At 62.6% G+C, this 56,992-nt stretch carries 51 protein-coding genes and 1 tRNA gene (1 of these 52 cut by a window edge); 35 read left to right on the forward strand and 17 right to left on the reverse strand.

The genetic code is table 11. The annotated features are described in order from the left end of the window. Positions 1–81: 81 nt before the first annotated feature. Positions 82–1,065: a LysR family transcriptional regulator gene (locus tag IHV84_RS11185; protein WP_198846919.1), complete on the reverse strand. Its 984-nt coding sequence runs from the start codon at positions 1,063–1,065 to the stop codon at positions 82–84. Positions 1,066–1,210: 145 nt separating this feature from the next. Between IHV84_RS11185 and lysA the strand changes: the two genes are divergently transcribed. Then, the gene (gene lysA / locus IHV84_RS11190; protein ID WP_198846920.1) at positions 1,211–2,455 is read left to right on the forward strand and encodes a diaminopimelate decarboxylase; all 1,245 of its coding nucleotides are present in this window, start codon (positions 1,211–1,213) and stop codon (positions 2,453–2,455) included. A gap of 296 nt (positions 2,456–2,751) precedes the next feature. On the opposite strand, the gene IHV84_RS11195 is transcribed toward lysA, so the two are convergent. From IHV84_RS11195 to IHV84_RS11210, 4 genes are all read right to left on the reverse strand, one after another. Beyond that, positions 2,752–3,774, reverse strand: coding sequence for an NAD(P)H-dependent glycerol-3-phosphate dehydrogenase (locus IHV84_RS11195; RefSeq protein WP_198846921.1), 1,023 nt, complete (start codon positions 3,772–3,774; stop codon positions 2,752–2,754). Between the two features lie 78 nt (positions 3,775–3,852). Then, complete coding sequence (gene secB / locus IHV84_RS11200) at positions 3,853–4,308, reverse strand: protein-export chaperone SecB (protein ID WP_066699565.1); 456 nt, start codon at positions 4,306–4,308, stop codon at positions 3,853–3,855. A gap of 133 nt (positions 4,309–4,441) precedes the next feature. Beyond that, positions 4,442–4,702, reverse strand: a complete 261-nt coding sequence (grxC, locus tag IHV84_RS11205; protein WP_044399449.1) for a glutaredoxin 3 — start codon at positions 4,700–4,702, stop codon at positions 4,442–4,444. Between the two features lie 28 nt (positions 4,703–4,730). Further along, the gene (locus IHV84_RS11210) at positions 4,731–5,138 is read right to left on the reverse strand and encodes a rhodanese-like domain-containing protein (protein ID WP_066699561.1); all 408 of its coding nucleotides are present in this window, start codon (positions 5,136–5,138) and stop codon (positions 4,731–4,733) included. A gap of 72 nt (positions 5,139–5,210) precedes the next feature. On the opposite strand from IHV84_RS11210, the gene gpmA reads away from it, so the two are divergent. From gpmA to IHV84_RS11230, 4 genes are all read left to right on the forward strand, one after another. Beyond that, positions 5,211–5,954 (forward strand): 2,3-diphosphoglycerate-dependent phosphoglycerate mutase, encoded by a 744-nt coding sequence (gpmA, locus tag IHV84_RS11215; protein WP_198846922.1) that lies wholly within the window; start codon positions 5,211–5,213, stop codon positions 5,952–5,954. A gap of 116 nt (positions 5,955–6,070) precedes the next feature. Further along, positions 6,071–7,507 carry a S41 family peptidase gene (locus IHV84_RS11220; RefSeq protein ID WP_044399445.1) on the forward strand — a complete coding sequence of 479 codons (1,437 nt, stop codon included), beginning with the start codon at positions 6,071–6,073 and terminating at the stop codon, positions 7,505–7,507. 87 nt (positions 7,508–7,594) lie between these two features. Then, entirely contained in the window at positions 7,595–8,344 is a 750-nt protein-coding gene (locus tag IHV84_RS11225; RefSeq protein WP_066699550.1) for a molybdopterin-synthase adenylyltransferase MoeB, read from the forward strand. A gap of 113 nt (positions 8,345–8,457) precedes the next feature. Further along, positions 8,458–8,832: a response regulator gene (locus tag IHV84_RS11230; protein ID WP_066699579.1), complete on the forward strand. Its 375-nt coding sequence runs from the start codon at positions 8,458–8,460 to the stop codon at positions 8,830–8,832. Between the two features lie 150 nt (positions 8,833–8,982). On the opposite strand, the gene IHV84_RS11235 is transcribed toward IHV84_RS11230, so the two are convergent. Then, positions 8,983–9,615 carry a response regulator transcription factor gene (locus tag IHV84_RS11235; RefSeq protein ID WP_044399437.1) on the reverse strand — a complete coding sequence of 211 codons (633 nt, stop codon included), beginning with the start codon at positions 9,613–9,615 and terminating at the stop codon, positions 8,983–8,985. Between the two features lie 171 nt (positions 9,616–9,786). Between IHV84_RS11235 and IHV84_RS11240 the strand changes: the two genes are divergently transcribed. The 5 genes from IHV84_RS11240 (at position 9,787) to IHV84_RS11260 (ending at position 13,850) form a co-directional block, all read left to right on the forward strand. Next, on the forward strand, positions 9,787–11,103 hold the full coding sequence (locus IHV84_RS11240; protein ID WP_370541255.1) for a CHASE3 domain-containing protein: 1,317 nt from the start codon (positions 9,787–9,789) through the stop codon (positions 11,101–11,103). Positions 11,104–11,512: 409 nt separating this feature from the next. Next, a complete protein-coding gene (locus tag IHV84_RS11245; protein WP_044399472.1) occupies positions 11,513–11,677 on the forward strand; it encodes a DUF1328 domain-containing protein in 165 nt (54 codons plus the stop codon). A gap of 66 nt (positions 11,678–11,743) precedes the next feature. Continuing rightward, the gene (locus tag IHV84_RS11250; protein WP_198846924.1) at positions 11,744–12,136 is read left to right on the forward strand and encodes a DUF883 family protein; all 393 of its coding nucleotides are present in this window, start codon (positions 11,744–11,746) and stop codon (positions 12,134–12,136) included. A 139-nt stretch (positions 12,137–12,275) separates the two neighbouring features. Then, positions 12,276–12,593, forward strand: a complete 318-nt coding sequence (locus tag IHV84_RS11255) for a BON domain-containing protein (protein WP_044399434.1) — start codon at positions 12,276–12,278, stop codon at positions 12,591–12,593. Positions 12,594–12,740: 147 nt separating this feature from the next. After that, complete coding sequence (locus IHV84_RS11260; RefSeq protein ID WP_198846925.1) at positions 12,741–13,850, forward strand: putative zinc-binding metallopeptidase; 1,110 nt, start codon at positions 12,741–12,743, stop codon at positions 13,848–13,850. 584 nt (positions 13,851–14,434) lie between these two features. Here IHV84_RS11260 and IHV84_RS11265 read toward each other — a convergent pair. The 5 genes from IHV84_RS11265 to IHV84_RS11285 all read right to left on the reverse strand — a co-directional run bounded on the left by IHV84_RS11265 (position 14,435) and on the right by IHV84_RS11285 (position 19,781). Continuing rightward, positions 14,435–16,384 carry a PhoX family phosphatase gene (locus IHV84_RS11265; RefSeq protein ID WP_198846926.1) on the reverse strand — a complete coding sequence of 650 codons (1,950 nt, stop codon included), beginning with the start codon at positions 16,382–16,384 and terminating at the stop codon, positions 14,435–14,437. A 440-nt stretch (positions 16,385–16,824) separates the two neighbouring features. Next, positions 16,825–17,649, reverse strand: coding sequence for a BPSS1780 family membrane protein (locus tag IHV84_RS11270; RefSeq protein WP_198846927.1), 825 nt, complete (start codon positions 17,647–17,649; stop codon positions 16,825–16,827). Positions 17,650–17,833: 184 nt separating this feature from the next. Then, the gene (locus IHV84_RS11275) at positions 17,834–18,784 is read right to left on the reverse strand and encodes a homoserine kinase (RefSeq protein WP_198846928.1); all 951 of its coding nucleotides are present in this window, start codon (positions 18,782–18,784) and stop codon (positions 17,834–17,836) included. 113 nt (positions 18,785–18,897) lie between these two features. Continuing rightward, a complete protein-coding gene (locus tag IHV84_RS11280) occupies positions 18,898–19,257 on the reverse strand; it encodes a hypothetical protein (RefSeq protein WP_198846929.1) in 360 nt (119 codons plus the stop codon). A gap of 104 nt (positions 19,258–19,361) precedes the next feature. Further along, entirely contained in the window at positions 19,362–19,781 is a 420-nt protein-coding gene (locus IHV84_RS11285; protein ID WP_198846930.1) for a hypothetical protein, read from the reverse strand. Positions 19,782–19,923: 142 nt separating this feature from the next. Here IHV84_RS11285 and polA point away from each other — a divergent pair, with 142 nt between their 5' ends. From polA to arsA, 8 genes are all read left to right on the forward strand, one after another. Then, positions 19,924–22,722, forward strand: coding sequence for a DNA polymerase I (polA, locus tag IHV84_RS11290; protein ID WP_198846931.1), 2,799 nt, complete (start codon positions 19,924–19,926; stop codon positions 22,720–22,722). Between the two features lie 74 nt (positions 22,723–22,796). Beyond that, positions 22,797–23,987, forward strand: a complete 1,191-nt coding sequence (locus IHV84_RS11295; RefSeq protein WP_198846932.1) for an AAA family ATPase — start codon at positions 22,797–22,799, stop codon at positions 23,985–23,987. Beyond that, complete coding sequence (locus IHV84_RS11300; protein ID WP_198846933.1) at positions 23,984–24,961, forward strand: hypothetical protein; 978 nt, start codon at positions 23,984–23,986, stop codon at positions 24,959–24,961. The genes IHV84_RS11295 and IHV84_RS11300 overlap by 4 nt, the downstream gene beginning before the upstream one ends. A gap of 12 nt (positions 24,962–24,973) precedes the next feature. Beyond that, a complete protein-coding gene (locus tag IHV84_RS11305; RefSeq protein WP_198846934.1) occupies positions 24,974–26,560 on the forward strand; it encodes a DUF262 domain-containing protein in 1,587 nt (528 codons plus the stop codon). A gap of 120 nt (positions 26,561–26,680) precedes the next feature. Next, on the forward strand, positions 26,681–27,565 hold the full coding sequence (gene yghU / locus IHV84_RS11310; RefSeq protein WP_198846935.1) for a glutathione-dependent disulfide-bond oxidoreductase: 885 nt from the start codon (positions 26,681–26,683) through the stop codon (positions 27,563–27,565). Between the two features lie 284 nt (positions 27,566–27,849). Next, positions 27,850–28,110 carry a hypothetical protein gene (locus IHV84_RS11315; protein WP_198846936.1) on the forward strand — a complete coding sequence of 87 codons (261 nt, stop codon included), beginning with the start codon at positions 27,850–27,852 and terminating at the stop codon, positions 28,108–28,110. Positions 28,111–28,136: 26 nt separating this feature from the next. Then, the gene (locus IHV84_RS11320; protein ID WP_198846937.1) at positions 28,137–28,952 is read left to right on the forward strand and encodes a ZIP family metal transporter; all 816 of its coding nucleotides are present in this window, start codon (positions 28,137–28,139) and stop codon (positions 28,950–28,952) included. A 123-nt stretch (positions 28,953–29,075) separates the two neighbouring features. Then, positions 29,076–30,920 (forward strand): arsenical pump-driving ATPase, encoded by a 1,845-nt coding sequence (arsA, locus tag IHV84_RS11325; RefSeq protein ID WP_233099959.1) that lies wholly within the window; start codon positions 29,076–29,078, stop codon positions 30,918–30,920. A 183-nt stretch (positions 30,921–31,103) separates the two neighbouring features. Here the strand turns inward: arsA and IHV84_RS11330 are convergent. From IHV84_RS11330 to IHV84_RS11350, 5 genes are all read right to left on the reverse strand, one after another. After that, a tRNA-Met gene (locus IHV84_RS11330) sits at positions 31,104–31,180 on the reverse strand. A 27-nt stretch (positions 31,181–31,207) separates the two neighbouring features. Further along, a complete protein-coding gene (locus tag IHV84_RS11335; RefSeq protein WP_044399391.1) occupies positions 31,208–31,987 on the reverse strand; it encodes an enoyl-CoA hydratase in 780 nt (259 codons plus the stop codon). Positions 31,988–32,077: 90 nt separating this feature from the next. Next, positions 32,078–33,886 (reverse strand): M61 family metallopeptidase, encoded by a 1,809-nt coding sequence (locus IHV84_RS11340; protein ID WP_198846938.1) that lies wholly within the window; start codon positions 33,884–33,886, stop codon positions 32,078–32,080. 72 nt (positions 33,887–33,958) lie between these two features. After that, positions 33,959–34,687, reverse strand: a complete 729-nt coding sequence (locus IHV84_RS11345; protein ID WP_198846939.1) for a DsbC family protein — start codon at positions 34,685–34,687, stop codon at positions 33,959–33,961. 85 nt (positions 34,688–34,772) lie between these two features. After that, the gene (locus IHV84_RS11350) at positions 34,773–35,906 is read right to left on the reverse strand and encodes an FAD-dependent monooxygenase (RefSeq protein ID WP_044399459.1); all 1,134 of its coding nucleotides are present in this window, start codon (positions 35,904–35,906) and stop codon (positions 34,773–34,775) included. A gap of 125 nt (positions 35,907–36,031) precedes the next feature. Between IHV84_RS11350 and IHV84_RS11355 the strand changes: the two genes are divergently transcribed. The 14 genes from IHV84_RS11355 (at position 36,032) to nudB (ending at position 52,312) form a co-directional block, all read left to right on the forward strand. Beyond that, the gene (locus tag IHV84_RS11355) at positions 36,032–36,913 is read left to right on the forward strand and encodes an MOSC N-terminal beta barrel domain-containing protein (protein WP_198846940.1); all 882 of its coding nucleotides are present in this window, start codon (positions 36,032–36,034) and stop codon (positions 36,911–36,913) included. Between the two features lie 418 nt (positions 36,914–37,331). Continuing rightward, entirely contained in the window at positions 37,332–41,300 is a 3,969-nt protein-coding gene (locus IHV84_RS11360) for an FAD/FMN-binding oxidoreductase (protein WP_198846941.1), read from the forward strand. Further along, entirely contained in the window at positions 41,300–41,752 is a 453-nt protein-coding gene (locus IHV84_RS11365; protein ID WP_044399372.1) for an HIT family protein, read from the forward strand. Before IHV84_RS11360 ends, IHV84_RS11365 begins: the two co-directional genes overlap by 1 nt. Before the next feature lie 58 nt (positions 41,753–41,810). After that, the gene (locus tag IHV84_RS11370; RefSeq protein WP_066692671.1) at positions 41,811–42,224 is read left to right on the forward strand and encodes a gamma-butyrobetaine hydroxylase-like domain-containing protein; all 414 of its coding nucleotides are present in this window, start codon (positions 41,811–41,813) and stop codon (positions 42,222–42,224) included. A 177-nt stretch (positions 42,225–42,401) separates the two neighbouring features. Then, complete coding sequence (ubiE, locus tag IHV84_RS11375; protein ID WP_044399366.1) at positions 42,402–43,133, forward strand: bifunctional demethylmenaquinone methyltransferase/2-methoxy-6-polyprenyl-1,4-benzoquinol methylase UbiE; 732 nt, start codon at positions 42,402–42,404, stop codon at positions 43,131–43,133. 47 nt (positions 43,134–43,180) lie between these two features. Further along, positions 43,181–44,185: a Tim44 domain-containing protein gene (locus IHV84_RS11380; protein ID WP_044399363.1), complete on the forward strand. Its 1,005-nt coding sequence runs from the start codon at positions 43,181–43,183 to the stop codon at positions 44,183–44,185. A gap of 41 nt (positions 44,186–44,226) precedes the next feature. Next, positions 44,227–44,802, forward strand: coding sequence for a hypothetical protein (locus tag IHV84_RS11385; protein ID WP_066788070.1), 576 nt, complete (start codon positions 44,227–44,229; stop codon positions 44,800–44,802). After that, positions 44,799–46,364: a ubiquinone biosynthesis regulatory protein kinase UbiB gene (gene ubiB, locus IHV84_RS11390; protein ID WP_066699153.1), complete on the forward strand. Its 1,566-nt coding sequence runs from the start codon at positions 44,799–44,801 to the stop codon at positions 46,362–46,364. Before IHV84_RS11385 ends, ubiB begins: the two co-directional genes overlap by 4 nt. Before the next feature lie 145 nt (positions 46,365–46,509). Beyond that, complete coding sequence (locus IHV84_RS11395; RefSeq protein WP_198846942.1) at positions 46,510–47,961, forward strand: sodium:solute symporter family protein; 1,452 nt, start codon at positions 46,510–46,512, stop codon at positions 47,959–47,961. A 91-nt stretch (positions 47,962–48,052) separates the two neighbouring features. Then, a complete protein-coding gene (locus IHV84_RS11400; protein WP_044399352.1) occupies positions 48,053–48,358 on the forward strand; it encodes an FmdB family zinc ribbon protein in 306 nt (101 codons plus the stop codon). 9 nt (positions 48,359–48,367) lie between these two features. Beyond that, complete coding sequence (locus IHV84_RS11405) at positions 48,368–48,988, forward strand: DUF502 domain-containing protein (protein ID WP_066788079.1); 621 nt, start codon at positions 48,368–48,370, stop codon at positions 48,986–48,988. A 45-nt stretch (positions 48,989–49,033) separates the two neighbouring features. Next, positions 49,034–50,848: an aspartate--tRNA ligase gene (gene aspS, locus IHV84_RS11410; RefSeq protein WP_044399346.1), complete on the forward strand. Its 1,815-nt coding sequence runs from the start codon at positions 49,034–49,036 to the stop codon at positions 50,846–50,848. Positions 50,849–50,959: 111 nt separating this feature from the next. Continuing rightward, on the forward strand, positions 50,960–51,784 hold the full coding sequence (locus tag IHV84_RS11415) for a CsgG/HfaB family protein (RefSeq protein ID WP_198846943.1): 825 nt from the start codon (positions 50,960–50,962) through the stop codon (positions 51,782–51,784). Between the two features lie 48 nt (positions 51,785–51,832). After that, positions 51,833–52,312 carry a dihydroneopterin triphosphate diphosphatase gene (nudB, locus tag IHV84_RS11420; RefSeq protein WP_157019990.1) on the forward strand — a complete coding sequence of 160 codons (480 nt, stop codon included), beginning with the start codon at positions 51,833–51,835 and terminating at the stop codon, positions 52,310–52,312. Positions 52,313–52,356: 44 nt separating this feature from the next. Here the strand turns inward: nudB and IHV84_RS11425 are convergent, their stop codons facing one another. After that, positions 52,357–54,141, reverse strand: a complete 1,785-nt coding sequence (locus IHV84_RS11425; protein WP_198846944.1) for a tetratricopeptide repeat protein — start codon at positions 54,139–54,141, stop codon at positions 52,357–52,359. A gap of 123 nt (positions 54,142–54,264) precedes the next feature. Between IHV84_RS11425 and IHV84_RS11430 the strand changes: the two genes are divergently transcribed. The 3 genes from IHV84_RS11430 to folE form a co-directional block, all read left to right on the forward strand. Continuing rightward, positions 54,265–55,002 carry an endonuclease/exonuclease/phosphatase family protein gene (locus tag IHV84_RS11430; protein WP_044399339.1) on the forward strand — a complete coding sequence of 246 codons (738 nt, stop codon included), beginning with the start codon at positions 54,265–54,267 and terminating at the stop codon, positions 55,000–55,002. A 38-nt stretch (positions 55,003–55,040) separates the two neighbouring features. Beyond that, a complete protein-coding gene (gene clsB, locus IHV84_RS11435; protein ID WP_198846945.1) occupies positions 55,041–56,270 on the forward strand; it encodes a cardiolipin synthase ClsB in 1,230 nt (409 codons plus the stop codon). 116 nt (positions 56,271–56,386) lie between these two features. Then, positions 56,387–56,992, forward strand: partial view of a GTP cyclohydrolase I gene (gene folE / locus IHV84_RS11440; protein ID WP_198846946.1) — the 5' portion only. 123 nt of this gene lie beyond the right edge of the window; the window shows 606 of its 729 coding nt (coding positions 1–606); it begins with the start codon at positions 56,387–56,389; its stop codon lies off the right edge, out of view.

Consider the following 56,992-nt stretch of genomic DNA (forward strand, 5'->3'; position numbering starts at 1 on the left):
ATGGGGGCGCTGCAGGGCGTTTAAAGACTCATCACTAGCATTCGCTAGAAGAGCCACTTTTTATTAAAAATTCTCGGCGCGTCAATTCGCAGGCTGGCTCAGCAAGCGCTGCAGTGCGGCGGTCACTTCCTGGGCTTGGGCCTCTAGGGACTGCACCAGCGGCTGCGCTTCGGGCAAGGCTGGGCGGTACAGCGGCAGCAAAGCGTTGATGCTGAACGGCACGGAAAACCCCAGCCTGCGCACCACCAGTCCCGACCCCGCCATGGCCAAGGCGGTGAGCGGGTTGACGATGGCCAGCCCCAGGCCTTGCTGCACCATGGCGCACACGGCCACGGCGCTGTGGGTTTGCAGGTGCAGTTGGCGCGCCACGCCAGCCTCGGCAAAGCGCGCGTCGATCTGGCGGCGGTAGGGGTCGTCGGCAGACAGGCTCACAAACGGCTGGTTTGCAAAGTCCTGCACCTGCAGCACGGCCTGCGCCGCCAGGGCGTGCCCGGCGGGCAGCACGGCCACCTCGTCCAGCGTCAGCAGCGGCACGGCCTGCACACCGGGGGGCGTGGCGGCCTGTTCGCTCAGGCCCAGGTCAAAGCGCTGGGCGCTCATCCATTCTTCCAGCAGCGGCGATTCTTGCGGGGTGATGGATATGCGCAACTGCGGCTGTGCGCGCAGCAGCCGCGCGATGGCACCGGGCAGCAGGGCGTGGGCGAGGGCGGGAAGGCACAGCACCGAAAGCTGCGCCTCGTGCGACTGGCCCAGGGCCACGGCCCGCTCCACCACGCGCTCCAGCCCTTGCCAGGATCGCTGAACCTCGTCCCACAGCGCCAGCGCCCGGGCGTTGGGGCGCAGGCGGCCTTGCAGGCGCTCAAACAGCGGGTAGCCCAGCAGTTGTTCCAGCCGGGCCAATTCGCGGCTTACGGTGGGTTGCGAACTGTGCAGCAAGGCGGCCGCGCTGGTCACGCTGCCCGCCGTCATCACGGCGCGAAACACCTCGATGTGCCGGTGGGACACCAGGGCGGCTTGCGCATCGGAGGCAGGGTGAGCTGGCGTAGGTGGGTGGGCGGAGTTCATGCGAAAAGCATATCCGCAATGAATGGATGTTGGAATTATTGGTATTGGACTGAATGAACAGGGGCAGGCATGATCGCACCCATTCACTGCACACCCAGCGTGGTGCGTTGTCCTTCAGATTTCAGCGTTTTTCGGAGTTTTCACCATGTCCAACCCCTTCACCCCCGCCCAATTGTGGGCCCTGGCAGACCAGTTCGGCACCCCGCTGTGGGTGTATGACGCGGCCACGATTCGCCAGCGCATTGCGCAGGTGTCCAACTTCGACACGGTGCGCTTTGCGCAGAAGGCCTGCTCCAACATCCACATCCTCCAACTGATGCGCGAGCAGGGCGTCAAGGTGGATGCCGTGTCGCGCGGCGAAATTCTGCGGGCGCTGGCGGCAGGCTTCAAGGCTGGTGGCGAACCGTCTGAGATCGTGTTCACCGCCGACCTGTTCGACGCTGCCACGCTCGACTGCGTGGTGGAGCACGGTGTGCCCGTGAACGCCGGTTCCATTGACATGCTGCGCCAGTTGGGCCCCCGCTCCAAGGGCCATGCGGTGTGGCTGCGCATCAACCCCGGCTTTGGCCATGGCCACAGCAACAAGACCAACACGGGTGGCGAACACAGCAAGCACGGCATCTGGCACACCGATTTGCCGCTGGCACTGCAGACCATCCGCGAGCAGGGCCTGACGCTAGCGGGCTTGCACATGCACATTGGCTCGGGCGTGGACTACGGCCACCTGGCCGAGGTGTGCGGCGCCATGGTGGAGCTGGTGCGCACGGCGCACGCGGCGGGGCATGACCTGCATGCCATCTCGGCTGGCGGCGGCCTGTCCATCCCCTACCGCGCGGGCGATCCGGTCATCGACACGCAGCATTACTTTGGCCTGTGGAACACCGCACGCCAGCAGGCCGAGGCCATCGTGGGCCACACGCTGGGCCTGGAGATTGAGCCCGGCCGCTTCCTGGTGGCTGAATCGGGCGTGCTGCTGGGCGAGGTGCGTGCCACCAAGAATGCGGGCAGCAACCACTTTGTGCTGGTCGATACCGGCTTCAATGAGCTGATGCGCCCCTCGATGTACGGCAGCTTCCACGCCATGAGCGTGCTACGCCGCGATGGCAGCCAGGGCGCGAGCCAGCCCACGGTGGTGGCGGGGCCGCTGTGTGAATCGGGCGACGTGTTCACCCAGGGCGACGGTGGCGTGGTGCTGCCGCGCGACCTGCCTGCGGCGCAGGTGGGGGATCTGCTGGTCATCCACGACACGGGGGCCTACGGCGCTTCGATGTCCTCCAACTACAACACCCGCCCGCTGGTGGCCGAGGTGCTGGTGGATGGCGCGGAGCACCGCCTGATCCGCCGCCGCCAGACGGTGGAGGAGTTGCTGTCGCTGGAGCTGGGGCTGTAACGATCGCGGCGCGGTAGGCACCCGCCTACGCGAAGGCGCTGCCCCGGCGCACAAGGCGGCGCTCGGTGGGCGAATAAGGTGGAGGCACTGATTTCAGTGACCGTTCTTTTTACAGGAGACCCACCATGCCTATCGTTCTTTGGTTGCTTGGCGTACCGCTTTCCGTCGTGCTCTTGCTCATGCTTTTCGGCGTGTTTTGAGCACAGTCCCCGAAGGGGGCCGCCCAATGAAAAAGCCGCACCGTCTGCTCGCGCAGGCAATGCGGCTTTTTTTGTGTGCAAGGAGCAGGGCGGTGTTCAGCCTCTGTCCGCAAACTCGGTAGCAGGGTCGCGTCCCATCAGCGTGGCCACGGCTTCAGGCGGGCTCAGCCGGCCATCCAGCAAAGCCACCACGGCGCGGGTGATGGGCATGTCCACCCCCAGCGCTTGTGCGCGCTGCGCCACGGTGCGCGCGCAGTAGACCCCTTCGGCCACATGGCCCAGAGATTCCACTGCTTGCGCCAGAGTGTGGCCCTGGGCCAGCAGCATGCCCACCCGCCGGTTGCGCGACAGGTCGCCCGTGGCGGTCAGCACCAGGTCGCCCAGGCCTGACAGCCCCATGAACGTATCGGGCCGTGCGCCCAGGGCCAGGCCCAGACGGGTCATCTCGGCCAAGCCGCGGGTGATCAGGGCCGCGCGGGCATTCAGACCCAGCGCCAGCCCATCGCACAGGCCGGTGGCAATCGCCAGCACGTTCTTCACCGCGCCGCCCACTTCCACGCCCACGATGTCTTCGTTGGCGTACACGCGCACGCTGGGGCTGTGGAAGGCCGCGACCAGTGCTTCGCGCACGCTGGAATGTTCGCTGGCGGCGACGAGTGCCGTGGGCTGGTTGCGGGCTACTTCCTGCGCAAAGCTGGGGCCGCTGAGCACGCCCGAACGCAAGGTGGGCGCCACTTGTGCGCACACCTCGTGGGCCAGCAAGCCTGCATCAGCGGCCTGTGCGCCGGTGGGCGCTTCAAAGCCCTTGCACAGCCAGGCCACGGGCATGCTTAGGCCTTGCAGTGCCGTCAGCATGCCGCGCAGCGCAGCCATGGGGGTGGCCACGATGACCAGGTCGGCGCCGTGGCACGCGGTCACCGGGTCGCCGCTGGCCACCTGCAAGGCGGGCGGCAAGGCCATGCCCGGCAGGTAGTGCGTGTTTTCGTGCTGCGTTTGCATGGCGCTGGCCTGCGCCGGGTTGCGTGCCCACAGCGTGACCTGGTGGCCCGCCGGGTGCTGTGCCGCGCTCATGGCCACAGCCGTGCCCCATGCGCCTGCGCCGAGTACTACGATTTTCATAGCTGCTTACGCTCTTGTATCAAGCAAAAGGGGCCCGAAGGCCCCTCATTCCAATGCAATTGCCAGGATGCGTGCAGCTTACTGGGCCACAGCGGTGTCGGCCGCTGCGGCTTGTTGCTGCTGTTCGTACATGGCCTGGAAGTTGATTTCGGCCAGGTGCACGGGTGGGAAGCCAGCGCGGTTGATCACGTCGGCCACGTTGCCACGCAGGTAGGGGTACACGATCTGGGGGCAAGCGATGCCCATGATGGCGCCCATCTGGTCTTCAGGGATGTTGCGCACTTCAAAAATGCCGGCTTGCTTGGCTTCGACCAGGAACACGGTCTTTTCCTTGATCTTGGTCTGCACAGTGGCAGTGACGCAGATTTCGTAGATGCCGTCGGCCACAGGCGCGGCTTCCACGCCGAGCTGGATGTCCACGCTGGGCTGCTCTTGTTCGAGCAGGATGGCAGGGGAGTTCGGCTGCTCGAGCGACAGATCCTTCAGGTACACGCGCTGGATCTGGAAAACGGGAGTGTTGTCTTGGTCGGCCATGGTCAAAGTCTCTCTACTTACGATTTACGTTTGCTCAAACAAACTTGCTGCAAAACAAAACCCGCCGGGGAGCAGCTCCCGCAGCGGGCACATGGGCTGCATTATGCAGCGCTGGCAGGCCGGGTGGCCGGAATCAAGCGGCGCCCAGCAGTGGCATCAGGCCACCGCGCCCGTCCAGGGCCACCAGGTCGTCGTGGCCACCCACATGGGTGGTGCCGATGAAAATCTGCGGCACCGTGCGGCGGCCGGTGATTTCCATCATGTGGGTGCGGGCCTCAGGGTCGAGGTCAACGCGAATTTCTTCGATCTGCTCCACGCCCTTGGACTTGAGAATCTGCTTGGCGCGAACGCAGTAGGGGCAGACGGCGGTGGTGTACATCTTCACGGGTTGCATGGGGCTCTCCTGCGTTAAAGGGTGAAGGTCAGGCTTTTTCAATCGGCAGGCTGGCTTCGCGCCAGGCCTTCAGGCCACCGGCCAGGGCCTCTGCCTTGTCGTAGCCCAGCTTTTTGGCCACGGCCACTGCGCGGTTGGCGCGGGCGCCAGAAGCGCACACCATCACCACAGGCACGGCCTTGTTCTTCACCAAGGTGGGCAGGCGCTCTTCGAGTTGGCTCAGGGGCACGTTCTTGGCGCCGCCCACGTGGCCAGCGGCGAACTCTTCGGCTTCGCACACGTCAATGACGACCGCTTTTTCACGGTTGATGAGCTGCACCGCCCGGTTGGGGGTGAGCGAGCCAGCACCTGCGCTGCGCAGCGACGGCCACAGCAGCATGCTGCCCGATGCGAGGGCCACGACGAGCAAATACCAGTTGTCGATGATGAATTTCACGAAGATTCCTTGGGTTGGCGAACACAGCAATTTTAGAATGTAAGATTTTGACCCGCTCTTTCTAGGGAAACCATGCACAAACTCGTTCTGATCCGCCACGGCGAATCCACCTGGAACCTTGAAAACCGCTTCACCGGCTGGACCGATGTGGATCTGACGCCCACCGGCGTCTCCCAGGCCATGTCGGCCGGCAAGCTGCTCAAGGCCGAGGGCTACGAGTTCGACCTGGCCTTCACCAGCGTGCTTAAGCGCGCCATCCACACCCTGTGGTACGCCCTGGACGAGATGGATTGCACCTGGCTGCCCGTGGTCAAGGACTGGCGCCTGAACGAACGCCACTACGGCGCCCTGCAGGGCCTGAACAAAGCCGACATGGCCAAGCAGTATGGCGACGAGCAGGTGCTGGTATGGCGCCGCAGCTACGACACCCCCCCGCCTGCGCTGGAAGCCACCGACCCCCGCAGCGAGCGCGGCGACCGCCGCTACGCCGGTGTGGCGGCTGAGAATGTGCCCCTGACCGAGTGCCTGAAAGACACCGTAGCCCGCGTGCTGCCGTTCTGGAACGAGTCCATGGCGCCCGCCATCCGTTCGGGCAAGCGCGTGGTGGTGGCTGCGCACGGCAACTCCATCCGGGCGCTGGTCAAGTACCTGGACAACATCTCCGACAACGACATCGTGGGCCTGAACATTCCCAACGGGATTCCGCTGGTTTACGAGCTGGACGACAACCTCAAGCCCATCCGCCACTACTATCTGGGCGACGCTGAAGCGGCTGCCAAGGCCGCCGCCGCAGTGGCTTCGCAGGGAACAGCGTAAAGACGGTGTAAATCTGCTGGGAAAACCCTCCAGATTCTGCGAAAGTGAGCGCCCGCGCGGAACTGCAGCGGGTGCGGCCCTTCCAAGGTGTATATTGAATCGGTTAAAGGTGTTGTATGGGCCAGAAACTCAAAATTGCGGGCTGGGTGTCGGTTGGTGTGGTGGCCGGTGCGCTCACCACGGTGTCTTTGCAAACCGTTGCGCGCGGGGCGATGACACCGCTGCCGCTGGAGGAAATCCAGCAGCTGTCAGCAGTGTTCGGTCTGGTCAAGACAGACTACGTGGAGCCGGTGGATGACAAAAAGCTCATCACCGATGCCATCTCTGGCATGGTTTCCAGCCTCGACCCGCATTCCCAGTATTTCGACAAGAAGTCTTTCAAGGAATTCCGCGAAGGCACCACGGGCCGATTTGTGGGCGTGGGCATTGAAATCACCCAGGAAGATGGACTGATCAAGATCGTCTCGCCCATCGAAGGTTCGCCCGCGTTCCGCGCCGGGCTCAAGACCAACGACCTGATCACCAAGATTGACGAGACCGCCGTCAAGGGCCTGTCGCTGAGCGACTCCGTCAAGCGCATGCGCGGTGAGCCCAACACCAAGGTCACCCTCACCATCTTCCGCAAGGACGAAAACCGCTCGTTCCCGGTCACCATCGTCCGCGAGGAAATCAAGACCCAGTCCGTCAAGGGCAAGGTCATGGAGCCCGGATATGCCTGGATTCGCCTATCGCAGTTCCAGGAGCGGACGGTGGAAGACTTCGTGCGCAAGGTGGAAGACGTCTACAAGCAGGAACCCAATCTCAAGGGCTTGGTGCTGGATCTGCGCAACGACCCCGGTGGCTTGCTGGATGCAGCCGTCGCCATTTCGGCAGCCTTCCTGCCCGAGAACGTGACCGTGGTCAGCACCAACGGCCAGCTGGCCGAAAGCAAGGCCACCTACAAGGCATCGCCCGAGTTTTACATGCGCCGCAACGGCAGCGACCCGCTGCGCCGGTTGCCTGCGGCCCTCAAGACCGTGCCCCTGGTGGTGCTGGTGAACGAAGGCTCCGCATCGGCCAGCGAAATCGTGGCCGGCGCCTTGCAAGACCACAAGCGCGCCACCATCATGGGCAGCCAGACCTTTGGTAAGGGCTCAGTGCAAACCGTACGGCCCTTGGGGCCCGACACAGGCATCAAGCTGACCACCGCCCGCTACTACACCCCCAGCGGCAAGTCCATCCAGGCCAAGGGTATCGTGCCTGATGTGATGATCGACGAGTCTGAAGAGGGCAACGTGTTTGCCGCGCTGCGTATGCGCGAGGCTGATCTGGACAAACACCTGGGCAGCGGCCAGGGCGAAGAGCAAAAAGACGAGGCCCGTGAAAAGGCCCGTGAAGAAGCCCGCAAGCGCCTGGAAGAAGAAGCCAAGAAGCCTGCGGCCGAGCGCAAGTTGCCTGAGTTTGGTACCGACAAGGATTTCCAGCTGACCCAGGCGCTCAACAAGCTCAAGGGTCGGGCGGTGCTGGTGAGCAAGACGCAAACCGAGCGCAAGGAAGAAAAGAAGGAAAACTGAGCGCAGGCTTGCCCTTCCCGGTTTTCATGTACAAAGGCCGGGCTCCATCAGGAGCCCGGCCTTTTTGATGTGGTGGATGAGAGAACGATGAACGATGAACAGTTGCTGCGCTATTCGCGCCACATCCTGCTCGATGAAGTAGGCATTGAAGGGCAAGAGCGGGTCTTGGCCTCGCATGCACTGGTGATTGGCGCCGGGGGGCTGGGGTCACCCGTGGCGCTGTACCTGGGCTCGGCGGGCGTCGGGCGGATCACGCTGGTGGATCACGATGTGGTGGACCTCACCAACCTGCAGCGGCAAGTGGCACACACCACCGACCGCGTGGGGCAGCCCAAGGTGGAATCTGCCGCGCAGGCAGTGCGTGCCATCAACCCCAGCGTAGAGGTCACCTGCTTGCAGCAGCGTGCAGACACCGCCTTGCTCGATGAGTGGGTGCCCCAGGCGACGGTGGTTCTGGATTGCAGCGACAACTACGCTACGCGCCACGCGGTCAATGCTGCCTGCATTCGCCACGGCAAACCCTTGGTGGCTGGTGCCGTCATCCGCTTCGATGGGCAGGTGATGGTGTTTGATCCGCGTGATCCTGCGTCGCCCTGCTATGCCTGCATGTTCACGCCCGAGGCCGAGTTTGAGGAAGTGCAGTGCTCCACCATGGGTGTCTTCGCCCCGCTGGTCGGTGTCATCGGCGCCATGCAGGCAGCCGAAGCCTTGAAGCTCATCTCTGGCGCCGCGCCAGCCATGACTGGGCGCCTGCTTATGCTCGATGGCCGCACCATGGAGTGGAATACGATGAAAGTGCCACGCGATCCCGCCTGCGTTGTCTGTGGCAAACAGTAGGAGAAGTCCTACGCAACCAGCGAGTGCTGGCTGGCAGAACGATAAAAACATCCGGCTTAAAGTACGTCTTCGGCCATGGCGTATGGGTTCTGGCCGGACTCTTGGATCAGGCTGTGAAACTCCGCACTTACATTGTTGAAGACAACGCAACCATCAGAGAAAACCTGATCGGGACTCTGGAAGAGTTGGCGTCGGTAGAGCCGGTGGGGTTCGCTGAAACAGAAGACGAAGGCAAGGTCTGGCTCAAGGAGCGCGCCGGTCAGTGGGACTTGGCCATCGTCGATCTTTTCCTGCGTCAAGGCAGTGGCCTGGGGGTGCTGGAGGCATGCCGCGAGCGCAGCCCCGGGCAGAAAATGGTCGTCCTCAGCAACTACGCCACCCCCGATATACGCATGCGTTGCGCGCAACTCGGGGTAGACGCCGTCTTTGACAAATCTAATGAAATCGATGCGCTTGTGGACTACTGCGTGGCGCACAGCCGGGGCTGATTAGGCGGCACGGCGCCTGTCTCTCGTTGGGTGAGCAAGCACCATTGCAGTGCTCCCATCGTCTCTCACCCATTCCACACAGTTTGAGAATTTTGCAGGGTTGAACGCCTCCTGGCGGCGTTCGCGCTGGCCAGGAGGGTAGACACCACATCAGTCGATGAGCTGGTTCTTGAGCGCGTAGTACGTCAGGTCGCTGTTGGAAGACAGGCCCATTTTTTCCATGAGGCGGGTACGGTAGGTACTCACGGTCTTCACGCTCAGTGAAAGGTCCTTGGCGATGTCGCCTGCGGTCTCGCCTTTGGCCAGCTTCAGGAACACCTGGAACTCGCGCTCGGACAACTGCTCGTGTGGGGGTGCATCGTCTTTGCGGTTGAGTTGCTGGGCGAGCAGCTCGGCAACGGTGGGGGTGAGGTAACGCTTGCCCAGCGCGATCACACGGATGGCTTCAACTATTTCGGAGGGCTCGCATTCCTTGTTGAGATAACCACTGGCCCCCTGGCGAATCAGATTGATGGCGTAATGCTCTTCGGGGTAGCCGCTCAAAATCAGAATGCCCATGTCGGGTGCTTTCGCACGCAGCATGGCCAGGGCATCCAGACCACTTTGGCCGGGCATCGAAAGGTCCATCAGCAGTACGTCGATTTCGTGATTGCGCACCAGATCAATCGCTTCGCGGCCATTCGAGGCTTCGCCTTCTACGCGTAAATCGACATGCTCTGACAGAAACTGGCGCAAGCCGGAGCGAACAATAGCGTGGTCATCCACTATGCCGATTTTGATCATTGTGTTTTCCTTCGGGAGGGTGCGCATGCAGCCCTCAATGAGTTGTAGATAAACCGCGTTCGGGTGTTGCTGATGCATTGCATTCAACACCGCAAGCGCCAAACTTTATCCTGATTCCAAACTATGAACCTACAAGCATCTTTGCGGCCGTGGTTACCAAAAGTTCGTCGCATGGCGCTGAGCCTGCCCATGGCTCTGCTGGCCGCCTTGGTTTTGGTGGGCATCAACGAAGTCGGGCACATGCGCTCGCAAGACGCGGTGCGCCAGATGAGCCAGTGGCAGGCCACCCGCGGTACGGTCAACAGCCTGCTGCAGAGCATGCTCGATGCTGAGACCGGCCAGCGCGGTTACCTGCTGACGGGCAACGACGTCTACCTGCAGCCCTACGACAAAGCCATGATCGCACTGCAAAGCCACATGGACACCTTGCGCAACCAGTTTGTGGACTCCAAGGAGGACATGCTGATGGTGGCGCTGCTGTCGCGCCAGATCTCGCGCAAGCTCGCGGAGATGGAGTTGAGCCTGCGATTGCGTAGGCAGGGCAATGAAGACGCCTGGAAGTTCATCCTGCACACCGACATGGGGCGGGAGAACATGGATGAAATCCGCAAGCACGCCCATGCGCTCATCGAGCGCGCCACGGCCAAGATCCAGATCGGCCAGGCGCAAATCGTGCAGTCGCTCATGCTCTCGCGCATTGGCATTGCCGTGGTCACGGCGATTGGCCTGCTGGCGTTCTTCATGTACCTGCGCCAGGCCAACGCCCTGCAGGTGGTGAGCCAGCGCGAACAGGCCTTGCTTGAGCACGAGCGCGACCGCCTGGAAGGCCTGGTGCGCGAGCGCACGGCGTCCCTGTCGGAGCTGGCAAGCCACTTGCAGCAAGTGCGGGAAGACGAGCGCGGCCACCTGGCCCGCGAGCTGCACGACGAACTGGGTGCACTGCTCACCGCCGCCAAGCTGGATGTGGCGCGGTTGAAATCCAAGCTGGATGTGAATGCGCCGGATGTGACAGAGCGCCTCAAGCACCTCACCGACACGCTCAACAGCGGCATCGCCCTCAAGCGCCGCATCATCGAGGACTTGCGACCTTCCTCCTTGTCGCACCTGGGGCTTACGGCTGCGCTCGAAATTCTCACCCGCGAGTTTGCGCAGCGTGCCGGTATCGAGGTCGAGACCAACCTGGAGACGGTTGACTTACCCAGCGCCACGCAGCTCACGGTGTACCGCATGGTGCAAGAGGCACTGACCAACATCGGCAAGTACGCCAACGCGCACAAGGTGCTGGTGTCTGTGCACGCACATCCCAACCACGTGGCGGTACAGGTGCACGATGACGGTGCGGGCTTTGACCCGGCCAGCGTGCAGGTGTCTTCGCACGGCCTGGCGGGCATGCGCCACCGGGTGGAGGCAGCAGGGGGGCGCCTGAGCGTGCACTCCAGCCCCGGCAAGGGCACCTTGCTTTCGGCGGTGTTGCCCCTGCTGCGCTAACACCCTCCAGGCCGTGGCAGTGAGGGGCCGCGGCGCAGAGGTGGCTATCGCTTTCCAGCGGCTTTTGCTCCGTCGCTGCGGTCGGCCGGGGGCTTCTTGTCTGAATTGCCCACCCTGCTGTGCGTTGCGCCGGGTGCCGGCAGTCCCCGCATGAGCAGGGGCAGGCGCTGTCCTACAGCGCGGGTGTGAAGGGACCGACACGTCTGCGCGCCTGCCACCGTCACTGCCGGTTGCCGTGCTTACTTACAGTGAAGTCCAGCGAGTCGTTTCATAGCTCTCTGCGTATTTCAGGCACCTGGCAACCCGCTCTGTTCCTTGTGCGCAGTGAACTGCAAAACGACCTTTCTGGCACCGATCCAAGGTGTCGCCCACTGCTGGCAATGCGCCGGCGCATTTTTGGGGGATGGTCATGTTGCACTACGCAGTCGTTTTTCTGGTGATCGCTCTGGTCGCCGCAGTCTTCGGCTTTGGTGGCATTGCTGCCGGCGCCGTCGGCATCGCCAAGATCTTGTTCTTCGTCTTTGTGGTCATGGCCGTCGTCACCTTCGTGGTCGGCCTGCTCAAAAGGGGTTGACGCCTTAGCCACCCGAGTGGTCTGAGCCTCTCGCCCTTGGTACCCATCTCAAAACAGGAGTGACCCATGAGTAAAGAAAACATGAAAGACATCGCCCCCACAAAGCTTCGCAACCTGTCTGATGACGTGCTGCAAAGTGCGGAAGAGGCTGTGAAAGCAACGCACGACAAGGCCGACCAATTGTTTGATGCCGCTGAAGGGGGCGTGCGCCAGCTGCGTGCAGAGGCCAGCCCCGTCATTCAAGACCTGGCCGCACGGGCCCAGGACATCGCCACACGCAGCATTGACTGCTGCGCCCAGGCCAGCGACCGCGCACGCCGCCAGGTGCACGAGGTGTCTGAAGCCACTACTCGCTACGTGGCCCAGCAGCCTGCCAAGTCGATGGCCATTGCGGTGGCCTCGGGCGCGGCCATCGGTGCACTGGCTCTGTGGCTCTCGCGCCGCCCGTCAGCTCGCTGACACAGGTTTCCCCAGGATTCGGCGGTTTAGCGATCGTTCGGATTCGCCTCAGTCCCGTGGTTGCGGAGGGTGCCATGGAGCCCGGGATTGATTTTTTTGCCAGCACCCGCGTTCGACTCACTTTAAAGAAGGAAACACCATGAAATACGCACGTGCTCTTGCTTTTGCCGCGATGGCTGGCGCCACCATCCTGACAGCCACTGGCTGCTCGGTGGCCCGCGAACAGCAAACCGTCGGCGCCTATATGGACGACGCCGGTATCACCACCGCCGTGAAGGCGAAAATGGCTGAAGACAAGACAGTCTCTGCCACCGCCATCAGCGTGGAAACCTTGAACGGCACGGTTCAGTTGTCGGGCTTTGCCAAGTCGCAAGCTGAAAAGAACCAGGCTGAAAACATTGCACGCAACACCAAGCATGTGCGTGAAGTGCGCAACAGCATTGTGGTGCGCCCCTGATGTCTTGACGAGCGGGGTGTGACGGGTGGACAGCCCACCATCACGCCCCAGCTCTCGCAAACCCAAACCTCCGCCTGCCCAGCAGCCGGAGGTTTTGTTTTTGGGGTCCACCCCCGCCTGCGCTCCGCAAGGGGTAAGCTCTGTCTCATGCGCGTCTTCAATTGCGACCACTGCGGTCATCTGGTTTTTTTTGACAGCGTGCAATGCCTGCATTGCGGCAATACGCTGGCTTTTGCGCCTGACCAGCTCACCATGGCCACGCTGGCGCCTGCGCCGCAGGACGGGGCTGGGCTGTGGCGCCGCATGGGCGAGCGCGGTGGCAGTGCTCCCACAGGCAAGCTCTATCGCATGTGCTCCAACCGCGCGGCCTACGGGGCCTGCAACTTTGCCGTGCCTGCGACTGACTATTCGCCGCTGTGCGTGTCCTGCCGCCAGACCAGGGTGTTGCCGGATCTGTCCGAGCCCACCAACCTGGGGCGCTGGCAACAGGTGGAGTCTGCCAAGCGGCAGTTGTTCTACACCCTGGCCCGGTTGGGGCTGGAGCCCGTGCCGGGCAGGGCCGGCCCGGTGTTTGAGTTCCTTGCTGACTGGCCGGGTGGCCCACAGGTGCTGACGGGCCACCAGGGTGGCACCATCACCCTGAATGTGGCCGAGGCCGACGACGACGAGCGCGCCCGCCGCCGCATCGCGCTGGGCGAGCCCTACCGCACTCTCATCGGCCATCTGCGGCATGAGTCAGGCCATTTCTATTGGGACCAGCTGGTGCAAGGCGGTGCCCGCCTGGAGGAGTTCCGCCGCGTGTTTGGCGACGAGCGCGCTGACTATGCCGCGGCACTGCAGGTGCATTACGCCAAGGGGGGGGATGTGGGGCCGTGGGCTGAGCGGCATGTCAGCGCCTATGCCTCTGCCCACCCCTGGGAAGACTGGGCCGAGACCTGGGCCCATTACCTGCACATGGTGGATTTGCTGGAGACGGCTGCCAGCTACCAGCTGGGCGTGACGGTGCCCACGCCGCCATCCGGCCCCCAGCCCGCCATGCGCCACACCGTGTCAGACCCCTTTGGCAGCCCCGCCCCCAGTTTTGACGACATGGTGGGGCAGTGGGTGCCAGTCACCTTGCTGCTCAATAGCCTGAACCGCAGCCTGGGCCAGAGCGATGCCTACCCCTTTGCCCTGTCTGCCGGGGCCATGGTCAAACTGCGGTTTGTGCACGACCTGGTGCAAGCCGTGCGGCAGCCGCCTGCACAGGCTGTCTGAAGACTGGTTGCTATTAAAAATATAGCTGCTCGCGCTTTCTGAATAAGCGCTAGAGGCCTTTTTTATTCAAACCCCTGCGCCCACACCCAGTGGTTGTCCATGCGGGCCGCTTGCAGCTTGCCTTCATGCGCTACGCGCAGCGGGGTCGTAGTGGAGGCGTTCACCATCCATGCCCACCAGCCCCCTCAAATCGGTCAGTACTTGGCTGTTGAAAGTGTGATCCGGCTAGCGGTGATCTGCCGCTTGCCAACGCCAGTGTGGTGTGGGCTGGATATCAGTGCACCAACCAATCGCACGGACGAGAGGCTGCGGCCACGGCAGGCCATCGACCCAAGTAGCGCCATGTCCGGCGTGGCTTTGATGAAAGGTTTTGTGCTGATGGGGCTGCCCCAAGTGTGCTCGGGGCGAGGGGTAGCAAGAAGGTACGCGCGGCATACGAGCCAAAGCGGAAGGCGGTGCGGCTGTGGGTGCTGGGTATGGTGATGCCATGTACGCCAGTAAAAAAGCCAGCAGGGCTATGCAGACCGGCTGGCTTTTTGTTGCGCCTTTTGGCGTGCCCCTTGGGTCGGGGCAAGTCCTGAGCTTCAGACCATTTTCATCTGGCTGGGGGTGCCGGTGATGTAGCCTACTGCCGCACCCGACTTGTTCTTGTAGTTGGCGCGGATCATCGGGTCCAGCGTGTCTTTGACGACGTTATGGATGCTGCCCCAGTCACCCGCGTGCTGGAAGTTACTCATGATGTAGGTCCAGCCATTGATTTCGTCCACAGCGTGCAGGCCCGTAGATTCTCCGCCTGCGGGGATCGACATCACGCGCGACAGCTGCTTGGTGTCTACGTTGTAGGCCCACAGGAAGTTGTTGACGTGCTGGCCGCTGTCTTCGCCGATGAACAGGGTGCGCATCTTTTCCGAGAACTTCAGGTTGTCGGGGTTGGCAATCTTGTTCGGGTTGGCGGTGTTGCCCAGTGCGTCGGCGGCGATGTCTTCACCAGCCAGCAACGCCTTGGTGTCCACAGGCATCCATTCGCTGTTGATGGCTGCACCTGACGTGTCCTTTTGGCCGCCCTTGAGGTTCAGAGCCATCACCACACCTGCCTTGAGTTGCTTGGGGATGGAGATACCGTTGCCTGGCACGTTGGAGGCGTTGCCAACGACCATGGAGTCCTGGCAGTTTTGCAGTGCCGAGTACGCGATCTTGTCCTTGATGTTGACCGTTGTGCCTTCCATCTTCGAGAAGCCTGCACTCGCGCCCAGGTAGGCTGCGTAGCGATGCGTTTCCAGGAAGGCGGCAGCCTTTTCCATGCCGGGGTTCAGCTTGATCCACTCGGTCTTGCCGTTGGCCACGATCTTGGTGTAGCTGGCGTCGGCCGGGTCCTTGCTCACCACGGTCATGATGTCCGTGGGCTTGAGCGTGTTGGCGAGCTGCTCGATCTCTGCACTGGTGGCCGAGCCCATCTTGATCCAGGTCAGCGCAGCACTGCTGTTGGCTGAAGGATCAATGGAGAAGCCAGAGCCTACCTTGGCCACGTACAGCGTGCCCGAAGACAGGTCTTTTTCCTTGTCGGCCACGAACACGAAGTAGGCGCTGTTGGTGGCGTCATCGCCCATCAGCGCCGTGCGGTTGTCAGGCATGACCTGAACGAGCTCGTGCGAGATGCGGCCCATGCAATAGTGCTTCTTGATGCTGCCGGTGCCATCGGGGTTGACGGTCACTTCGGGCATGTGGCCGTAGTGGTAGGGGTTGGCCTTGGTTTCGTCGCCGTACAGGTTCTTGCTGTAGGCCTTGAACATGTCGTTGCTGGCGATGCTGAAAGCATCGGGCTCGTACTCTTCGCTCGACAAGTGAGTGCCCCAGGGCGACAGGCTGGCACCGCAGGTGATCCACAGGCCATGCACCTTGGAAGTGTCCACGTTGTGGTACTTCACCAGGCTGAGTTTGCCCGTGGACTGGTCCTGGTCCAGCGTCAGCACGGCAATCGGCGAAGGCAGCTTGCCATACATGCCGGTTTTGCCATCTTGCGCCCAGGTGGTGTATTCGAACTGCACCACGGCAAACACGGCCTTGCCTTTGATGCCAGTGACGGTGGGGTTGGCCACGGTCAACAGCGAGGTGCCATCGGGTGCGTCGGAGAAATAGTGGCGCTCCTTGCCTGGGACGGTGGCGTCAATGATGGGCTTGTTGTTGATGTCGTAGTAGCCACCCGACAGGATAGTGCCGCCCTTGCCGTCGGACACCATGTCGCCCGTCACGAAAAACGGCTGATACGCCAGCTGGTACGAGCGTACCGATTCGTCGCTGAGCTTGATGTTGAGAGTGGAGCCCACGGTGGTCGTGGCCATCGCAGTAGCGTTGGCCAGGGTGGGGGCGGCCATCGAAGTAAAGCTGGCGGAAACGAAGCTGGCAGTGGTGCCGTCGTCACCACCGCCGCAGGCTGTCAAAAAGGAGGTGGCAGCCGTTGCGCCCAGAGGGAGCATGGGAACCCCTGCCAGAAATTGCAGTGCTTTGCGGCGGGTGGTCAGCGAGGATTGGGACATGTCTTGATATTTCCAGTGGGGTATTGCGTTGCTGCAGACCACGCCACATCGGACCCAGTGGGCCAGGCACTGCGGTCGGTGGTCATGATCACCAGCCCGCGATGCTAGAAATTTGTTGTGACAGTTCGTTGATGCTTTTGTGACGTTTGCGTGAAAGGTATGGGCCGTTCATGGCAGCGCGTATGCACACGCGGTACCCTGGCAAGCCGCCTTGAGGGGGATAACAAATTTCGCCTGATACCAAGGTCGGTGCCTTTCGCCCCTCAAACTACCGCAGATGCACTGGCTGCTGGTGCTGGAGTGCTCCGTAAGAACTGTGGGCAACGTGAGCTGGCGAAACGGGGCACGCCGGTGATATTTCTGTGCAGCTAGGCCTGCGCAGCCAGCCTGCCGCCTGCACTTGCCGAAGGCTGCGATGTCGGTGCCAGCGCAGTTCGTTTTCAGTTCAGCCCAGCAGTTGGTGGCGTGGGCGGGGTGGTGTCAGGGTGCAGCAGGCTCTCGGGCGGCTCAAAGCAATCCCGGAAGATGAATACCGCGCAGCTCAGGATCATCGTGGCCATCATCATGGCAGCGCCCATCAGCAGGCTGCCCACGCCTTCACCCCCCAGGCCCAGCAGCAGCGAGACGATGCTGATCACCAGCGCACCCAGCACCCCAATGCCCAGCCAGCTGAACAAGAACACCAGGCACGCCCCCACGTTGCGCACGCAGGCCATCAGGCTGAAGAACAGGGCCTTCACCGGTGGCACGCCGTGCCAGTGCACCAGGCCCGGCGCATGCCAGAACAGCAGCGACAGCGGCAGCGACAGCACGGTGGCCGTCCACATGGCCTTTTGAAAGCTGGGGTCGGACGCCATTTGCGCCGTCACGGGTGTACCGTCCATATAAACCTGGGCGAAGCGCCCGCCGTCCACCAGGGCAGAAATGGCCATGATGCCCAGAAAGCCCGCGGCATACAGCACACCCAGCAGCAACATGTGGCGCAGGTGCTGGCGGCCTTTGCGGAATGTGATCAGCAGCAGGGCCGGGGTGGGGGTGTGGCCCTGAATCGACTCGCCCGTGGCCACCATCATCGCCAGCGTGACAGAGGGCAGCAGCACCAGCGAGGCGATGTTGCCCAGCACAGGCACGCTGGCCAGCAGCGACATGGCCACAAAAGAGAGGAAGAACAGCGCTGCCAGGGCCAGCGGCTGGCGACGGAAGGCCTGGACGCCCAGCTTGACCCAGGTGAATCCGGTCTGGGCAGGAACGATGTGGAGTTTCATGGGATGGGTGGTGGTGGGTTCTGGCGGGCCAGGGCGGCTCAGCGCACGCCAGAGCGTGAATTTACCCCAGGGGCGTGCGCCGGGTCAGGGCGAAGGGCTATGGGCGGTGCGCCACGCACCCACCCCGGGGCAGCCCGGCAAACTCCTGGCTTGCAAAGTTGCCTGCACCGGCAGGTGCTGCGCCTCAGGCGTGCAGGGGGTTGGCAATGCGGCCCTGCAGCACCCGCTCGAAATGCGTGGGGTCGTGCGGCTTGAGCATCGACGCCTCGCGCGGCAGGTAAAAGTCCCACAGGCGCGATATCCAAAAGCGCAGGGCGCCCGCGCGCAGCATGGCGGGCAGCAGCTCGCGCTCGGCCGCCGTGAGCTGGCGCACCGACTGGTAGGCCGTGAGCATCGCCGCAGCGCGCTCTGCATGGTGGGCGCCCGTGGGCAGGTCAATGCACCAGTCGTTCAGGCACACGGCCAGGTCGAACAGCCAGGTGTCCACGCCCGCAAAGTAAAAGTCGAAGAAGCCGGTGAGGGTGTCTTCGGCAAACATCACGTTGTCGCGGAACAGGTCGGCGTGCACCGGGCCACGGGGCAGCGCTGCGTAGCTGGACGACGCCGCCACATGGTTTTGATAAGCCAGTTCCGACTGCAGCAGCGCAGCCTGGGCGGCGTCCAGGTGCGGCAGCACCACGGGCACGGTTTCGTTCCACCAGGGCAGACCGCGCAGGTTGGGCTGGTGGCGGTCGTAGTCGCGCCCCACCAGGTGCATGCGCGCCAGCATGGCGCCCACGGCCGCGCAGTGCACGGGCTCGGGGGCCAACTGGCTCTTGCCGCGCAGCTTGCTCACCACCGCTGCAGGTTTGCCCGCCACGGTGTGCAGGATTTCGCCGTACTTGTCACCACGCGGCTCGGGCACGGGGATGCCGCCGTGCGCCAGGTGCTTCATCAGGTGCAGGTAAAACGGCAGTTGCTCGGCCGTCAGGCGCTCGAACAGTGTGAGCACGAATTCACCCTGCGTGCTGGTGAGGAAGTAGTTGGTGTTTTCAATCCCGCCCTCAATGCCGCGCAGTTCGACCAGCTCGCCAATTTGCAGGCGGCGCAGCACTTCGCGTGCATCTTTTTTGGAGACTTCGGTAAAAACGGCCATTGTTCAGCTCAGCGGGGGAAAAGCAGGTGGGCAGGGGGCAAAAGGGGCAAGCCAAAGCCAGGGGAAGGCCCCGGCGCCAGTGATATAGCACGGGCACAGGCGCCCGCGCGGGTTCAGAACTTCATCACGTTCCAGACGCGGGGCGCGGTGTTGGTTTCAGCACCGCTGTTGCTGCCGCTGCGGCTGCGTGCGCCGTCGGGCGACTTCACTTCGTAGGCAGGCATGTCGCTGCCCTTGGGCTGCACGTTGATGCTTTGCGTTTGGCCGCCCACGCGCAGCTCGTCCACGCGGCTGCCGCCGTCTTCCACGCGAATGCGCTCAGTGCGCTGGTTGCCTCGGCCACTGAGTTGCTCTGGATTTGATAGCTGCTCGCGCTTTTCCACATTGCCCTGGGTGGCATTTTGGTTGGTATTTTGGGCCAGCAGGGGGCTGGACGCCAAGCCCAGCAAGAGAAAAAGTTGAAGTGCGCGCATGGCGCCGATTGTAGGCGGGGCAGGCTGCGCGCCTGGGGGCTGCGGGCAGAGCCAGTGTTGGCCTGCCGCTGCTGTGTGGCGCGCCGGGGGTAACCGTCAGGCCATCAGGGGTGCTTGGGGCACACGCCCGTTTCGCACGGCACCGTGCGCTGTGCAATGAAGGCGCCAAACTTCTTGCCCAGCTGCCCCATCTGCACGCATACATCGCCGCGCGCGTCAAAGGCATAGCCCTGCTGGCCCGACGCGTTGAGCAGTTCCACCTTGGCCAGTGCCAGTTTGGCGAACTGGTCGGGGTGGTGCCACTGCTCGGCACAAATGTTGTGGAAGACGAAGGTCGAGTACACCAGCTCGCTCACGGCGGGCTTGTCCATCTGCAGCCGCAGCACGCCGTTGTCCAGTTGCGCAGATTTGATTGCGTTGCCACGCAGCGACTTGTTCAGTGGCGCGGGCAGGTGGTTCAGATCCGTCTCAGCCACCGCCAGGGTGCACGCAGCGCTGAGCAGCAATGCCAGCATTTTTTTCATGGTTGACCTTTGTCCGTTGAACTGCCTCAGCAGCGGGTGGCGAAGTGCCAGCGCCGTGTGGCGCGTTATTTTGCCGGCTTTCGGGCCCCGCGCCGCTGCCAAGCGCCTGCGGTGGCTGGCGGTTCGTGTGCACAATCCGTGCATGACTGACAAAAAGACCCTGGTGCTGGTGGACGGCTCCAGCTACCTCTACCGCGCCTTCCATGCCATGCCCGACCTGCGGGCCGTGCCGGGCGACCCCACCAGCCCTGCCACCGGCGCCATTCGCGGCATGATCAACATGATGCAGGCCCTGCGCAAAGAGGTGACTGCCGACTACGCCGTGTGCGTGTTCGACGCCAGCGGCCCCACCTTCCGCGACGCGCTGTACACCGAATACAAGGCCACGCGCTCGCCCATGCCCGACGACCTGCGCAGCCAGATCGAGCCCATCCACCAGGTGGTGGACCTGCTGGGCTGGAAGGTGGTGGCCGTGCCCGGCGTGGAGGCCGACGACGTCATCGCCACCCTGGCCCACACGGCCGCCGCACAGGGCATTGAAGTCATCGTCTCCAGCGGCGACAAAGACCTGAGCCAGCTGGTCAACGAGCACATCACCATCATCGACACCATGAGCGGCAAGCGCCGCGACGTGGCAGGCGTGACCGCCGAGTTTGGCGTGCCCCCCGCGCTGATGGTGGACTACCAGGCCCTGGTGGGCGACACCGTGGACAACGTGCCCGGCGTGACCAAGGTGGGCCCCAAGACCGCCGCCAAGTGGCTGGAAGAATACGGCTCGCTCGACAACCTGATTGCCAACGCCGACGCCATCAAGGGCGTGGCAGGCAACAACCTGCGCGAGGCCATTGCCAGCGGCCAGCTGGCCTTGAGCCGCCAGCTCGTCACCATGAAGACCGACTGCGCGCTGGCCGATTACATCCCCGGCCTGCCCGCGTTTGATGACATCACGCTGGACGCGCCCGACAACGAGGGCCTGCTGCCGTTTTACGAAAAGTACGGCTTCAAGGGCCTGGCTGCCGCCATCAAGGGCGCTACTGCTTCTGCCACCACCGCCCCCACCGTCGCCATGCCCGGCCAAAGCGGTGACTTGTTTGCCGACCACTCCGCCAGCACCGTGGCCGAAGAAGCCCAGCACCGCACGGTGGTGTACGACACCATCCTGAATTGGGCCGACTTTGACCAGTGGCTGGAGCGCCTGCACAAAGCCCCGCTCACGGCCATCGACACCGAAACAGACTCCCTCGACGAAATGCGTGCGCAAATCGTCGGCATCAGTTTCAGCGTGCAGCCCGGCGAAGCCGCCTACATCCCCCTGCGCCACGAAGGCCCCGATGCCCCCGCGCAACTGCCGCTGGATGAAGTGCTCGCCCGCCTCAAGCCCTGGCTGCAAGACCCCAAGCACCCCAAGCTGGGCCAGCACATCAAGTACGACCGCCATGTGTTCGCCAACCACGGCATCGAGGTGCAGGGCTACGCGCACGACACCATGCTGCAAAGCTACGTGCTCGAAGTGCACAAGCCCCACAACCTGACCAGTCTGGCCGAGCGCCACACCGGCCGCAAAGGCATCAGCTACGAAGACCTGTGCGGCAAAGGCGCGCACCAGATCCCGTTTGCGCAGGTGCCCGTGGACAAAGCCGCCGCCTACTCCTGCGAAGACTCCGACCAGACCCTGGACGTGCACAACGCTCTGTGGCCACTGCTGCAGGCAGACGACAAACTGCGCTTCATCTACGAACTGGAGATTGCGAGCAGCGAGGCCCTGTACCGCATCGAACGCAACGGCGTGCTGATTGACGCGCCCACGCTGGCCGCGCAAAGCCACGAACTGGGCCAGCGCATCCTGCAGCTCGAAACCGAGGCGTATGAGATTGCCGGCCAGCCCTTCAACCTGAGCAGCCCCAAGCAGCTGGGCGAAATCTTCTTCGACAAGCTGGGCATGCCCGTGATCAAGAAGACCGCCACCGGTGCCCGCAGCACCGACGAAGAAGTGCTGGAAAAGCTGGCCGAGGACTACCCCTTGCCCGCCAAGCTGCTGGAGCACCGCAGCCTGGTCAAGCTCAAAGGCACCTACACCGACAAGCTCGCCCAACTGGCCCTGCCACGCACCGGCCGCGTGCACACGCACTACGCGCAGGCCGTGGCCGTCACAGGCCGCTTGTCCAGCAACGACCCCAACCTGCAGAACATCCCAATCCGCACCCCCGAAGGCCGCCGCGTGCGCGAGGCCTTTGTGGCCCCCGCAGGCCGCGTGATTGCCAGTGCCGACTACTCCCAGATCGAGCTGCGCATCATGGCCCACCTGAGCGGCGACCACTCGCTGCTGCACGCCTTCCACGCCGGGCTGGATGTGCACCGTGCCACCGCCGCCGAAGTGTTTGGGGTGGAGGTCGATCAAGTCACCAGCGAGCAACGCCGCTACGCCAAGGTCATCAACTTCGGCCTCATCTACGGCATGAGCAGCTTCGGCCTGGCCAAAAACTTAGGCATCGAAACCAAGGCCGCAGCCGCCTACATCGACAAATACTTCCAGCGCTACCCCGGCGTGAAGCAGTACATGGACGACACCAAGGCCGCCGCCAAATCCATGGGCTATGTCGAAACCGTGTTTGGCCGCCGCCTGTACCTGCCCGAAATCAACTCCCCCAACGGCCCCCGCCGCGCCGGGGCCGAACGCGCCGCCATCAACGCGCCCATGCAGGGCACAGCGGCCGACCTCATCAAGCTGGCCATGGTGGCCGTGCAAAAGGAGCTGGACGCGCACAAGCCGGACATCAAGATGATCATGCAGGTGCACGACGAACTGGTGTTTGAGCTGCCCGAGGGCGAGGTGGACTGGCTCAAAACCCACATCCCGCGCCTGATGGCGGAAGTGGCGGCGCTGAAGGTGCCGTTATTGGCGGAGGTGGGGGTGGGGGCTAATTGGGATAAGGCGCATTGAGCCTGAGGGTTTGGATCGCTTGCGGCGTCCCGCGCAGCGTCGCTTAATGCTCGTTAGATTTTTTGGGGAATGTAATGTTGATTAAGTCGTTCGAGGTACAAAACTACAAGGGCTTTCGGGATCGGCAGCATGTTGATTTAGCCCCGTTGACTTTGCTCTATGGTGAAAATAGTTCCGGGAAGAGTGCTCTGCTGCGGGTAGTGCCGTGGATCGCTGAATCTATGGGAGATATGCGCCCTGGTCCCTGCCTTGACGCAACCGTTGGTCGCGAAGCATTGTGGAGTGATCTTGCACATATCAGCAGTCCTAGACAGCCGATTGAAGTGCGGATCGATTGGCACGCTGGACCTTCGGCGAAGTGGTGTTTTCGTGGGGGAACCTTGCCAGAGACATGCGAATTGAAGAGCATCGAGTTGGTTAACTCGGATCATCATTGGTTGCTTGAAGATGATGGGGACGGCCTTTGGCAAGGTCGAGTACAAGCCGTCGCAGGGTTGCTTCCTGCTGTGGATCAGTCGCTATGGTTGCGTAATGTCGGTTGTTCGCGGAGTCAATTTCAGCTTAGCGTGCAGTGGCTCCAGGGGGTTCGCGCTCCGGTGGCACGTGTTGCCAAGGGACTTGCATCGTCGCCAAGCACACTCTCACCCACTGGGGATGGCGTTGCTCGTTTCCTGTATTACTGGGTTCGTGTGGCGCGATCCGATAGCGAAAAAAAGGCACTCGCATTTGTATTGAAATTCTTCGAAGTTCTGGGCTTTGAACTACGTGTGGAGGATGTGGCCCCGGGATTCTTCCGACTTGATGTTGCCCCGATGGGGAGCCCATCCTCAGCTATAAATTTGGTGGATACGGGAGAAGGCCTCACCCAGGTGCTTGCGCCGCTTGTCGCCCTCGCTCGAGCCGCTAACGGAATCGGTCCAAGTGTTGTCTGTCTAGAGCAACCAGAACTTCACCTTCACACAGATGCCCAGCGCGCTCTTGCTCTTTCCATCGCAGATGCTGCCGTATCTGGCGCTCAGGTGATGATCGAAACTCATTCAGAAGTTTTGCTCGCCGCCACTCAGCTTGCGATTGCAAATCGACGTATTCCATCTGGTGATGTGGCTTTGTATTGGGTTGCTCGTCATAGTGGCCCCGTGTCAGTTGCACGGCCAGTCCCCCTGGATGACCGTGGCAGGGTTGGTAGTGCTTGGCCAGTAGACGCCTTCGATGACTTACTTCAACTCAAAAGCGAGTTGTTTGATGCGCAGCGGGGGGTGTCGTGATTCTTGAATTCGATGACTCCTGCTGGACGGACACTAATGCTGATTGGCAGCGAAGTGTTGTAGAGCTACTCATTCAATTAAAACGCTTTGAGCTTCATTCGGTGCTAGCAAATCACGACGCGATGCTGCGATGGTGCGGGGCGCATATTCCGCTGTTTCAGGAGTACTACAAAACACGACTGGCAAGTGCACAAAATAGAAGTAACTCCCTGCGCATTTCCATTTCTCCCCAGGGTGCACAAGCGGTGCTCGGTCCACCTCCATGGACATTGAGTGCTGCTGGTGCAGCCGATATAGTCAATCGTCCTCTTCGGCTAGTGCTAGAGAACGACGAGTCTGATCGCTGTTTTCTTGAGTCGATAGTGCCGTCGTTTTCAACTTGGTGCAATCGCTCTTGGCTAGTGCCTGAGATGGGCGGAGGTTCTGCTATGGGGGCTAAGATTAAAGCTGCTGGTGCGAATGGGGTTGATCGCTGGCGGACATTTTTTGTTTTCGATAGCGACCGTCTACATCCAAATGAGTTAACGGTTGGTTGGGTTCCGCCGAATGGTGACGGCTGTCAAGGTCATCAATTTGAAAAATATTGCGCAGCCATCCCATCGAATCGTTGGCATCGACTTGAACGCCGTTCAATTGAAAACTATCTTCCTCAAGTAGTCCTGCAGCCTCTAAACGTAGACCTTACTGCGACGTTGTTCAGTGGTGCTATTGGAACGATGGCTCACTTCTACAACATGAAGAATGGCCTTAGTGGTGATGGAGTGAGTCCTGTCGACCCCAAGAAATCAGTACGTGCGAGCCGTAGTCTGGGTATGTGGACGGGGCTATCGCAGAACGAAGTGAAATACCTGGAACCTGGGTTCGGTAAAGACGTAGCTGAGGAGTTCAGAAACGTTCCCAAAAATCATATTTGGTCGACGCCTGTGTTGACTGAGATGAACAGGCTTGCGGATGCCCTTCAGGATGCCATGTAGGAATAGAGCGCTATGAGTGAATCGCCAAGTTATGTATCCCAGCCTCAGGTCATCGATCTGCCAAAGTTGCTGGCCGACGTTCGTGCCGGGCACATTCAGGTTCCTAGGTTTCAACGACCCTTCGTTTGGGAGGATGAGCGTAGAGTCGAGTTGCTGCGGTCTCTTAGAGTTGGTATCCCAATTGGCAGCCTCTTGGTATGGCGGACTTCTCAAAATCGCCTACGTTGTTTTGACGGAATTGCTGGGGTGGTCATTCCAGGGCCAGCGCAAGGTCAGACAGTGAGCTATCTGCTTGACGGGCATCAGCGCCTGACGACTTTGTTCGCAGCATTTGCAAGCCCGCAACTGAGTTTGTCGCCGGTGACGGCCTCCGACAGTGATACACCCGAAGCCATCTACTTTGATCTAGAGCAGGACGATTTTGTTGTTGGTAATCCAACGAGTGTTTGGTCTTGCTTACCTCTTTACCTGTTTTTGGATGCAGTGGCACTTCGACAGCACTTCCGAAATAAGGAGCGTGAAGGGCACGTCTCACCTCAGGAAATTGATCGACTCCAGAGCATTGCCGAAGGTGTTTTATACGCCATGCAGTGGTGTCGCATACCCGTGATTCCTCTCAGCACGGACGACGTGGAATTAGCGACAAGAACATTTCATCGAGTCAACAGCCAAGGCGTACCAATGACCGAGGTTCACATGGTCGCTGCTCTTACTTGGGGTGATAGCTTCGATCTTCGTGAGCGTTTCAATATTGCTTGGAGTAGCCAAAGTCTTCCGGATCGATGGCAGCCAGCCACTGAACAGCAAACTTTGAATGTGCTTAAGGGCTTGCTCGGAATGGACTTGGCTCGGTCTCCTGGTGCGCTTCTCGTCCGGAGGATTCGAGAAAGGCCGGAATTGGCCGAGAGGTCAGTTGATTTGCTGGTGCGTGCTATGAAATTAGCTGCGGATCGTTTAGTGCACACGCCTTTGGCGATTCCGTATCAGATGCAGTTAACGCTGACAGCGATCGCTTTGCATGAAGTTCCAGATGGAGGGTCCATCGATGATGAGTGGTTGAGGCGCTGGTGGGGATTAACGACAGTGTGGGGCAGTTTTGCTAGCTCTGCGACACATAGGGTTCAAGCTGCGCTTCGGCATCTCCGTGCAGGTCTCTTGGGACGGCGGGAGCCTTGGCCAAAATTACTGTTCCACAGCACTGAGTCCAGCCCACTGCCAAACCTAGAGCTCAGGAACGCCCGTGCTCGTTACTTTGCAGACGGATACGCGAACCAGTGTGGCCATCTGGATTTGCTTCACTCTAGGGGAAATCGCGCGGTCGTCTCGTTGATTCGCGGTGAAGGCACAAGACCTGGAAACAGGTTTATTTGGGAGGTTGAGCGTGCTGAACAGTTGCTTGGATATCTTGATGACCAGAATCTAGAGCCACTCAGGGACCACTTCGTTGATGCCGAGTGCTTAGAGGCCTGGGCTCGCGGCGACTATCAAGGTTTTCTCGTTGCGCGAGAGGCGATCATGAATCGCTTTGAGCTAACTTGGTTCGAAGGTCTTCATGCCAAGGAGTTCATCGATGGTAGTCAACGTAATCCTCTCCAATAGTGGGTGGGTCGTGCGTCCCCAATTTCGTTGGCCTGCTAATGCCTAGTAGAAACGTTGATCAATTCTTTGAATGTGACTGCTGAAGTCCAGCATTTCGTTTGTCTTTAGCTTGGAGTCCTAATGCTTACCCCCACCCCCTACACCCCCCCCGCCATCTGGCAATGGAACAAGGAAAACGGCGGCCAGTTCGCCAGCATCAACCGGCCCATTGCAGGCGCCACGCACGACAAGGAACTGCCCGTAGGCCGCCACCCGCTGCAGCTGTATTCGCTGGGCACGCCAAATGGCGTGAAGGTGACCGTGATGCTGGAAGAGCTGCTGGCGCTGGGCCACAGTGGGGCGGAGTACGACGCGTGGCTGATCCGCATTGGCGATGGCGACCAGTTTGGCAGCGGGTTTGTGGGCATCAATCCCAACTCCAAAATTCCGGCGCTGCAAGACCGCACCGACCCTGCCAACCCCGTGCGGGTATTTGAGTCCGGGGCCATCCTGATGTACCTGGCCGAGAAGTTTGGTGCCTTTTTGCCCAAGGATAGCGCGGCGCGGGCCGAGTGCCTGTCGTGGCTGTTCTGGCAGATGGGCAGTGCGCCGTTTGTGGGCGGCGGGTTTGGGCACTTTTATGCCTACGCCCCGGTCAAGATCGAGTACGCGATTGACCGCTATGCGATGGAAACCAAGCGCCAGCTCGATGTGCTGAACCAGCGCCTGGCCGTGACGGAATACGTGGCGGGCAACGAGTACACCGTGGCCGACATGGCGATCTGGCCCTGGTATGGGCTGATGGTGAAGGGCGAGGCCTACGACGCGGGCGAGTTTTTGCAGGTGCACGAATACACCCATGTGCTGCGCTGGGCCGAGCAGGTGGGCCAGCGCCGCGCCGTGCAGCGCGGGCGCATGGTGAACCGGGTGCGCGGTGACCTGGCCTGCCAGCTGCATGAGCGGCACGACGCCAGCGACTTTGACACCAAGACGCAGGACAAGCTGGCGGCCAAACAGGCGGCGTGAGGCGGCGTGAGGCGGGCGGCCCGCCTGGGCTGGGGGGCTGCCGAATTTGCTTTGTGCATGAAAACGGCTGCTGGCGCTTGATAATCAAGCGCCAGCAGCTATTTTTTTGATAGTGATGGAATGGGTGGCGATGGCACCGCTGCGATGTGTGGTGTGCCGTAACTGCCATCACGCAACTGCCTTGGGCCGCACTGCGCGGGCTTTGACAGGGAAAAGGGCGGCACACTGGCTGCTGAAAAAAGTGTTGAAAAAGTTCTGCGGGGCCTATTGACACGATTGCTAAGATGAAATCAGCCCTCGCCAGCGGCTTTGCTGCAGCCAAGGTTTCCGAATTTGTGGTGCCCCCAAACGTTGCGCACTTTTCACGCCAACCTCCGCACCTGCCGCTGCAACGGCGCAGCGGGATGCGGCTTGCAGTGCGCGCCGGCCTGGTTCAAAACAGATGGCGCAGTTCACGCTTCGCCAGTGGTTTGCCAGAAGCAGCCTTGGCGTGGTCAGCGAGGTTGGTCGGGGGTGTGCAGATGTTTGATAAAAAATGCCTCTAGGGCAATACTGATAAGCGCTAATAGCTATGACATTGATAGCAATTTTGATCGCCACGCTGGCTGCGGGCATTGGCAGCGTGTGGGCTGCAGCACTGTTGATGCGTATGGGCCTGGGTGGGCGCCACGATGGCGTGGGCCCGCAGCACCTGCTCAGCCTGGCCGCAGGGGCCTTGCTGGCCACGGCCTTCATGCACTTGCTGCCAGAGGCGTTTGAAAGCCAGGCGGGCGCGCACGACCTGTTCGCCACCTTGCTGGTGGGGGTGGTGTTTTTCTTTCTGCTGGACAAGGCCGAGCTGTGGCACCACGGGCACGAGCACAGCCATGCAGAGCCAGCCGCGCACGACGCCCACCATGACCACCACCACGGGCACGCACACCACCACGGGCCGCTTGCGGGTGGCTGGGCGCTGCTCACGGGTGACAGCGTGCATTGCTTTGGTGACGGCATCCTGATCGCGTCGGCCTTCATGGCCGACATGCGCCTGGGGGTGATTGCCGCCGTATCGGTGATGGCGCACGAGGTGCCGCACCACATGGGCGATCTGGTGGTGCTGCGCCAGACCAGCGCCAACCGGCGCATGGCGCTGCTGAAGGTGTCGCTGGCCGGGGCCGTGACCGCGCTGGGCGGGGCGGTGGGCTACTTCCTGGTGGGGCAGTTGCAAGACTTTTTGCCGTACTTCCTGGCCGTGGCGTCGAGCAGCTTTGTGTACGTGGCGCTGGCCGATTTGATTCCCCAGTTGCAAAAGCGGCTCACGGCGCGCGAAACCATCGCGCAGATCGCCTGGCTGATCGCCGGAATGGTCGTGGTCACGATGGTGAGCGGGGTGGCGCACAGCCATTGAGCGGCGGCAGGCCCGGGCCGCGCAGCGCCGCGGCTTTGACGCAGGCCAATGTGCATTTGCAGCGCTGGGCCACGGCGGCCTTGGCAGCGCGACAAAGTCACGCTGTTGTGCCATGCTGGCGGCATGAACGCCGCAGCCGCTTCCACTTCTTCCCCTTCCTCACCCGCGCGCCTGGGCTTGCTGGTCCAGCCCACCCGTTTTCTGTTTTTCACCGGCAAGGGTGGGGTCGGTAAAACCTCCTTGTCCACCGCCACCGCCATTGCGTTGGCAGACGCCGGGCGGCGCGTGCTGCTGGTGAGCACTGATGCAGCCTCCAACCTGGATGAAATGCTGGGTGTGCCGCTGTCCAACCAGCCGGTGCCCGTGCCCGGTGTGCCGGGGCTGAGCATGCTCAACATCGACCCCGACAACGCCGCCGAGGCCTACCGCCAGCGCGTGCTGGCGCAACTGGAGGCCACGGCCACCGAAGACGAGCGCGCCACGGTGCGCGAGCAGCTCTCGGGCGCCTGCACCACCGAAATCGCCGCGTTCGATGAATTTGCCGCCCTGCTGGCCAGCGAGGGGGCGGATGCCGACCACACCTTCGACCATGTGGTGTTTGACACCGCGCCCACCGGCCACACGCTGCGCCTGCTGAGCTTGCCCAAGGCCTGGACGGGATTTTTGGCGGGCAACGACCGGGGCGCCTCCTGCCTGGGGCCGCACTCGGGGCTCAAGATGCAGGAGGCCCGCTTCAACGCAGCCCTGGCGGCGTTGAGCAACCCTGCGCTGACCACCGTGGTGCTCGTCACCCGCCCCGATCCCCGCCCCATGCAAGAGGCCGCCCGCACCGCCGTAGAACTGCGTGCCCTGGGGCTTGCCAACCAGCGCCTGGCCATCAACGGCGCGTTTCACGCCAGCCAGCCGGGGCAAGACCCGGTGGCCGACGCCATCGAGCGCCTGGGCCGCGAGGCCATGGGCCAGATGCCTGATGCCCTGGCGCAACTGCCGCGCGACGAAGTGCCCCTGCGTGCCTTCGATACCGTGGGCCTGCCAGCCCTGCGCGCCTTGCTGGGTGGGGATGTCGTACCCCCCGCTACGCCAGCGGCTGCGGCTGGCGCCGCTTTGCAGGCCGAACCGCTGGCCGCCCTGGCCGACGCACTGGCTGCCAAGGGCCACGGGCTCATCATGGTGATGGGCAAGGGCGGCGTGGGCAAAACCACCATTGCCGCTGCCTTGGCCGTGGGCCTGGTGCAACGGGGCCACAGCGTGCACCTCACCACCACCGACCCGGCGGCCCATGTGCAAAGCCAGCTCGACGGCAGCCTGCCCGGGCTGAAAGTGGGGCGCATCGACCCCCGGGCCGAAACGCAGGCCTACATCGACAAGATCATGGCCACGCGCGGCAAGGCCCTGGACGACGCAGGCCGCGCCCTGCTGCTGGAAGATTTGCAGTCACCCTGCACCGAAGAGGTGGCCGTGTTCCACGCCTTCAGCCGCGTGGTGAACGAAGCCCGCACGGCCTTTGTGGTGCTGGACACCGCCCCCACCGGCCACAGCCTGCTGCTGATGGACGCCACCGGGGCCTACCACCGGCAGATGACCCAGCAATACCAGGGCAGCGCCGGTGGCGCGATGGCCAAGCACATCATCACCCCGCTGATGCGCCTGCAAGACGCCGACATGACCCATGTGGTCATCGTGACGCTGCCCGAGGTGACGCCCGTCAGCCAGGCCGCAGCCCTGCAGGAAGACCTGCGCCGCGCCCACATCGAGCCCTGGGCATGGGTCATCAACAAAAGCGTGGCTGCCACGGGCACTTCTGACCCGCTGCTGCAAGCACGCCTGGCGGGTGAGCAAAAGCAGTGCGAGCGCATAGAGCAGGGCCTGGCCCAACGCACCTTCGTACTGCCCTGGCTGACCGAGCCACCCGTGGGGGTGGAAGCTCTGGGTGGGCTGGTCACTGCGGATGGTTTGCTATCTCATTGATAGCTGCTGGCGCTTTCCACGTCTGGCTCGGAGGCCGAAAACGCTTGAAAAAGTAGGCGACCCTCTGAGCCTGCCACGGACTCAGCCGCACATTGCCGCGCAGTGCATGCGCCGAGGCCCCCCGCAGAAAATCGGGCCAGAAACAAAAAACCCTGCATGGCGAACCATGCAGGGTTTTTGATTTGGTGGTGGTACCGGGACTTGAACCTGGGACATCAGCATTATGAATGCTGCGCTCTAACCAACTGAGCTATACCACCGAAGCCTCAAATTATAGACCAAAAAAATCACTGGTGCACAAAATTGGCTTTGCGTTTGCCCAGGAAGGCGTCCATGCCTTCTTTTTGGTCTTGCGTGGCAAACAGTGCGTGGAACAGGCGGCGCTCAAACATCACGCCATCGGCCAGCGTGCCTTCAAAGGCGCGGTTCACCGATTCCTTGGCAGCCATCACGGCGATCTGCGAGAAGTCGGCAATGATCAGCGCGGCGCCCAGGGCTTCGTCCATCAGCTTGTCGAACGGCACCACCCGGCTCACCAGCCCAGAGCGCTCGGCTTCGGTGGCGTCCATCATGCGGCCTGTCAGAGCCATGTCCATGGCCTTGGATTTGCCCACCGCGCGTGGCAGGCGCTGCGTGCCGCCCGCGCCGGGGATCACGCCCAGCTTGATTTCAGGCTGGCCAAACTTGGCGTTGTCGGCGGCGATGATGAAGTCGCACATCATGGCCAGCTCGCAGCCGCCGCCCAGCGCAAAGCCGCTCACGGCCGCGATCACGGGCTTGCGGATGCTGCGAATGGCTTCCCAGTTGCGGGTGATGTAGTCGCCCTTGTAGGCATCGGCAAAGCTGTACTTGGCCATGGCGCCAATGTCGGCCCCTGCGGCAAAGGCCTTTTCGCTGCCGGTGATGATCATGCAGCCGATCTTTTCGTCGGCATCAAACGCCTTCAGGGCTTCGCCCAGCTCGTTCATGAGCTGGTCGTTCAGTGCGTTGAGTTGCTTGGGGCGGTTGAGCGTGATGATGCCAACCTTCTCGCCTTCGGTGCGCACTTCAATGGTTTCGTAGGCCATGTTGTCTCCTGGTTTGGGGTTTTGAAATGGGGGCTGGTTCAGTCCAGCAGGGCAGCCACTGAATATATCCAAGCAGCTTGCACCTTGCTGTCACGCAGCGCCGGCCAGCCAACGGCTGACGGCGGCAGTGTCTGTGGCGGTCAGGTTCACGGTGTCTGGCGCAGGCTGGCGGCGTGACTTGCCCTGGGCCACGCTACCCGGTGGCACCGCAGCAGGCAGGGTCAGGGGCAGTTCCAGCAAACGGCCGTCGCGCGCCACCACGGCCACCAGTTGGGTTTGGGGACCGGCGTAAAACGCCACATCGTCGAGCTTGTTGATGCGCCAAGCCTGGGTTTTCACCCGCAGGCCAAGCCATTCGTCACCCGCAGCAAAACCAGCCTGTTCAGCCGCGCTGCCGCGCAGCACGGTCTTGATCTGCACACTGTGGTTTTCGGCCACCCGAATGCCCAGGCGCTGCGCAAGCTGGGCAGTGTCGGGCTTGAGGGTCACGCCGTGTGCGGCCAGCAAGGCGGCCAGCGGCAACTCGTCGGTGCTGTGCACCCACTGCGCAATTTCGGTGGCGTAGCTGCGCCCGGTCAGCTCCTCCAGCACGGTCAGCAAATCTGCTTCGCTCATGGGGCCTGCCTTGCAGCGGCTCCACAGGCCACGCATCACGTCGTCCAGCGTGGCCTTGCCGTGCTGGCGCAGGTGCAGGTCCAGGCACAGCGCCACCAGCGAGCCTTTGGTGTAGTAGCTCACCGTGGCGTTGGGGGTGTTTTCGTCCTGGCGGTAGTACTTCACCCAGGCATCAAAGCTGGCTTGTGCCACCGTTTGCACCTGGCGGCCAGGCGTTTGCAGCACCTGGTTGATAGTCTTGGTGATGAACTTGAGGTAGGTGGCGTCGTCAATCAGGCCCGCACGGCGCAGCAGCAGGTCGTCGTAATAGCTGGTAAAGCCCTCGAAAAACCACAGCAGCTGCGTGTAGTTTTCCTGGTCGTAGTCGTAGCCGGCAAACTCGGCGGGGCGCAGCCGCTTCACGTTCCAGGTGTGGAAATATTCGTGGCTGATGAGGCCAAGCAGTGTGGTGTAGCCCTCGCTCTGGCGCGCCTCGCCCTGGCGGGGAAGGTCGCGGCGACCGCAGATCAAGGCAGTGGAGTTGCGGTGTTCCAGCCCGCCGTAGCCGTCGTTCACCGCGTTGAGCATGAACAGGTAGCTGGTAAACGGGGCCTTGCCCTGGCCGTGCCAGAAGCGAATGGCGGTTTCGCAAATTTTCTGCGTGTCGGCCAGCAGCCGCTGGCCGTCAAACGATGGCGCGGCCCCGGCCACCACGAAGCGGTGGGGCACACCGCATGCGGTGAACTTGCCCACCCAGAAGTCACCCATTTCCACGGGGCAGTCCACCAGTTCGTCGTAGTGGGCTGCGGCGTACAGGCCAAAGCCTTTTTTATCGACCTTTAGCGCAGCCAGCCCGGTGGCCAGGGACCAGGTGGGCGCTGCCGGGGCAGATACCTCCAGGGTGTGAGGTTGCTGCTCTTGCCCATGCACGCGCAGGCACAGGCTGGTGCCGTTGAAAAAGCCGCGCGATGCATCGAGCCACGCTGTGCGCACCGAGTTGTCGTAGGCGCACACTTCGTAGGTCAAGACCAGAGGCGCCTTGCCATGGCAATCGGCCACCCAGGTGTGCTTGTTTGTCTGCTGCAGACAGACTTCGCGCTTGCCCTGGCGGGCGTGCAGTTTTTGCAGGTTTTTGGCAAATTCGCGCACCAGGTAGCTGCCGGGAATCCACACGGGCAGCGACACCGTTTGCTGTGCCTGGGGCTGGGCAATGGTCAGAGTCACCTGAAACAAATGCGCCTGCAGGTGGGCTGCAACCACCTCGTAGTGGACGCCCGCGCGGGCGGCGGCTGGGGGCTTGGGCATGAAAGCTCCTTGGTCGGGGCAGGGGCTGAAATGGCGTGCTAGCGGCCATGCGCCAGCGCCCAGCCCTCAGGTTCAGTTGGCGCTGGGGGCTTCGCCTGCCACTTCGGCCAGGCGTTTTTCCACTTCTTGGGCGCTGATGGCGCCGGGCACGCGCGAGCCATTGGCAAAAATCAACGTCGGGGTGCCGGTGATCTTGTGCTTGCGGCCAAAGGCCAGGTTGCGCTGGATGGCGGCGGTGTCGCAGCTGGCGGCGGCGGGCACCTTCTCGCGCACCATCATGTCTTGCCAGGCGGCCACGCGGTCTTTGGCGCACCAGACGTTGCGGGACTTTTCGGCCGAGTCGGGGCTCAGGATCGGGTACAGGAACAGGTACACCGTGATGTTGTCCACGTTCTGCAGGTCGCGTTCGAAGCGCTTGCAATAGCCGCAGTTGGGGTCTTCAAACACGGCCACCTTGCGTTTGCCGTCGCCGCGCACGATGGTGAAGGCATCCTTCAGGGGCAGCTCCGAGAAGTCCACGGCCGTGAGCTTGTTGATGCGGTCTTCGGTCAGGTTGCGCCGGGCCTTGGTGTCAAAGAGTTCGCCCTGGATGACGTAGTTGCCCTTGGCGTCGGTGTAGAACACGTCAGTGCCAATGCGCACCTCGTACAGGCCCTGCATGGCGGTGGGCCGCACTTCGTCGATCTTGCCCATTTGCGGGATGCGTTCGGCCAGCGTTTTGCGGATGGTGGATTCTTGCGCCTGGGCCGACAGGCCGAAGGCCAAAGTGGCCGCAGCCAGCAGGGTAGGGATGAGTTTCATAGCGAATCGAGTCAAAAGTTGGCTGGCTGCCGCCCTGTGCGTTGTGCGATGGTGCGGCGTCGGTTGCTGTCGGAGTGCGCGGGCGTCAATGGGTTCCCATGGCTTGGCGGACGATCCAGTTTTTGAGAAGGCCGTTGCGTTCAAAGCCGCGCATCCCCCAGTTGCGCAGGGTTTGCAGCGGGTTCTCGGTGCGCGAAAACAGCTGCTGCAGCCCGTCGGTGGCCAGGCTCATGGGCAGCATGGCGGCCTTGCGCTCGCGTTCGTAGCTGCGCAGCAGGCGCATGTCGGCCACGCTGCGCCAGTAGTCGCGGCCATGCAGCACACGGGCCAGGGTCTGGGCATCGGCCAGCCCCAGGTTCAGGCCCTGGCCTGCCAGGGGGTGGATGTTGTGGGCCGCGTCGCCCGCCAGCACCCAGCTGTGCGGGGTTTTGCCAGGGCTGGGCAGCGGGCCGCACCAGCGGGACGCCTGCGCCTGCTGCAGCGGCCACGAAGAGCGGGCGGAGGTGAGTTCGAGCCGCCCCAGTGCGCCCTGGCTGGCGGTTTCGAGCTGCTCGGCAAACGCTTCGGGCTCCAGCGCCAGCAGCGGGGCGACTTGCTCGCGGTCTACCGACCAGACCACGGCCACCGACCGACCCTCTGGGCCATCCAGCGGCAAGAAGGCGAGGATGCCATCGGGCAAAAACCACTGCCGGGCCACCTGGCCGTGCGGGTGTTCACATTCCAGCCGGGTGGCGATGGCGTGTTGGGTGTAAGGGGTGACTTCGAAATCCACGCCGAACTCGGCCCGGGTGCTGCTGGCGCGCCCTTCGCACACCACCGTCAGAGCGGCGTTCACGGGGGCTTGCACCACCTCTACCTGGGGCTGGTAGCGCACGGCTTCGGCCAGACGTTGCTCCAGGGCAGGCACGTCCACAATCCAGGCCAGCGCCTCGGCGCCCTGGGCGGCTGCGTCGAAGTGCACCGCGCCATCCTTGTCGCCAAACACGTCCATGCGGGCTACCGCCGTGGCGTGCTGTGGGTCGGGCCAGCTGCGCAACGATTCAAGCAGGGTGCGGGATGCGGTGTTCAGTGCGTACGCGCGCACATCGGGTGCGGCGGCAGCCTGCGGTGTGGGGTTGGCTACCAGTGCCACACGCAAGCGCTCGCGTGCCAGCAACAGGGCCAGGGTGCGGCCGACGATGCCGGCCCCACGGATACAAATGTCAAAGGTGTGCGCCATGCGGGCATTGTAGGAGCGCACTGACGACCACAGGCGCGGTGCAGAATCTCCGGCTTTGCCGTGTGCCGCAGGCAACCAGCCTGACCAGGTGGCACGAACGAATCAATCAAAGGGAGTGTGGGGCCGTGTCTTTAGAAACCGAATTCGATGTGACGGGAACCATTGCGCGGCTGTTTATCTACCCCGTGAAATCGTGCGCCGGTATCGAGGTGCAGGAGGCTGTGCTGACCGAAACAGGCCTGGACCTGGACCGCGCCTGGATGGTGGTGGATGCGCAGGGGCATTTTCTGACCCAGCGCACCTTGCCGCGCATGGCCTTGATCCGCCCGCAACTCAAATCCTCTGAAATGGTGCTGCGGGCACCGGGCATGCTGGCATTGCATGTCGCTCTGGACCTGGTGGAAGGCCCGGCCACGGTCACTGTGTGGGATGACACGGTGCCCGCGTGGGACATGGGCGCCCTGGCGGCCCAGTGGTTCAGCGATTTTCTGGGGCAGCCGTGCCGCCTGGTGCGTTTTGACCCGGACCACCTGCGCCTGTCCAGCAAAAAGTGGACAGGTGAACTGGATGCGCACACCCAGTTTGCCGACGGGTTTGCGGTGCTGGTGACGAGCGAGGCCTCCATTGACGACCTGAATGAGCGACTTGTGGCCAAAGGGCACGAGGCGGTGGGCGTGGAACGTTTTCGGCCCAATGTGGTGCTGGGCGGTGTGGACGCCCATGACGAGGACCGCATCGACGGTGTGCACATTGCCGTGGGGCAGGGTGATGAAGCCGACACCGCAGAGCTGCGCCACGTCAAGCCCTGTGCCCGCTGCCCGATTCCCAATATCGACCCGGCCACCGCGCAAAGCAGCCCTGCCGTGAGCGATACGCTGAGCACCTACCGCAGCGACAAGCGCCTGGACGGGGCCATCACCTTCGGCATGAATGCCGTGGTGGCCCGTGGGGCAGGCCAAATGCTGCGGGTGGGCCAGCGTTTTGGCGCCCATTACTGTTTTGACTGAGGGCATGCTGTGCCGCCCCCGCTGACCGAGGGGTGGGCAGGGGGCGGCGGCCCAAGGCCTCTGTGCCCCCTTTCTGCGCCGGGGAAGCCGCTGGCATAAAATCACGCCCCCGAGGCTCACGGGCGCGTGGCGCCCACCCCAGGTTTAGAGCGTGTTATGCATTTTTACGTACCCACGTTGGACCCTGAGGTTAGTGATCGCAAGGCACGGACTGCTGGCAAGGCTCAAGCCTTGGCAAGGTCTGCAACGCCGCGAGCGCTAACCTCAGGGCCCAACCCTCCGGGAAAGCCGGAGACAGGCCCGGCCACTTTGTTGCACGCCGCTGACGGTACACGTACCGCTGCGCGTCTTGCGCCTCGTTGCCGGGCTTTTCTCCGGTTTTCGTGGGCACGTAAAAGTACATAACACGCTCTAACCCATGAATGTTCCGATCGCGTTGGCTGCCTTGCAGACGCAGGCCGCCGAGCCCGCCCGTTTGCGTGAAATCCCGTACAACTACACCTCGTTCTCTGACCGGGAGATCGTGATCCGCTTGCTGGGCTCCTCCGCCTGGGACCTGCTGGACCAGCTGCGCAAAGAGCGTCGCACCGGCCGGTCGGCCCGTATGCTGTACGAAGTGCTGGGCGACATCTGGGTGGTGCAGCGCAACCCCTACCTGCAGGACGACCTGCTGGACAACCCCGACCGCCGCAAGCTGCTGGTGGACGCCCTCAACCACCGCCTGGGCGAGATCGAAAAACGCCGCACCCCCGCCGATGATGCCGAGCGCGACCGTCTGGTGGGCGAACTGGTGGTGGCCGCGCGCCGCGCGGTGGTCGAATTCAACGCCACCTTCGAGCAGGCCGCGCAGCTGCGCCGCCAGGTCCGCAAGACCCTGGGGCGCCTGACAGCCAAAGACAACATCAAGTTCGACGGCCTCTCACGCGTGAGCCACGTGACCGACGCGACCGACTGGCGCGTGGAATACCCCTTTGTCGTGCTCACGCCCGACACCGAAGCCGAGATGGCTGCGCTGGTCAAGGGCTGTATCGAGCTGGACCTGACCATCATCCCGCGTGGGGGTGGCACGGGCTACACGGGGGGCGCGATTCCGCTGACCTGGAAGAGCGTGGTCATCAACACCGAAAAGCTCGAAGCCATGACCGAGGTGGAGATGCGCCGCCTGCCGGGACTGGACCGTGAGGTGGGCACCATCTGGACCGAAGCGGGGGTGGTGACGCAGCGCGTGGCCGATGCGGCCGAGCGCGCAGGTTTCGTCTTCGCAGTGGACCCGACCAGCGCCGAAGCATCATGCATTGGCGGCAACATTGCCATGAACGCGGGCGGCAAAAAGGCCGTGCTGTGGGGCACGGCGCTCGACAACCTGGCCAGCTGGCGCATGGTGACGCCCGACGCCCAGTGGCTGGAAGTGACCCGCCTGGACCACAACATGGGCAAGATCCATGACGTGGAAGTGGCAACGTTTGAGCTGCAGTACTTCGAAGCCGACGGCAAGACGCCCGTGCGCACCGAGCGCCTGAGCATCCCAGGCCGCACCTTCCGCAAGGAAGGTCTGGGCAAGGACGTGACGGACAAGTTCCTGGCTGGCCTGCCGGGCATCCAGAAAGAAGGCTGCGACGGCCTCATCACCAGTGCGCGCTGGGTGGTGCACCGCATGCCTGAGCACACGCGCACCGTGTGCCTGGAGTTCTTTGGCAATGCCAAGGATGCGGTGCCCAGCATCGTGGACATCAAGGACTACATGTTTTCCCTGCAAAAGCGCAGTGGCGAAGGAGGGAATGAACAGGGCCCCTCCCCCGTTCTTCTGGCGGGCCTCGAGCACCTGGATGACCGCTATCTGAAGGCCGTGGGCTACGCCACCAAGAGCAAGAAGGGCACGACCATGGGGGCGCCTGGCGGCTTGGGCCTGCCCAAGATGGTGCTGATTGGCGACATTGCTGGCGACGACGCCGACGAAGTGGCCCGCGTAACCAGCGAAGTGGTGCGCCTGGCCAACACCCGCAGCGGCGAGGGCTTTATTGCCATCAGCGCCGATGCGCGCAAGAAGTTCTGGGCCGACCGCAAGAAGACGGCCGCCATCAGCCGCCACACCAACGCCTTCAAGATCAATGAAGACGTGGTGATCCCGCTGCCGCGCATGGCCGAGTACACCGACGGCATCGAGCGCATCAACATCGAGCTGAGCCTGCGCAACAAGCTCAAGCTGTGCGACGCCCTGACTGAGTTTTTTGAGCGTGGCAATCTTCCGCTGGGCAAACAGGATGCGGCCGATGACGTGCCCGCTGCCGAGCTGCTGGAAGAGCGCGTGGCCCAAGCCATTGCCCTGGTGGCGGAAGTGCGTGCCCTGTGGCAAGGCTGGCTCGACAACGTCGAAACCCTGTTCCCCCAGTTGCAAGACCACACCCTGCGCGCCAGCTGGAAGACCCAGCTGCGCACGCCGCTGCAAGGCATCTTCACGGGTGCGGCGTTCAAGCCCATCCTGGACGAGGCCGTGGCTATCCACAAGCGCGTGCTCAAGGGCCGCGTGTGGGTGGCGCTGCACATGCACGCGGGCGACGGGAATGTGCACACCAACATTCCCGTCAACAGCGACGACTACGAGATGCTGCAGACCGCGCACGAGGCGGTGGCCCGCATCATGGTGCTGGCCCGCAGCCTGGACGGCGTGATCTCGGGCGAACACGGCATCGGCATCACCAAGCTGGAGTTTTTGACCGACGCCGAGTTGCAGCCTTTTGCCGACTACAAGCGCAAGGTGGACCCGGAAGGCCGCTTCAACAAGGGCAAGCTGCTACGAAATCAGGAGCTGCCCGCGCTTGCTGGACAAGCGCCAGAGGCCAAAAACGCTTCAAACGCTGCGCTGATGCATGCCGATTTGACCAATGCCTACACGCCCAGCTTTGGGCTGATGGGGCACGAGTCGCTCATCATGCAGCAAAGCGACATTGGCGCCATTGCCGATTCGGTGAAGGACTGCCTGCGCTGCGGCAAGTGCAAGCCCGTGTGTTCCACCCATGTGCCACGCGCCAGCCTGCTGTACAGCCCGCGCAACAAGATTCTGGCCACCTCGCTGCTGGTCGAAGCCTTTCTGTACGAAGAGCAGACGCGCCGTGGTGTGTCCATCAAGCACTGGCAAGAGTTTGAAGACGTGGCAGACCACTGCACGGTGTGCCACAAGTGCTACACGCCTTGCCCGGTCAAGATCGACTTTGGCGATGTGACCATGAACATGCGCAACCTGTTGCGCAAGATGGGCAAGAAGAGCTTCCGCCCCGGCAACAAGATGGCCATGGCCATGCTGAATGCCACCAACCCCGACACCATCAAGCTGCTGCGTTCGGGCATGGTCAACGTGGGCTTCAAGGCCCAGCGCATGGCGGTGGATTTGCTGCGCAAGGTGGGCCGCAAGCAGACGGCCAAGCCTCCAGCCACGGTGGGCACCGCTCCGATCAAGGAGCAGGTGATCCACTTCATCAACAAGAAGCTGCCCGGCGGCCTGCCCAAGAAGACGGCGCGCGCGCTGCTCGATATCGAGGACAAGGACTACGTGCCGATCATCCGCGACCCGCAGACCACCACGGCCGAGACCGAGGCGGTGTTCTACTTCCCCGGCTGCGGCTCCGAGCGCCTGTTCAGCCAGGTGGGCCTGGCCACGCAGGCCATGCTGTGGCACGCGGGCGTGCAGACCGTGCTGCCCCCGGGCTACCTGTGCTGCGGCTACCCGCAGCGCGGCAGCGGCCAGTTCGACAAGGCCGAGAAGATGATCACGGACAACCGGGTGCTCTTCCACCGCGTGGCGAACACGCTGAACTACCTGGACATCAAGACGGTGGTGGTGAGCTGCGGCACCTGCTACGACCAGCTGCAGGGCTACCAGTTCGACAAGATCTTCCCCGGTTGCCGCATCATCGACATCCACGAGTACCTGCTGGAAAAGGGCATCACCCTGCAAGGCAAGGGCGCCTACCTGTACCACGAGCCCTGCCACAACCCGATGAAGCAGCAGGACTCGATGAAGACGGTGAAGGCGCTGGTGGGCGAGCAGGTGCTCAAGAGCGACCGCTGCTGCGGCGAATCCGGCACCCTGGGCGTGACCCGGCCCGATGTGTCCACCCAGGTGCGCTTCCGCAAGGAAGAAGAAATCCGCAAGGGCGAAGCCCTGCTGCGTGCCAGCGGTGCCGTGGGCGAGAAGGAAAACGTCAAGATCCTGACCAGCTGCCCCAGCTGCCTGCAGGGCCTGAACCGCTACCAGGACGACTTGCAAAACGGCCTGCTCGAAGCCGATTACATCGTGATCGAAATGGCCCGCGAGATCCTGGGCGAGAACTGGATGCCCGAATACGTGCACCGTGCCAACCAGGGCGGTATCGAGCGGGTGCTCGTCTGATGGCTGCGGACCGCGCCCCTGCCTGCCCTTTGTGCGCCGAAGACGGTGGTGCGCTGGTGTGGCGCGGCGCGCGGTTGCGCGTGATCCGTGCCAACGAGGCGGGCTTTCCGGCCTTCTACCGGGTGGTGTGGAATGCGCACGTTGCCGAATTTTCTGACCTCTCGGCCGAGGATCGGGTGCACTGCATGGACGCAGTGACCGTGGTGGAGCAGGCCTTGCGCCAGCACCTGGCCCCCACCAAGGTCAATATTGCAGCCCTGGGTAACATGGTGCCGCACCTGCACTGGCATGTGATTGCCCGGTTTGACTGGGACAGCCACTTCCCCGCGCCCGTGTGGGCAGCCGCCCAGCGGCTCAGCCCTGCGGCACAGGAAGGCGCTGTGCGCGACCGGCTGCCAGCGCTGGAGGCTGATCTGCGCACCCATTTACAGGCGGCATTGGTCGCTGGCTGAATGCGCCACGCACAGTCGGAGTAGGGCAGTCGTTTTAAATTTTTGAACAGGTGAACGCATGGCAGGTTTGAAATCGGGCGCACCCGCGCCCACCGCACTGACGGTGCACGAGGCTTCCCGCGTGCTGGAGGTGGCTTTTTCGGACGGCGCTTCTTTCCGCATTCCGTTCGAGCTGATGCGCGTGTACTCGCCGTCTGCCGAAGTGCAGGGCCACGGCCCGGGGCAGGAAGTGCTGCAAACCGGCAAGCGCGACGTCACGCTGGTCAACCTGGAGCCCGTGGGCAACTACGCGGTCAAGCCGACTTTTTCGGATGGGCACGACAGCGGCATCTTCAGCTGGGATTACCTCTACGAGCTGGGTCAGCAGCAGGATGCGTTGTGGAAGCAATACGCCGAGCGCCTGGCCGCAGCGGGGGTGGACCGTGACGCACCGATGGCCGCCAAGGGTGGGCATGCCTGCGGCAGCCATTGATGGCTGGGCCGCGTGCTGGATGACGATGTGCACAATCGGTTGCTATTGAAAAGATAGCTGCCTGCGCTTGTATATCAAGCGCTAGAACCCATTTTTATATCAATTTTGCGACGGATGCCCCAGATGAGCACGGGGTTGTCGCTGTACGGCAGGTGCGAAGGCGCCTAGCATGACCCTATGAGCACCACCCATTTTGGATTCCAGTCGGTAGACGAAAAAGAAAAAGCACAGCGCGTACGCGGCGTGTTTGACTCGGTCGCGTCCAAGTACGACGTGATGAACGACCTGATGTCCGGCGGCCTGCACCGCGCCTGGAAGGCCTACACCGTGATGGTGGCCAACCTGCGCGAAGGCAGCCAGGTGCTGGACATTGCAGGCGGCACGGGCGACCTTTCTCTGGCATTTGCCAAAAAGGTGGGCACCACCGGGCGCGTGGTGCACACCGATATCAACGAAGCCATGCTGCGCACGGGGCGCAACCGGCTCATTGATGCTGGCGTGATCTTGCCCACCCTGGTGTGCGACGCCGAACAGTTGCCTTTTCCCGACGCGCATTTCGATGTGGTGAGCGTGGCGTTTGGTTTGCGCAACATGACGCACAAGGACCGCGCGCTGACCGAAATGTGCCGTGTGCTCAAACCCGGCGGCAAACTGCTGGTGCTGGAATTCTCCAAAGTGGCCAAGCCGCTGGAGAAGGTTTACGACTGGTATTCCTTCAAAATCCTGCCCCAGCTGGGCAAGATGGTGGCGGGCGATGACGCCAGCTACCGCTACCTGGCCGAGTCCATTCGGATGCACCCCGGTCAGGAAGAACTCAAATCCCTCATGCAACAAAGCGGCTTTGGGCATGTGGACTATCACAACATGACTGGCGGAGTAGTGGCTTTGCATGTTGGAATCAAGTGCTGAGAGCAATGATTGCGCTCAACGCTGACGAATGACACAACGGAGATGACATGATGAAACTATGGTCTGTGGTTTTGGTCGCGCTGATGGCGGTGGTCCATGTGGACGCTGAAGCCAAGCGCATGGGTGGCGGTAAATCCGTTGGGCAGCAATCGAGCAACGTCACCCAACGCGAATCTGCCGGTGGTGCTCCTTCGCAAGGTGGCGCCGCCACGAACAGCGCAGCCGCTGCCAAACCGGCAACGCCTGCTGCCGCTCCCGCCGCTGCTGCGCCCAAGCGCCCCTGGGGTGCCATGCTGGGTGGCTTGGCCGCTGGCCTGGGCCTGGCCTGGCTGGCCAGCTCGCTGGGCCTGGGCGCCGAGTTCGCTCAGTTCCTGTTGATTGCTCTGGTGGCCTTGGCCGTGGTGGCGGTCATCGGCATGGTGATGCGCGCTCGCCGCTCTGGCGCCGCCAACCAGTCGGGCGCTTCGCCTTTCGCCTTCCAGGGCGCTGGTGCTTCCAACCCTGCGGCAGCGCAGGCGCCTCACACCTATCGCCCTGAAAACGTCGGCAACGACGCATCGGCCCGTCCTTGGGAGCGCAGCAGCATGGCGTTTGACGCTTCGCGCCAAGCCCAGGGTTCGGGCGTGGTGATCGGTTCTGGCCTGGCAGGCTCGCAAAACTGGGGCATTCCAGCAGGCTTCGACGCCGAGGGCTTCGTGTCTGCCGCCAAGCGCAACTTCGTGACCTTGCAGGCCGCCTGGGATCGCTCGGACATCGCCACGCTGCGTTCCATGATGACCGACGGCATGCTCGAAGAAATCCGTGCACAGCTGGCCGAACGGGAGTCCCAACGGGGCGCTGAGCCCAACCACACCGACGTGGTGATGATCGAGGCGCAGCTGCTGGGCATTGAAGAAATGGACGATCGCTACATGGCCAGCGTGGAGTTCTCCGGCATGATCCGCGAAGAACTGTCTGCAGGCCCCAGCCCCTTCCGCGAAGTGTGGAACATGACCAAGAGCAAGTCGGGTAACAGCGGCTGGCTGGTGGCAGGCGTGCAAACCTTGCAGTAAATACCGAAGGGCTTTCCCAGTTCAGGGAATAATCGGGGACTATGGCAACACAGTCCCCTTTTTCATTTCTGGACAGCATTTTTGATCGCGTCACCTCTGGGCCGCAGCCGCCTCAATGGCTTGTCCATGAAGTGCACCAGCGCGCCGTGCTGTTCATCAACCATGTCTTGATGCAAGAGCCCGAGGCCATGGAGCGCATGCGCCGCCAAAAAGGCCGCGTTGCCCTGGTGCAATGGCGCGCCTATTCGATGGCGCTGCTGGTGACTCCTGCGGGCCTGTTCAACGTGGCGCCCGAAGGCGTTTCGCCCGACTTGCGCCTGGAGGTGACCGAGCTGTCGCCCCTGGCCCTGGCGCAGAGTGCCTTGCGTGGTGACAAGCCCGCCATTCGCATCGAGGGCGATGTGCAGTTGGCGGCAGAGATCAACTGGCTGGTAGACCATGTCCGCTGGGATGTGGAAGAAGATCTGGCCCGCTTGATGGGTGATGCACCTGCGCACCAGGTGGCCCAGGTGGCCCGCCGCGCAGCGCAGGCCCTGCGGCAGTTTGTGGGCGCGCGCATGCCCTCCGGCAGCGTGGTTCCTGCGCCTGTGACCAGCACGGACCGGACGGCGGCATGAAGCGCTTTTTGCGCGGCTGCACCATTCTGTGGGTGGTGTTCCGATACGGGCTGGATGCCCTGGTGCTGGACAGCTTTCAAAAGCCCTGGCTGCGCACGTTCTCTCGCATCCTGTCCGTCGGGCGCAATCTGGACGCCCCGCGGGGCCAACGCTTGCGCGAGGCGCTGGAGCAGTTGGGCCCGATCTTCGTGAAGTTTGGCCAGGTGCTGTCCACGCGCCGCGACCTGTTGCCGCCCGACATCGCCAACGAACTGGCGCTGCTGCAAGACCGCGTACCGCCTTTTGACCCCGGTGTGGCCATTGCCACCATCGAGCGTGCCTTTCAGAAACCGGTGGATTCGGTATTTCTGTCTTTTGAACGCACGCCGGTCGCCAGTGCATCCATTGCCCAGGTGCACTTCGCCACCCTGCTCGACAGGGACGGTGTGGAGCGTGAAGTCGCAGTGAAGGTCTTGCGGCCGGGCATGCTGCCCGTGATTGAAAAAGACCTGAGCCTCATGCGCATGATGGCCGGTTGGGTGGAGAGCCTGTCGGCCGACGGCAAGCGTCTCAAGCCCCGTGAGGTGGTGGCCGAGTTTGACAATTACCTGCACGATGAACTGGACCTGATCCGCGAAGCATCGAATGCTGCGCAGCTGCGCCGCAACATGGATGGCCTCGATCTGGTGCTCATTCCCGAGATTTTTTGGGACTTTTGCCGCCCCGAGGTGATGGTCATGCAGCGCATGACTGGCGTGCCGATCAGCCAGGTCGAGCGCCTGAAGGATGCTGGCGTAGACATCCCCAAGCTGGCCCGTGATGGCGTCACCATATTCTTCACCCAGGTGTTCCGCGATGGTTTTTTCCATGCCGATATGCACCCGGGCAACATCCAGGTCAGCCTGGAGCCTGAAACCTTCGGGCGCTATATCTCGCTGGACTTCGGTATCGTGGGCACCCTCACCGAGTCTGACAAAGAGTATCTGGCTCAGAACTTCGTGGCGTTTTTCCGCCGCGATTACAAGCGGGTGGCTGAGCTGCATATCGAAAGCGGCTGGGTGCCGCCTGAAACCCGCGTCAACGACCTGGAGTCGGCCATCCGTGCGGTGTGCGAGCCGTACTTTGATCGTCCGCTCAAAGAAATCTCTCTGGGCATGGTGCTGATGCGCCTATTCCAGACCTCCAGGCGCTTCAATGTCGAGATCCAGCCGCAGCTCGTGCTGCTGCAAAAAACCCTGCTCAACATCGAAGGCCTGGGCCGCGAGCTGGACCCGGACCTGGACCTGTGGAGCACGGCCAAGCCCTTCCTCGAAAAATGGATGCTGGAGCAGATGGGCCCGCAGCGCTTTTGGCGTGAGTTGCGCGCCGAGGCGCCACATTACGCCAAGCTGCTGCCAGAGCTGCCACGCCTGCTCTATGACGCTCTGCGTCAGCGGCCTGCGGACCAGCAACATCTGATCAAGGACCTGCTGGAAACCCAGAAGCGCACCAATCGGTTGCTGCAGTCCATCCTTTACGGCGGTGCTGGGTTTGTGCTGGGCTTGCTGGCCATGCAGCTATTCATACGGATCCGGGTTTTCTGAGGCGCGAAACTTGCCCTCATAATCCGCACCGACTTTCGTCACACATTTGAAAAGGGGGTTGTGCCCCTTGGTTTCCCTGGTGCAGTAGCGCGGCTCGCTGCGCGCCCTGTTTTTTCACAACCCCCTTGGAGCTCCGGAGCGGCCCATGCTGTTGTCATTCATTGTTCTGTATCTGCTGGTCTCGATTGGTGTGGGGCTTTACGCCGCAACCCGCGTGCACAACACGGCGGACTATGCAGTGGCTGGGCGCAGTCTGCCCCTGGCCGTGGTGATTGCCACCACGTTTGCGACCTGGTTCGGCTCAGAGACGGTGCTTGGGGTCTCTGCCCGCTTCATTGATGGAAATCTCGGCGCCGTGGTCGAGGACCCCTTCGGGGCGTCGATGTGCCTGGTGCTGGTGGGCCTTTTCTTTGCCTACAAGCTCTACCAGAAGAACCTTATCACGCTGGGCGATTACTACCGCCAGCGCTATGGGCGGGTGATTGAAGTGTCCTGCTCGGCCATCATCATGTTCAGCTACCTGGGTTGGGTGGCTGCCCAGATCACAGCCCTGGGCCTGGTGTTCAATTTGCTCACCCAAGGGGCTGTATCGGTCACCATGGGCATGGTCATTGGCACGCTGGTGGTGCTGATTTACACCTTGTACGGCGGCATGTGGTCTGTGGCCATGACCGATTTCGTGCAGATGATCGTGATTGGCGTGGGCTTGCTGGCGATTGCCTGGTTTGCTGCCGACCTGGCAGGTGGTGCAGGCAAGGTGGTGGAATACGCGGCACGTGAGGGCAAGTTCCAGTTCTTCCCCAGTGGCGGAGTCAAAGAATGGACGTTCTTTATCGCTGCCGCTATCACGATGATGCTGGGCTCTATTCCCCAGCAGGACGTGTTTCAGCGCGTAATGTCTTCCAACAGCCCTGCCACAGCGCGCAAGGGCCCCGTCATCGGCGGTGTGCTGTACCTGCTGTTTGCCTTCATTCCCATGTTTGTCGTGACGGCCGCCGTGCTGGTGATGCCTGAAACCGCTCAGACCTTGCTCAAGGAAGACCCGCAGAAAGTGCTCCCGACCCTGGTGATGGAGCACATGCCGATCATGTTGCAGGTGGCTTTTTTTGGTGCGCTGCTCTCGGCCATCATGTCCACAGCTTCTGCCACTTTGCTGGCGCCTTCCACGACGTTTGTCGAGAATATCCTGCACAACCTGCGCCCTGGCATGACAGACCAGCAGACCCTCAAGGCCATGCGGATCTCTGTGCTGGTGTTCACGGCCTGCGTGCTGACCTACGCCATCACCATGCAGGGCACCTCGATCTATGAACTGGTGTCTGGCGCCTACCAGGTGCCGTTGGTGGGGGCGTTCGTGCCTCTGGTGTTTGGCTTGTACTGGAAGCGTGCCACCACCCAGGGCGCATTGCTCGCGGTGACCATGGGCTTGGGGGTCTGGTTGCTGTTTGTGGCCAGCCCTATGCTCTCGGAGGCCTTCCCGCAGCAACTCGCTGGGGTTCTGGCTGCACTGGTGGGTATGCTGGGCGGCTCGCTGGCGCCGCAGTGGATTGACGATCACAAGGGCCACGTTACCCACTACGAAGGCAGCGCCCGTTAACTACCTCGCCTCTGCGCCCATGGCGCAGGGGTTGATAGGTGGATGGGCCGCCTATAATTGAGGGTTTTGCACTTTCCCTCAACACACTGACATGCCTATTTACGCCTACAAATGCGGCACCTGCGGCCATGCCAAGGATGTGCTGCAAAAAATCTCCGACGCCCCGCTCACCACATGCCCCGCCTGCGGTGCAGAGGCTTTCTCCAAGCAGGTGACTGCAGCGGGCTTCCAGCTCAAGGGTTCCGGCTGGTACGTCACTGATTTCCGTGGCGGCAGCGGGGGTAGCTCCGCTCCAGCCACCGAAGCCAAGTCTGAATCTGCTGCGCCTGCCGCTGCACCGGCTGCGGCCCCCGCGCCAGCAGCCCCCAGCAGCACGCCATCGTCTTCTTCTACCTGACAGGCTGTAATGTCCGCTTTGCGCAAATGGCTGTTCACGGGTTTGCTGGTCATCGTGCCCGGCGTCATCACCGCCTGGGTGTTGAACTGGATTGTCAGCACGCTGGACCAGACCTTGCAGATCCTGCCAGGCGCATGGCACCCCGACAAGTTGCTGGGTATCCATATCCCCGGCTTCGGGGTGCTTCTCACCCTGCTCATCTTGCTGGTGGTGGGCGCCGTGGCCAGCAATTTTGCGGGTCGCAAATTGGTGCAGTGGGGCGACGCCCTGGTGCACCGCATCCCTGTGGTGCGCTCCATTTACTCCAGCGTCAAGCAGGTTTCCGATACCTTGTTTTCTGAAAGCGGCAACGCTTTCCGTACGGCGGTGCTGGTGCAGTGGCCGCGTGAGGGGGTCTGGACGGTGGCGTTCGTCACCGGGGCCCCGAACGGCGAAATTGCCGCGTACCTGCGTGACGAGTTTGTGAGCGTGTACGTGCCGACGACGCCCAACCCCACGGGCGGGTATTTTGTGATGGTGCGCAAAAGCGATTGCGTCGAGCTAGACATGAGCGTGGACGCGGCGCTGAAGTACATCGTCTCGATGGGGGTGGTGGCTCCTGCCGACCCGACCCAGTTACCTCTCAAGTAATTTTCTTTTCATTCATTGCGCCACAGTGGCGCCGGAAGTAATGCCATGGCCATGCGCTCTCACTATTGCGGTCTTGTGACCGAAGCCCTGATGGGCCAAACCGTGACCCTGTCGGGTTGGGTGAATCGTCGCCGTGACCACGGCGGTGTGATCTTCATCGACCTGCGTGACCGCGAAGGCTACGTGCAGGTGGTGTGCGACCCAGATCGCGCCGAGATGTTCAAGACCGCCGAAGGCGTGCGTAACGAGTTCTGTGTGCAGGTCAAGGGCCTGGTGCGTGCCCGCCCTGAGGGCACTACCAACGACAGCCTCAAGAGCGGCAAGATCGAAGTGCTGTGCCACGAGCTGAATGTGCTCAACCCCTCGGTCACGCCTCCCTTTCAGATGGATGACGACAACCTGTCGGAAACCACACGCCTGACCCATCGCGTGATGGACCTGCGCCGCCCCCACATGCAGCGCAACATGATGCTGCGCTACAAGACGGCCATCCAGGTGCGCAACTTCCTGGACAAGGAAGGCTTCATCGACATCGAAACCCCCATGCTGGGCAAGAGCACGCCCGAAGGCGCGCGTGACTACCTCGTGCCCAGCCGTGTGCACGACGGCCAGTTCTTCGCGCTGCCCCAGTCGCCCCAGCTCTACAAGCAGATGCTGATGGTGGCCGGCTACGACCGTTACTACCAGATCACCAAGTGCTTCCGCGACGAAGACCTGCGCGCTGACCGCCAGCCCGAGTTCACGCAGATCGACTGCGAAACCTCGTTCCTGGACGAAGAAGAAATCCGCGCCATCTTCCAGCGCATGATCACTGAGGTGTTCCAGACCCAACTGGGTGTGGACCTGGGTGAATTCCCGATCATGACGTATCAGGAAGCTGCTCACCGTTTTGGCTCCGACAAGCCTGACCTGCGCGTGAAGCTCGAATTCACCGAGCTGACCGACGTGATGAAGGACGTGGACTTCAAGGTGTTCTCTGGCGCCGCGAACATGAAGGGTGGCCGCGTGGTGGCCCTGCGCGTGCCCGGTGGCTCTGCCGAAAACGGCGGCATCAGCCGTGGCGAGATCGATGCCTACACCGAGTTCGTCAAGATCTACGGTGCCAAGGGTCTGGCTTACATCCGTGTCAATGAACTGGCCAAGGGTCGTGACGGCCTGCAGTCGCCCATCGTCAAGAACATTCACGACGCTGCGCTGGCTGAAGTGCTCAAGCGCTCTGGCGCGCAGGATGGCGACCTGCTGTTCTTCGGTGCCGACAAGGAAAAGATCGTCAACGACGCCATCGGTGCACTGCGCATCAAGATCGGCCACAGCGAATTCGGCAAGAAGAACGGTCTCTTCGAGAACCGTTGGGCTCCCTTGTGGGTGGTGGACTTCCCCATGTTCGAGCACGACGAGGAAGAAGACCGCTGGACGGCTGTGCACCATCCCTTCACCAGCCCCAAGGATGGTCACGAAGACCTCATGGACACCGATCCTGGCAAGTGCCTTGCCAAGGCCTACGACATGGTGCTCAACGGCTGGGAGTTGGGCGGCGGCTCGGTGCGTATCCACCGTGCTGATGTGCAAAGCAAGGTGTTCACAGCACTCAAGATCACGCCTGAAGACGCGCAGGCCAAGTTCGGCTACCTGCTCGACGCCCTGCAGTACGGCGCGCCTCCGCACGGTGGTTTGGCCTTTGGCTTGGACCGCCTCATCACGCTGATGACAGGTGCCGAGTCGATCCGCGACGTGATCGCCTTCCCCAAGACCCAGCGTGCCCAGGACCTGTTGACCCAGGCTCCCTCGCCAGTGGACGAGAAGCAACTGCGCGAGCTGCACATTCGTTTGCGCAACCCAGACGCTGTCAAAGCCAACTGATCGGGCGCAAAGCACCCCTGTTGCATGAGGTAGCAAGAGCCAAAGCGGCACGGACTTCAGGTCTGGGCCGCTTTTTTGTTGGAGCGTTCAAAAGAATACAGGGAGTAAAAAATGAAGAATTCTGTGTATGGCACACCCCCAAGGCTGAGTGCAGTGACTTTGCTGGTGGCGGCCTTGGTGGTAGCGGGTTGCGGTGAGAAAAAGACCGAGTTGGGTGAGGGCGGCTCGGTCGTCTCAGGTTCTGCCGGCCCTGCAGGCGCGCAAGGTGCCGACAAATCCCTCACCCGATGTGACGCGCCGGTGGCCACGCTGGCGCTGGCAGAGAACCCGAACGGCTACAGCGTCTCCAGCGCCTACCACCTGCCGGCGTCTCCTGTGCCGCTGATTCGACTGATAGCCCAGCAAAGCGGTTGCTTTCGGGTGGTAGACCGGTCTGCCGGGTTGCGTGCCACCGTCCGAGAGCAAGAACTCAAGGAGGCCGGGGTGCTGCGGCAAAAATCTACGGTGGCCAAAGGGCAGGGTTATGAGGCGCAGTACACCCTGGTGCCCAGCCTCACCTTCAGCGAACAAGATGCCGGGCGCAGCATTGCGGGGGTGATTGCGATGATTCCTGTACTGCGTGACATTGCGGGGCTGATTGGCTTGGCGGAGCAGGTCAAGCTCAAGGAGGCGCAAACCGCGCTGCTGTTGACCGACAACGAAACCACCGAGCAGGTGGCGGCCGCTACTGGCTCGGCGCGCACCACCGACCTGGGCGCTGCTGGCGCATTGTTTGGGCGCCTGGGAGGTGGAGCGGGTGCGGGCTGGAGCAATACCAACGAGGGTAAAGTGATTGCGGCGGCATTTCTCGATTCCCACAACAAGCTGGTAGCCCAGGTGCGCATGTTGCAGGCGAAGGAGCTTCCACCACCCGTGGCCACTCAAGGTCGGCCCTGAGGCGGGGCCTGCCTCTTTCTTCACGTTGGAACGACGGCGCCGCTACACATGGTTCACAAGCCTTACAAGATTCCGGAGTCGGTGCTGGTGGTCATCCACACGCCCGCGCTGGAGGTGTTGTTGATCCAGCGTGCGGACACGGCGCAGGGGGTGGAGCATTGGCAATCGGTCACGGGCAGCAAAGACCACTGGGATGAGCCGTGGGAGGCGACAGCTGCCCGTGAGGTGCAGGAAGAAACCGGGATTGATGTGCAGGCTCCCGGTTGCAGGCTCACGGATTGGGGGCTGGAGAACCATTACGACATCTGGCCCCAGTGGCGCCACCGCTATGCGCCTGACGTGTCGCGCAACCGCGAGCGGGTGTTTGGCTTGTGCGTTCCTGCTGCGGTGCCTGTGGTGCTCAATCCACGCGAACACGTGCGCTTTCAGTGGCTGCCGTGGCTCGATGCTGCCGACCTGTGTTTTTCTGCCTCCAATGCCGAAGCCTGCCTATGGTTGCCGCGTTTGTCGGTGGTGGATGGAGGCTAACTGCTCTGGCTACACACCAGCGATTCCTGGGGGGAACCGCTGTGTCAGTTGGGGCGCAGACGAAGTTTGTCGAGGGGATCGGCCGGGTCGGGTGGCGGCTGTTCGCTGTCTGCGTCCGAGGTCTGCACTGTGCCTGCGCGCTCGGCGCGCAAACGTTGCTGGGCTGCGATGTCGCTGTCGGCAGAGCGGGCGCGGGTTCGAATGACAACACCACCAGGGTGCCGCTCACTGTCTTGCCCCAGGACGGCTTTGGTGGGTGCTACGCCGCAGCGTTCACGCAGTGCGTCAATTTCCTGCTGAAGGGTTTCTGGTTCTTCAATGCGGTCGCGGTGGCGCAGCAGCACTTGCTGTGACAAGTCCACCAGTTTCGTGTTCAGCGTTTGTGCGCCATGGCGGAGCAAGCTGCGCACGGCGCCGGTTGCGTCGCCCGAGAGGCTGCGCGCCATGGCTTTTTCGGCCGTTCGGTTGATTTCCAGCAGGCATTCCCGGATGGACTCCGAGTACGGCGGGAAGATGTTGCACGCGTTGGCCATCAGCTCACACAGCCCGCGCGTGTTGGCATAGCGCATGCCCAGCGACCTGATCCATACCGCGCCTTCGCTCAAATCAATCGACGTGGTGGCCAGCACGGCCAGCAGGCTGCCCAGGTTGCACGCCGCCTCAAAATCAAAGCTGCTGGCATTGATTTCGTTGGCCATGGTTTTGACCGCTTCCACCGCCTGTGAAAACTGGCGCTGCTGGATGAGCTGCAGCGTACGCGATACCTCCACAAAGCGCAGGATGCGTGGGCTGTCGGTGTTTTCGTGGCGCTCCAGCAGCCGCGCAAAGTCGGCCATGCAGCGCTCAATGCCCTTGCGATCGTTATCGGCAAAGTACGCGAAAGTGAGCAGCACCAGCGACTGGCAGTCAAACAGCTTGGAGTCCAGCCCCAGCATCGCGGCGCGCGACAAGACACGGGTGGCGGTGGCCCGCTCTCCCATGTAATACGACATCATCCCCAGCTTTTGCAGGCGCACAACGGAGTCGGGCGTGAGTTCGCTGGCGGTGCGGTAAGTCTCGATGGCTTCCGCGAACTGCCCCAGCTCCACCTGCGCGCGGCCCAGCACATCGTAGGCGTCGGCAAACGAGGCGTCTTCACCCAGCAGGCCCTGCAGGGTGGTGATGGCCCGCGCCGCCTGGCCTGACTCGATCTGCGCGCGTGCCACGCCCAGCTTGGCCCAGGGCAGGGCGCGTGCGGCAATCACGGCTTCAAACAGCGTGCGGGCCTGCGCGTGGCGGCCCAGCCGCAGCAGCAGTTCGGTGCCAATGCGTGCGGCGTAAAGCCAATAGGGCTGGCGTGCTTCAAAGCGCTCGGTGCACAGGGCTGCGGCCGTTTCAAAGTCTTCCTGCTCAATGGCATCGAAGATCGGCTTGAGGTGGACTTTGCGCAGCCTGGCCAGGCTCAGCCGCTCGAACAGCGTGCTGGGGGTGAAGGGTTTGAGCAAATAGCCGTCCAGCGCCGACTCGGCGGCTTCCGCCACTGCGGCATACGAGGCCTCGGCGGTGACCATGAAAAACACGGTGGAAAAGGGCAGCAGCTGCGCACGGCGCAGGTCGTCCAGCAGGGTTTGGCCAGAGTGGTTGGACTCGGTGAAATACTGTTCACACAGCACATAGTCGAACACCGTGTGCTCCAGCCGGTTGCGGGCGTCGCGCACCCGGCTGCACTGAACCACCTTGGTCACCCCGTATTCACGCAGTTGGGCCACCAAAATGCTGCGTGAGGTGGCGTTGCTGTCAATGACCAACGCCTGGACTTCTTGTGGTTCCGAATCTTTGCCTGTGGCCATTGACGGCTGCGGTGTCCTGTAGGCACACGAATGTGGGGTGAATTCGCGCTAGTGTAGGCCCATTGGGGCCCTGCAGCGGATGCGGGAAAGCCCGTTGTCCCGGGTTGCGACACAATCGGTGGCATGGAGCACACCGATATTTTGCGCGTCGCCACATACAACATCCACAAGGGTGTGCAGGGCCTGGGCCCTGCGCGCAGGCTGGAGATCCATAACCTGGGCCTCGCCGTGGAGCAGCTGGACGCTGACCTGGTCTGCCTGCAAGAGGTGCGCAAGCTGCACCGGCGCGAACAGCGCTACTTTCACCATTGGCCAGAGCTGCCCCAGGCCGACTTTCTGGCCCCGGAGGGCTACGAAGCCGTCTACCGCACCAATGCCATCACCAAGCATGGTGAACATGGCAATGCGTTGCTGACCCGTTGGCCGGTGGTGGGGCACCAGCACGAAGACATCTCGGACCACCGTTTCGAGCAGCGCGGCCTGCTGCATGTGCAGGTGCAGATACAAAGCCGCCTGGTGCACGCCATCGTGGTGCATCTGGGCTTGATCCCGGGCAGCCGTGTGCGGCAGGTGCAGCGCCTGCAGCAATTCATCGAGCGCGAGGTGCCCCCGGGCGAGCCCGTGGTGGTGGCCGGAGATTTCAACGACTGGGGCCCCCAGCTCAAGCGCATTCTGGGGGGCTATGGGCTGGTGGAATTTGAGGCGCCCAGGGCCTACACCTACCCGGCCCGGCTGCCTCTTGCGCAGCTGGACCATGTGTACGCGCGGGGCCTCACGCCTGTGAGCCTGCATGTGCCCCGCGGGCGCATCTGGTGGCGCATGTCCGATCATTTGCCGCTGATTGCCGAATTCCGGCTCTGATGTGTGCGCGTTGATCCCCTGGGGTGATTTGTACGGCCATGAGTCCCACGCCTGAGTTTGCGCACGACCACGATGTGCGCCTGTACCAGGGCGCACAAGAGCTGTTCCCGGCGCTGGTCGAGGCCATGGATGCAGCCCTGTCTGACATTCAGTTTGAAACCTACATCTTCGACTTCACTGGCGCGGGCAGCAGCGTGGGCGAAGCGCTGGCCCGTGCGGCGCAGCGCGGCGTGCGCACGCATCTGGTGGTGGACGGTGTAGGCACCGGCCGCCTGCCTGCCCCCTGGGCTGCCCGCCTCACTGCGGCCGGTGTGCAGTGGCGGGTGTATTCCCCCCTGGGCCGACTGGGCCTGCTGCTGCCCAGCCGCTGGCGGCGCCTGCACCGCAAGCTGTGCGTGGTGGACGGGCGGGTGCTGTTTTGTGGCGGCATCAACGTGCTGGACGATTTTCACGACCCCAACCACGGCGCGCTGGACGCCCCCCGCTTTGACTTTGCGGTGCGTGCCACCGGCAGCCTGGTGGTGCAGGCCAGCGATGCCATGGAGCAACTGTGGTGGCGCATGCAAGCCGTGCGCGATGTGCGCAAGCGCCGCCTGCCCGAAGCCCTGCAGGCGCTGCGCACCGCCAGCGCCCAGCGCCATGCCGAGCAGCAAATTGGGCAGCCGCGCGGCAGCGGTGCGCAGGTGCGCGCCGCCCTTGTGCTGCGCGACAACGTTCGCAACCGCGCCCGCATTGAAAAAACCTACCTGCGTGCCATTGGCTCTGCGCGGCACGAGGTCATCATCGCCAACGCCTACTTCGTGCCGGGCCGCAAGCTGCGCAAGGCCTTGCTGATGGCGGCCCGCCGGGGCGTGCGCGTGCGCCTGCTGCTGCAGGGGCGTTATGAATACTTCATGCAGTACCACGCAGCGCGCCCGGTGTATGGGCCGCTGCTGGAGGCGGGGGTGGAGATCCACGAATACGCGCCGAGCTTTTTGCACGCCAAGGTGGCGGTGGTGGATGCGATGGGCGATCGGCCCTGGGCCACGGTGGGCTCGTCCAACCTGGACCCCCTGAGCCTGCTGCTGGCCCGCGAAGCCAACGTGGTGGTGGAAGACACGGCCTTTGCCCGCGACCTGCGCCAGCGCCTGGTGCACGCCATGCAGCACGCCGGCCGCCGCATGGACCCCGCCCGCTACGCCGGTCGCCCCCTGCGCCAGCGCGTGCTCGACCGGCTGGCCTTTGGCCTGATGCGGCTGGCTTTATGGATCACCGGCAACCGATATTGAGCAGCTCAAAAATCTGAATGCTATTGATTTGATAGCTGCTTGCGCTTGCTGGTAAAGCGCTGGAGGCCTAAAACCCTTGCAACGCCTGCCCATCCGTTCGCTGTTACGATCTGCCCATGTCCAGTCAACCCGCCGCCGTTATGACGACCACCTTGCCGGATGAAGAAGGCACCCCCGTTTCCGTAAAGATCCGCGAGCGGATCAACGCCGCACGAAAACGCTTCAACGCCAACGACAACATCGCTGAATTCATCGAGCCCGGCGAGCTGGAAAAGCTGCTGGACGAGGTGGAAGAGAAGATGCAGGGCGTGCTCGACAGCATGGTGATCGACACCGCTGGCGACCACAACACCAACAACACCGCGCGCCGCGTGGCCAAGATGTACCTCAACGAGGTGTTCCGCGGCCGCTACGTGGCGCAGCCGCCCATCACCGAATTTCCGAACGCCGAGCACCTCAACGAGCTGATGATCGTCGGCCCGCTCACCGTGCGCAGCGCCTGCAGCCACCACTTCTGCCCCGTGATCGGCAAGATCTGGATCGGCGTGATGCCCAACGAGCACACGAACGTGATCGGCCTGTCCAAGTACGCCCGCCTGGTGGACTGGATCATGGGCCGCCCGCAGATCCAGGAAGAAGCCGTGGTGCAACTGGCCGACCTCATCATGGAAAAGACCCAGCCCGATGGCCTGGCCATCGTGATGGAGGCCAGCCACTTCTGC

This window comes from Acidovorax sp. IB03 (assembly GCF_016406015.1).
Classification (GTDB): domain Bacteria; phylum Pseudomonadota; class Gammaproteobacteria; order Burkholderiales; family Burkholderiaceae_C; genus Acidovorax; species Acidovorax temperans.

Coding starts and splice junctions, on each gene's coding strand:
- IHV84_RS11255 (WP_044399434.1), top strand. CDS start 12,276: ATGAAATACGCACGTGCTCTTGCTTTTGCCGCGATGGCTGGCGCCACC.
- IHV84_RS11305 (WP_198846934.1), top strand. CDS start 24,974: ATGAGTGAATCGCCAAGTTATGTATCCCAGCCTCAGGTCATCGATCTG.
- IHV84_RS11365 (WP_044399372.1), top strand. CDS start 41,300: ATGGCTGCGGACCGCGCCCCTGCCTGCCCTTTGTGCGCCGAAGACGGT.
- IHV84_RS11295 (WP_198846932.1), top strand. CDS start 22,797: ATGTTGATTAAGTCGTTCGAGGTACAAAACTACAAGGGCTTTCGGGAT.
- IHV84_RS11425 (WP_198846944.1), bottom strand. CDS start 54,141: ATGGCCACAGGCAAAGATTCGGAACCACAAGAAGTCCAGGCGTTGGTC.
- lysA (WP_198846920.1), top strand. CDS start 1,211: ATGTCCAACCCCTTCACCCCCGCCCAATTGTGGGCCCTGGCAGACCAG.
- IHV84_RS11315 (WP_198846936.1), top strand. CDS start 27,850: ATGAAATCAGCCCTCGCCAGCGGCTTTGCTGCAGCCAAGGTTTCCGAA.
- gpmA (WP_198846922.1), top strand. CDS start 5,211: ATGCACAAACTCGTTCTGATCCGCCACGGCGAATCCACCTGGAACCTT.
- ubiE (WP_044399366.1), top strand. CDS start 42,402: ATGAGCACCACCCATTTTGGATTCCAGTCGGTAGACGAAAAAGAAAAA.
- IHV84_RS11275 (WP_198846928.1), bottom strand. CDS start 18,784: ATGGCCGTTTTTACCGAAGTCTCCAAAAAAGATGCACGCGAAGTGCTG.
- aspS (WP_044399346.1), top strand. CDS start 49,034: ATGGCCATGCGCTCTCACTATTGCGGTCTTGTGACCGAAGCCCTGATG.
- IHV84_RS11335 (WP_044399391.1), bottom strand. CDS start 31,987: ATGGCCTACGAAACCATTGAAGTGCGCACCGAAGGCGAGAAGGTTGGC.
- IHV84_RS11225 (WP_066699550.1), top strand. CDS start 7,595: ATGAACGATGAACAGTTGCTGCGCTATTCGCGCCACATCCTGCTCGAT.
- IHV84_RS11340 (WP_198846938.1), bottom strand. CDS start 33,886: ATGCCCAAGCCCCCAGCCGCCGCCCGCGCGGGCGTCCACTACGAGGTG.
- yghU (WP_198846935.1), top strand. CDS start 26,681: ATGCTTACCCCCACCCCCTACACCCCCCCCGCCATCTGGCAATGGAAC.
- IHV84_RS11345 (WP_198846939.1), bottom strand. CDS start 34,687: ATGAAACTCATCCCTACCCTGCTGGCTGCGGCCACTTTGGCCTTCGGC.
- IHV84_RS11240 (WP_370541255.1), top strand. CDS start 9,787: ATGGCGCTGAGCCTGCCCATGGCTCTGCTGGCCGCCTTGGTTTTGGTG.
- IHV84_RS11260 (WP_198846925.1), top strand. CDS start 12,741: ATGCGCGTCTTCAATTGCGACCACTGCGGTCATCTGGTTTTTTTTGAC.
- IHV84_RS11220 (WP_044399445.1), top strand. CDS start 6,071: ATGGGCCAGAAACTCAAAATTGCGGGCTGGGTGTCGGTTGGTGTGGTG.
- nudB (WP_157019990.1), top strand. CDS start 51,833: ATGGTTCACAAGCCTTACAAGATTCCGGAGTCGGTGCTGGTGGTCATC.
- clsB (WP_198846945.1), top strand. CDS start 55,041: ATGAGTCCCACGCCTGAGTTTGCGCACGACCACGATGTGCGCCTGTAC.
- IHV84_RS11320 (WP_198846937.1), top strand. CDS start 28,137: ATGACATTGATAGCAATTTTGATCGCCACGCTGGCTGCGGGCATTGGC.
- arsA (WP_233099959.1), top strand. CDS start 29,076: ATGAACGCCGCAGCCGCTTCCACTTCTTCCCCTTCCTCACCCGCGCGC.
- IHV84_RS11280 (WP_198846929.1), bottom strand. CDS start 19,257: ATGCGCGCACTTCAACTTTTTCTCTTGCTGGGCTTGGCGTCCAGCCCC.
- IHV84_RS11380 (WP_044399363.1), top strand. CDS start 43,181: ATGATGAAACTATGGTCTGTGGTTTTGGTCGCGCTGATGGCGGTGGTC.
- grxC (WP_044399449.1), bottom strand. CDS start 4,702: ATGCAACCCGTGAAGATGTACACCACCGCCGTCTGCCCCTACTGCGTT.
- IHV84_RS11415 (WP_198846943.1), top strand. CDS start 50,960: ATGAAGAATTCTGTGTATGGCACACCCCCAAGGCTGAGTGCAGTGACT.
- IHV84_RS11185 (WP_198846919.1), bottom strand. CDS start 1,065: ATGAACTCCGCCCACCCACCTACGCCAGCTCACCCTGCCTCCGATGCG.
- IHV84_RS11270 (WP_198846927.1), bottom strand. CDS start 17,649: ATGAAACTCCACATCGTTCCTGCCCAGACCGGATTCACCTGGGTCAAG.
- IHV84_RS11285 (WP_198846930.1), bottom strand. CDS start 19,781: ATGAAAAAAATGCTGGCATTGCTGCTCAGCGCTGCGTGCACCCTGGCG.
- IHV84_RS11395 (WP_198846942.1), top strand. CDS start 46,510: ATGCTGTTGTCATTCATTGTTCTGTATCTGCTGGTCTCGATTGGTGTG.
- ubiB (WP_066699153.1), top strand. CDS start 44,799: ATGAAGCGCTTTTTGCGCGGCTGCACCATTCTGTGGGTGGTGTTCCGA.
- IHV84_RS11245 (WP_044399472.1), top strand. CDS start 11,513: ATGTTGCACTACGCAGTCGTTTTTCTGGTGATCGCTCTGGTCGCCGCA.
- IHV84_RS11405 (WP_066788079.1), top strand. CDS start 48,368: ATGTCCGCTTTGCGCAAATGGCTGTTCACGGGTTTGCTGGTCATCGTG.
- polA (WP_198846931.1), top strand. CDS start 19,924: ATGACTGACAAAAAGACCCTGGTGCTGGTGGACGGCTCCAGCTACCTC.
- IHV84_RS11400 (WP_044399352.1), top strand. CDS start 48,053: ATGCCTATTTACGCCTACAAATGCGGCACCTGCGGCCATGCCAAGGAT.
- IHV84_RS11385 (WP_066788070.1), top strand. CDS start 44,227: ATGGCAACACAGTCCCCTTTTTCATTTCTGGACAGCATTTTTGATCGC.
- IHV84_RS11350 (WP_044399459.1), bottom strand. CDS start 35,906: ATGGCGCACACCTTTGACATTTGTATCCGTGGGGCCGGCATCGTCGGC.
- IHV84_RS11235 (WP_044399437.1), bottom strand. CDS start 9,615: ATGATCAAAATCGGCATAGTGGATGACCACGCTATTGTTCGCTCCGGC.
- IHV84_RS11250 (WP_198846924.1), top strand. CDS start 11,744: ATGAGTAAAGAAAACATGAAAGACATCGCCCCCACAAAGCTTCGCAAC.
- IHV84_RS11370 (WP_066692671.1), top strand. CDS start 41,811: ATGGCAGGTTTGAAATCGGGCGCACCCGCGCCCACCGCACTGACGGTG.
- IHV84_RS11430 (WP_044399339.1), top strand. CDS start 54,265: ATGGAGCACACCGATATTTTGCGCGTCGCCACATACAACATCCACAAG.
- IHV84_RS11195 (WP_198846921.1), bottom strand. CDS start 3,774: ATGAAAATCGTAGTACTCGGCGCAGGCGCATGGGGCACGGCTGTGGCC.
- secB (WP_066699565.1), bottom strand. CDS start 4,308: ATGGCCGACCAAGACAACACTCCCGTTTTCCAGATCCAGCGCGTGTAC.
- IHV84_RS11265 (WP_198846926.1), bottom strand. CDS start 16,384: ATGTCCCAATCCTCGCTGACCACCCGCCGCAAAGCACTGCAATTTCTG.
- IHV84_RS11360 (WP_198846941.1), top strand. CDS start 37,332: ATGAATGTTCCGATCGCGTTGGCTGCCTTGCAGACGCAGGCCGCCGAG.